Raw genomic sequence first — 57,671 nt, 5'->3', positions numbered from 1 at the left:
GATGTCCGTGGTCCGGGAGTTCGCCCAACAGTACGGCTGCTCCAACGAGGTGGCGCTGAAGTTTCTGCTCAAGATCGGGAAGTACCCTCAAGGGGCCGCTGAGGACGATGGGGCCTATGCGGCGCGGCTGGACAGGCTGCCGGATCCAGATGTGAAGGTCTATCGCGGCATTCAGGCCGCGAATGATCTCTAGGGTTTCAGGGTCAGAAGTTCGGCGCAAGCGAAAATTTGGAGCGTAGTGGGGCGACGGCTTCTAAATTGGCATTTGGTCTGTACCGGGGGGTGGGTCCGCCTGCCACGTGTCACTCCGCCCAGGGCCGGCCTATGTTCTTCCTCAATCGACTGGTGGACGCAGCAGGAAACTGCCGTAGGGGAATAGGCATGCACAACCCGACTGCCGGGCGCTTCGAGTATGATCGCGCCGAACTCTGGGCCGATGGTATTATCCATGGGCTTGGCGTCGTCTTAGGGCTTGTTGCCGTCGTGGTGCTCGTGGCTTGGCTCCTGCCGAATCCATCGCCTTCGGAATTGATCCCGGCTCTTATTTATTGCAGCGCAATGATGGCAGTGCTGGTGATCTCAGCGGCCTACAACATGTGGCCGATCTCACCTGTGAAGTGGTGGCTTCGCCGCTTCGATCATGCGGCAATTTATGTTCTGATCGCAGGCACCTACACGCCGTTCCTGATCCGCATGAGTAGCACACTCATGCCGCAGATCCTCATGATTGTTGTCTGGGCTGCCTCCCTGGCCGGGATTGTTCTTAAAATCGCACTACCCGGCCGTTTCGATCGGCTGTCGATCGGCCTTTACCTGCTGATTGGGTGGAGCGGCGTTATCCTGTGGGATCACATTCTGGCCTTCCCGAGTATGACCCTGTGGTTGCTTGGCGCTGGTGCCATACTCTACACCGCCGGAGTGATCTTCCACGTATGGGATAGCCTACGCTTTCAAAACGCAATCTGGCACGGCTTCGTTCTATTGGCGACGGCCTGCCACTACGGCGCTGTATTCTCCTCCTTCGTCATGATCGAGAGTGCATGACAGGCGACCACAGGTCTTCGTTCAATCTGAGTGTGGTTCAGCGGAACTAACCTTAGTTCGGTTCAGTAAATAGCTGTGACCGCTTAAACTGAACCAGAATTTGTAAACCAACGTAGTTACCATGATCCCGGGAATTCAGCCCTTGCTAGAGCGGTCCTACACAACCTCAGAAGGATAGCCGACCAAGACACCTAGTGAGTTGCGACTGACCTGTCAGTTCTCACAATGAGCACACGCCTCATACGACCGTTCACTTCGAACTCAGTTTCGTCTTCTTCAGTTAGACCGACCAATTCCTTCCCCAGCGGGGAATTTACCGCCAGGAAGCCATTCGTCAGATCATCACGCGTGGGGCTCAATATGAATGTCGCTGTCTTGTTATCGTCAAGATATCTGATGATAACTCGATCACCAACGCGGATCCCATTGGCGGAGCCGGCGAACCCTTCAACGCTTTTAACGTATATCTCATCCTGGGTTTGAGAATGAGGCTGGGTTCTCTGTTCGGTCTCGCTTGAATTGAACATATCACCTTTCGCATATGTTTCCGGCGCCGTGATATGAGCTGTGAAAACCCCACCGCTGGTAGCACCGTCGCTTGGCTCAATTCCATGGCGTTCTAGGGTCGCGAACAGATCGTCCATGCAGCCATCGGGATCAAGCGTGAAACTCGACGCCCAGCAGCGCCAGAAGCGCCAGCCGACCCGTTCGAGAATGCGCTGACGGCGCATATCGTCCGCCCAGCGCTCCGGACCATGGTACTGATCGCCATCACACTCGACGGCCAGGCGCCGCCCGTTTGCTCCCTCGACAACAAGGTCGATGCGGTACCCCATGGCGCCGACCTGCGGAGTGACCCGGTAGCCGCGCTCGAGAAGACGCCGCAGCACCTCCCGCTCGAAGTCCGACTCGCACATGGCCTCAAGGTCACCTGCCGGCGTGGCAGCTCCAGCCACTGGGTCGCGGAAATGGCGGATCACCCGCGCCTTCAGGTCCTCAGGCTTGAGCTCTTCTTCGCGAACGGAGCGGACGAGCACGAGACGGTCCCGGGCGCGTGAGAGCGCCACATTGAAGCGCTGCTCGAACTGGGCTGCCGTCTGAGCCTGCTTGCTGTTGGGATCAGCAATCATAGACAGAAAGACGATGTCGCGCTCGTTGCCCTGGAAGGTGGCACTGTCACCGCAGGCGATCCGATGGCGCATCATCAGATCTTCCCCGAGCTCATCGAGAAGCATGCGGTTGATGAGGGCTGCCTGCTTTGCTCCGATCAGCGACACCACGCCGATCGTGCGCCAGCGATCCTGGGCCTCGATACGAGCAAGGGCGGGATCCTCAACAATCTTGCGGATCTCACCGACGATGACCTCCGCTTCCCGCGGGTTCTGCTTATCCCCCTGGCGGCGCCCGTCCGGCACGTAGATGTCGACGAGCGGTGGATCGAGCCGTTCATGCGCCGTTGGCACGCGCAGCGGCACCAGCGGCTCAGGGTAGAACTGCATGGAGAACCGGATGATCGGCTCGACGCACCGGAAGTGCTCCTTGAGCATGACCAGCTTGTCCGGAAACATGACCTTGGCGAGGTCATAGAGTGAGGATCCCGGCAGCAGAAGCGTCTTGAAGGGCTGCCCTTTGAGGAAGCCGTGCTCAAGGCGGTCGATCTTCGCGTTCTCGATGAAGGCAGCTGTCGGGCTCACCTGTTTGTCGTCACCGACCACGAGGATCTTCTTGCCGCGAAGGAGCGCCGGGACCTCACGGATGTCGGACTGTGAGGCCTCGTCCATGATGACGAGGTCGAACGAGCCAACCTCGCCAGGCAACTGCTCCGCAACGCGCCATGTCGGCATGATCCAGCACGGAATGGCGTCATAGCACTGGGCCATGGCGCTGCGGGCATCGCGGCGGTGCCGAACAGCCCCTTTGCCGGTGCCCTTGCCGGTCTTGCGCAGGGCTGTGGCGAACATCATCAGCGCAGAGCGCACCGGCCCAGACATGGACCGACCAAGCTCATAGAAGGTTCGTTCGCGCACCACCCGCTCGAAGGTCTTCCTGATTTCCGCATCAAGGCGGACCCGTTCCTCGGCCAGGCTACGCAGCCGGTTCCGGTCGTCGATCCGCGCCAGATAAGCCGAAGCTGCGGCCCAATCCCATGCCTCACGCCAGTCGGCGGGGATCAAGGCATCCGTTTCGCCTTCAACTGGCTCTGTGGCCAGACGCCGGCTCCAGAGAGGAGCCCCCGCTTCGCGGATCCGGCCTGTCACGGTGCGGACAAGCGCCAGATGGTTCTTGTGCTGATTCAGGTCATCGATCTGACGCCTCAAGGCGCCCCAGAGCCGGGCAATGGTCTCCACCTCGATATCGGATCGGCCAATCGCCTCGCCCAGCAAGTCACGGGCCAGTTTTCCGATCTTGCCTGATGCATCCGAGAAGAGCCCTTCGAGCCGAGACACTTCAACGCGCGCGGCAGCGAGCTGTGCAGACGCCGCCGCATTTCGAAGCGCCTCCTCGGCATGTTCCATCCGAGCAGGATCGCGCCAGAGATCCCGAGGCAAGCTCGCTCCAGGTACGACTTGGCCGAAGACCTCCTCGAGCGTGCGCATGGCGCCAGCGCCCTCCACGAGGATAGCACCAAGGAGGCCAACGAGTTGTTCGATCTCCCGCGCCGACCCTGCAGACGGAGCGCCAATCTCCTCGGCCAGCGCCCGCCACCGGACGCTCAATGAGGTGACTTGCTCCCGCCAGATGAGGTATTGGCGAATGTGATCCCAGTCCTCACGAGCAGCCGGCACGCGCCCTTGCACCTTGATGGCCTGCACGACCGGCCGGAGTGCCTTCTCGCGAAACGCAAAGAAGCCAAAGACCTCCTCGCCGTTGGCGAGGCGGCCGATCAACGTGGTCGCCTCAACGGCTGCGGGCTCGAAGGTGTCAGGCAGTTCCACCGGCTGATCCAGATAGCGCTTCCGCTCCTCGACAATCGGCTTTGCGTCTTCCACAAACCGCAGGAGCAGATCGAGCGCGCCGGTTCCCCGCTCGCCGCCGATCGCATGCTGAGCCACCGGCTCAAGCCAGGGATTGGCCTTGGCGATCGCCTGAACACGCTGGAGGGTCTCAAGGGCTTCGGCTCCTCGCAGCGCCTGCCCGATGGCACCAACTGAGCCGATGCGGATCGTTAGTGAGCCATCCCGTGCGGCGGCCTCCGCGAAGCGCTCGGACCTTACGAGGTCTTCATGCAGCCGGGCAATGACCTCCCCATCGGGCAGATCCTCCACCGATGGGAGCTCCGAATCCAGGTGCTCGAGCCGGGAACCGAGGGTCACACGCGCCGCTCGAAGGGCGGAGATCTCGTCGTCTGACAGACCAGCATCTTGCGCAGACTGCTCCGGACGATCCTCGAACCACCTGTATTGCTCTGCCGAGGAGACAATCCGCTTTGCAAGCTCCGCCGGCCGCTCACCAGCCGCTGTCGGGGCGAGTTGCAACAGAGCAAACTGCTCGATTTCCTTGTCGACCTCCTCAAGCCGGGTCCGGAGGCCAACGACCGAGGCTTCCAGGTCCCGGATCAGACGCGACTGCTCGCTGGGCTTGATGCTCTCGACGACCGACTGCAGGAGGCGCACAGCCGTCTCGAGTTGCTTAAATCCTTCTCGCTCCGTCGCCGTGATGCTGATCGCGAGATCCCGGACGCCTTCGGGCAGCTGGTTTCGCAGCACCGCAAGGGCGGGCTCCCCATGCGACACGACCAGGACCCGCCGGCCCGTGGCCATGTAATGGCAGATGATGTTGGAGATCGTATGCGTCTTGCCCGTGCCGGGCGGTCCCTGGACGACAATGCCATCGGTGCCTTCCAAGCGCCGGACGATCTCGATCTGGTCATCGTTGAAGGGCTTGGGGAAGAAAAGGTCCATAGCCTCAGGTTGAGGCGCCGCCTCCGCTGTCCCGCCGGTGGTCTCGCCGACGCGATTGCCAAGCGGAGTCCAGATATCGTTCGGCTGCTCGGTGGAAGGCCCCATCACGAGGGTCTGGGCCGGACCCGGCAACGAACTCTCCTCGGCAGCCTTCTCGATCGACTTCTTCAGGTTCTCGAGGTCGGCCAAGATGAAGCTGTCGGATCGTCTCCGGGCAAACAGAACCCAACGGTCCGAAACGGTCAGGTGCTCGTCGGCCGCCGGCACCGGCTGGTCGGGTGCCAGTGCCTGGCGATCGGGCAGATAGACGCCTTCGGCGTCCAGACGGGCCTGACAGGCCCGAAGGATAGGCTCGAATCCCTCGCGCCGATAAGGTGAGACACCTTCATCGGCATCGACGGCCGCGATCGCCCGACGAGACGCGTCCAAGGCCAAGGAAGCCCCTTCAACACCGAGTTCTTCAAACGGGCGCATGTTGACGCTGGCTGTGGCGGCCCGGGGGCGAACCTTGATCTCACCACCGGCAAGATCGTCGATCTCGATTTCCACGAGACGCTCAACCAGAGGCAGGTCGACCTCGTTGCCATCCCTGAGCCACCGGGAGAGCCCCATACCCCAAACAAGTTCTAAGGATTTGTCGCCCCCTCCGAGTTCGGCGAGTTGGGTGACCTCAAACAGCCTCTGATACAACGCCAGTGATCGGCGAACTGGACGTTCCGCCGTCGACCAGGGCAACCATTGTTCGGTGATCCACGTCTCGGCGGCGCTCCTGACATCAGGGCGATCCTCCAGGCGCAGGCGCACATCCCAGCGGGGAATGGTCTCGTCCTGTTTAATGGCTTCCGCCACATCCTCCGGGCGCACGGCTCCGGAGGCCAGAAGTTCATCCCGCTCCGTCTCCGTTACCGTCCGAAGCAGGTAGTCCCGGAGTTTCGGCTCCCGCTCAGGATCGGGGGAGATCTCCAGCCAGTCTGCCGCCTGTTCGGGAGGCGCAGGCGGGTCACTGCGCCGGAGCCGCTCCAGGGCCAGCCACACCGGGCCGTCCTCGTCCACTAGGTCGTGACGGACACCGGGCATGGCATGCAGTTCATGCTGGTGCAGCACGAAGGTCTGTCCGGTTGGAAGCCGATGCTCAGACAGCCGCAGGGCCGGTCGCTCATCCAGCCGGACGACTTGCTCGACATATCCCAGAAGATTGTGAAGGCGCTCAGCGGCAGGTGCGACAGTATCAGGTGCAGACATCATGTTCTTTGGTTTGCTTCGTTCCTAGCCCCTCGAACGAAGCTTTGTTGCTAAGAGACTCATCTGAGCGCCCGATATTGGTCAAGCCTAAAGTGGTGGTCTATTAGCGTCACAGTGACCACGGCGAGACGAGCGGGCGGACAGAGCTCCTCGCCTGCACTCGCAAGTGATGACTGTCAGCCTGACGCTTGGTAGCCCCAGTCGGCTTTCCTCGACGCTGACAGTATTCAAGATGATGAATTATGATTTCGAGTCTGCGTGGGACAGCCGCAGTGACAATGATCTTAGCGCATCGAGCAGCCGCTGAGTCAAAAGCGATTCTCGCAGAGTCAAGGAAGAACAATTATCTTTCTTTCGACTCGCCGCTTTCGGCCTCAATAATCCTGCAGATTCAATTTTCCAATGCGAACTGCGTTAACAATGGCCCAATCATTTCAGATCGACTCCACACGCAACATCGAATCAGCCATCACTTGAACTGTTGCGAGAAGAGCGGGTGCGCAGGCTCCAGTTCTTTGCGCCACAAGAGCAGCGCTCCCACAGGCCTATCGTCCCGGTAGGTCGGTGGGAGCCTGACGTGTTGGCGCTCACGAACGTCGATGGCCGGACCAACGCCCTCACTGAGGCTCCGTCGGATTAGGCAGCCTGCCCCCGAAACTCTCGCAACTCTCTTCGAACAGGAGAAGCAACCCGTGAACTAAGGCCAGGCAAAGCAAAAGGCCCACGAAGCTGGAAACTTCGAGGGCCTTTGGAGACCCACCGAGGGGGTGGGCGTATGGAAACGTAAGCACCTTCCTTATGCCACCCCGACAAGCTGACTGTCAAGAACATCGGTTTCGGTGAACGCTCCCGCTTTGCCCTCACATTGGAGGGACACGATGCAGCTCGCATCGTCAGGAGGCCGGCGGCTGAGACATGCTGCTCTGGCCGCGAGAAGACTCGTGCTCGAAACCGAGCATACCGTGACGCGCAAGGAACTATCAGCTGCCGCCCGAGAGGCCGAAAAGGCGCTTAGGCTCAGCGCCACCCAGCGCATAGTGCTGGGTCAGTTGGTGGCATGCTGGGGTGAGCAGAAGGCAGGCCGGCTCCTGGTGTGGCCGTCTAACGCCCGATTGGTGGCGACCACAGGCCTGTCCGAGCGCTCTATCCGTAACGTAATCCGTGCCCTGATCGACCTCAGGCTCGTGGTTCCAAAGGACTCGCCTAATGGGAAGCGCTACGCCATCCGGGATGAAGCTGGCGTGGTCGTTGACGCGTTCGGATTTGACCTGACCCCAATCTATGCCAGGCGCGGAGAGTGGGCTGAAACGATCGCCCAGCAGAAGCGGCTCAAGGACATTCGCAAGCGAACGTTCGATGAAATCACGATCTGCCGTCGGGCAACAGAGGAGGCGCTGAGCGCTCTTGCCCAGCACTTTCCCGAAGTTGACCGATTAGATCTGGAGCAGCGCATGGAGGTTTTGAAAGCCAGAACGCCCAGGAGGTCTGGATCATCCCTCCCCGAAGGCCTAGCCGACGCGTGGCAGGAGGCTCGGTACCTTGCTGAGGACGCCTTCTACAAGGCAGGCTGTGACGGCACCGAATGCCGGCATATTGAAGCAGAGAGCGGATCTCCTAGTGAGACTTGTGACAACAGCACTGACGCGTCTCAACCGCGCACGATTGCTCGATCGAGTTCTACGCAGATCTCTCCGGCACTGGTGGTCGAGGCTTGCCCTGTGATCTCTTACTACGGGCATGTGATCCGAAACGCTGCTGATGTGGTTTCAGCTGGCCGTTACCTACGAGCCTCCTTAGGGGCTCATCCCAGCACATGGGATGAGGCTGTCCGGGCCATTGGTGATTTGTCTGCAGCAGCCGCGGTCATTTACGTTCTACAGCTCTATGACGACGATGTTGCGAGCGGACGAAACCGCATTCGAAATGCCGGAGGCTACTACCGATTCATTGTGCGCATGATCAGCAGAGGGGGCATCAATCTTCAGGCTGAGCTCTTGGCTCTGCGGAGACGAAAGCTCGTGTGAGAGAACGATCGTCCAACAGCTTCGGCCCGGTCACGACGTGCCCGAGACCGCAAGGTGAACATATGGTCTGTAAGGAAAGACGCTGTCGGAAAAGATCCGCTTAGGCGTGACGAGCATTGCATCTGATGTCCTCATGAAGGCCTTGAAAAAGGGCGCCCATGGGCGAGTAGAGGATTTGTATTGGACATTGGGTTCGATGTCTCCGGGCAACCCTAAGGAGCACGCTCGAGGGCGGCAATCCAGGGCAATTGTCTGTCAATGATGCAAGCTCGTCGGACCCTGTGCTACGACGGGTGCTGCCTGTCGAAATCGGCCTCGTTACTTCTCCGGTTACAGCAATGAACGCTTGCAGGGTGGCCTGAAAACAAGAGCATACCTATGCTAAAGGAAGCCCCGCAGATACGATCAGGCCAAGGAAGAGGCAGTGGACATAGAACTCCTCTAGGAGTCCGGGTAACCCAAGAAGCATCACAGCATGACAATCTACCGCTGCCCATATTGCGCAGTCGACGCCGGCGGCTTCCGATCGCTCTGGGCCCATATCGTCAAACGGCATAAGCTTCCATATGAGTTTGACCTGGTGATGGCCGAGGCGGGGGATCGTTTTATTATCAAGCGGCTACCGAAGCGACCGAGAGAGGCAAAGATGCCCGCCCCGCCTGTGGTGCCGACGCAGTCCAAGGAAACACCCGCACACGCCCCTTCCCCGCCGACGAAGCCGACTGGGGTAAACCGCGCGCTCTACGTGATGCATCGAGGCGATGCCCTGAGGGCTCAAAAGCACACCTGCTTCTACTGCTATTGCCCGCTCACAGTACCCATGGGCGTCGTTCTGATGTTCGGGTCCAGCGAGTTCGAGCGCATTCTCAACCTAGAGTCCTTCTTCACGCCGAGCACGCCGGTGAGGGACGGCACGCGCGGGAGCCCTCTCCTACGGGACGATGCTCTTCGTGACTCTCGGCTTCCTCCGGTTGGCGCCTACTCGAATATATAGCCAAGCTCGCCAGCGTGCCCTTGCGTTCACCTAAATAGAACTTGCCTGCACACGTCGAGTGGTGACAAACTTGCGCATGTCAGGTGGGAGGTGCCCATGCAGCACGCGAGATGGTGTGTCCTGATTAGCATGTTCATTGTGGCGTGGACTGTCACCGTGACCAATGCCCAAGAGCATGATAGGTCCTTCGAGAAAGCTTTGCAGCTCGCAACAGAGGCCGTTGGTAAGCCTGACGAATTTGAGAGAAGCTTCGAGAAGCTTCTTGCGCACTTTCCACAAACCCAAGATGGGTACTATGTGGTTGAAGGCGATATGATCCTCACAGATGCCGAATTGAGGCAACTAGTGCGAGAACGTCGCGATGCCTTAAATGGTAAAGAACCTTGGCCTCCGTCAGCAAAGCAAGGCGAGCTGATTGTGATGACGAAAGATGGCGCTCCAACCTGTTATCGGTCTCCAGAGGAACGCCAGCTTACCTACGCAATCGATCGACAGTCCTTTGCTGAGGCACCCGAAGCTGGTGCTTATGAAGCGATTGCTCTTGAAGTGGAAGCAGCAACGTCGGACTGGCAGAAGGTGTGCCCTGAGTGCGGAATAACGTTCAGGCGCTTGAACATTCCGGCTCCTAGCGAGGGCGATGCGAACTTCATAGTGAAGTATGTAGGCTACCAAGGCGCGCTCATCGCACGGGCTTTTTTTCCAAAAGACATACAAGCAAAAAGGTATTTGCAGGTGACGCAAGCGTATTATACTGGAAATTACAGTAGAGTAGGCATTCTCCGTCATGAAATTGGGCATATATTAGGATACCGGCACGAGCACATCCGTCCTGAGGCGCCATTCCTTTGCTTTTTCAAGCCGGAAAGCAAAGAGTGGGCTAGGATCGCTGGTGGACGTTACGATCCAAAATCTGTGATGCACTACCCTTGCCAAGCCGACGGGATCACAGTAGGCTCGTTCACCTTTCAACTTACACAAGCCGACCAGACGTCTCACAGAAAGTTTTATACTGAGATCTGTCAATGAGCCGGACTGCAAGGAGGAGGGAACGTCATGAACCTTGCGCTGTTCCGCCGCCTTCGGATGTTCCTACTTGTAGTTCTTAGCCTTTCGGCCATAGGGATTTGTTCTGCAGATGAGGGGCCGCCCAGGGGAACTAAAGACCCTTATAAGATCTTCAGAGACAGCCTGAAACACTCGAACGGACGATTTCTGCTCAACGGCTACTGGCTCTCCGAACTAGAACTCAAGGTGGAGTGGGAGCGGCTTTCCCGAGCGCGGTTCGAACGTGCGTTGGGCCTGCAGCCTGCCGACGAAAAAAAGGAACGCCGAGACTCATATCATCCTGACCTAAGCTTGAACGTGAATGTCGTAAACGGTGAGCTTGATTACTGGGTCCTTCCGGAGGAACGGACCCTTACCTACGCAATAGACAAGGCGTCTTTCACCCAAGAACAGTACGCTGTTGTAGCTAGAGCTATGATTGAGGCTGGCGGAGATTGGGAGCGCGCTTGTCTCCATTGTGGAATCCGGTTCGTGCATCGGCCTGAATTTGACGTCAGTCCAGATTCAAACAAAGTAAAATTTGTCGTCCGATATACTAAGGACCCAACTGAGATAGTGGCGACAAGTTTTCTTCCTAGTTCTCCGCCCGATGCGAGGATCATTTCCATTGGGGAGACATTCTTCAAAAGCACTCTCAGTCCCGCTGGGGTTCTACGACACCAGTTAGGACATGTGCTCGGATATAGACACGAACATATTTCTCCGGAGGCGGGGCCTAACTGCCCCCAAATCGAGCCGCCGACGTACGTAACGGGTTCGTATGATCCGCAATCTGTGATGCACTATCAATGCGGCGGTGGAGGTTCGCTGGAGATGAAGCTCTCCGACCGCGATATAAAATCTCACCAACTTGTTTATGGTTTTGCGACCGTGATGGTCGAGTTGGAAGGAAAGCAAGTTCTTTCCACTGCGTCTAACGTAATACGCACGATAGTGGGACCATATAAGCGGCTACCCTACCAGGAATACAATCTAGGGGATGAAGAAGGCTGCCGAACCTACATCAGAGATTTGGGCCTCTCCGAGGCGGTTACTTCCGAACAATCGCGAGGCGCTGCGGCATGCAATCCCTTCCTGAGTTTACGCCGTGATCTAGAGGGAAAAAGGCAATATCCTATTCTCACGTTTAACAGCTCTGTCGACATCGCGAGCGGTTCGATCCTGCAGCGTGATGTTGCGGCCGTTCGAGACTTCGAACAGCTGATGACACGCGTGGACGCCATAAGATTGGACGTGCGTCAGGAAGACCCACCAGCTGAGAAGCGGCGGCAGACTAGTCGGACGGACCAGCGGATCATCACGTACGAGATCGAGTGGCGACAGTATGTAGCCTCTATCCCTGTAAGCCAAATAGAGCTCAAAGCGATCACTCAAGCCCTTGAGCCGCTCGCGCAGAAAGATCCTGGGATTAGCGTAACTGTCGAGGACGGCCTAGCAAAATCGCTGACGACGCGTCGTGGAGTCAACCCGAACGCCGTTGCAGTGAGCCATGCGGTCAGTTCCCGAGACGCGATATGTGCGGCTGGTGCAATGGGCCACTACGGGATGCTCTTGGAGGAGCTCCCGTATGAAGAGAAGAAAATGCCAAATTCCGGCATAGAATTGCCAGACCTAAAATGCGACTTTGATACCACCGCGGAGGCGTCTTGTGGAGCCTGCAGCGGATCGTGTGAGACACTCGCTTGCCAGCATTGTTCTGTCTGCAATCGATCCGAGGTGACGCCCGTTCTCTTTGAGGAATCGATCGACCAAGGAGCATTAACGCTCTCGAGTTCTCCTCCACAATGTGCGTGGAAACCGTTCGATCGGCGACACCACGGCACCCTGATGGCTCAGATAATCGCTGGCTCCAACAGATTTGTGGGCTTTGTCCCTGGAGTACTGCCACAACTAATTAGCAATGCTCCGGGATTACGGGAGAAGGAAATCTACGACAATGTAAGAAACCTCTATAGCAATAAGCGGAACGGCGTCGCTATCCTAACAAGCCAGATGTGCTACGAAAAATCGCTCCTTGATGAATTTGCGATTGCGTTGCCTAATGGATCGAACCCATGCGAGATACCAGGTGATGTCAGCCCACAGGTGGGTGACATACCCAGTCAAGATGCCGCAAGAAGTGACCTTCTCAAGCGGCACATAGGAAGGCGACGAATCTCCCAATCGCATGACTGGCTATGGGTGGCCGCGATAGGCCAACCCACCAATGCGAGCCAAGTTGCGCAGCCTAGCAAAACGACGACTTTTGGAGCCCAGTCCATAGCCCTCCCAGCAGCGCTCGCTGACGAATCGAATGTAGTGCTCGTCTCGGCGTGCGAACGCTGCTCCTTGCAAAGGGCTGATGCCGCTAACCGCAAGGTTTGGCCGCGAGCTCACCGGGGGAGTGGTGCGTACCGTCCACACATTATCGCACCGGGAGGAGTAGATTATGTCGAGAACTTAGGCGGCGAATGGGTCGGCGGCTTACCCGGTTTCGGAGTAGGCAACGAGCCTATCCGAGCCTATGGCACCTCACAAGCCGCCGCGTATGTCGGAGGTCTCGCAACGAAGATGCGGTCCTGCTACTCAAGGTACTACCGCGTCACTTCCCGGTTAAAGGAAGCTCTCCAGCTCACGTCTATGCCCGTACTTCCGGCAGACAATTCAAATGATCACGTTGCCACGGGATTGGCTGACGTGAAGCTAGCACTGCTCCACCCAGGTTACATCTATTTACAGCAACAGGCGGAAGCTGAACGTACATACTCTAGAGTCAGCATCTCAGATTTTAAGTGGTGCTCTGACACTTTGCAGGTGAGAACCGCATCGGCGCAAGAGTACCAACCTATCCCAGTGGAATACGTGAGGCGGATCGTTCAGATCCCATTGGGGGGCGCAAAGAGATGGGTGATATACCACAAAGACGACAATACCAAGCCTGGTGTTGTTCTTCGTAGCCCTCTGGTGGCTGCCTCAACGTCGCCGTCTGCTTCTGATCCGGTTCTTCAGATCGGAAGCAAGGCTTTACGTCTTTCTGAAATACAGGACCTAGTCCTCTTCGATGATCCTGGGGTGTCGGGCCAATGCGGGGGCCAGTAAGTTCGTCTCAGAAAGGTTCGCTCCTACTGGTCACAACGGCCACGATGTTCGCCAGCGTTGCCTGCGCTGCTCTAGCGCAAAATGATTGCGGCGGGCCGGAGAACCGACACTACGTCACGAACATAGGATCTATCAGAGAAGATTTCGTGCAGCAGCTCACGCCCGACGGCAATCCTGCGGGAGTGAGTCTGCCCACCAATGAGCTACTCCGTCACTTCCGGGTACGTCTCAACGTTTATAAAACCGCTCCCAAGGACTGGCGCCTCGTCTTTTATGATGACCAAATCCAACAACCCTTACAAATAATCGGCCCGAAAGATTTTCCTGCCGGGAACACCGCGGTGTGGTCACGACGGTTCGAAGGAGGAAGCGGTAGGGTCATTCTCGAGGCGCGCGGTGTGAATCCATCACCCTTCTTGCGGATCAATGGCGCCATCCTCGTGGCGCAACAACCTCAGGTAACCTATTACTCCGTCCAAAATCGAGCTTCCATAAAATGGCAGTGTCTGCTGTGCCCCCGAACTCAAGATCAGCAGGACATCTGCTCATCCGAAATAACAAAGTGCACTGACACGCCAATACGTACGCGGAGGCTTGGCGAGAGTGTGGGTATGATGATTGTGTTTTCTACAAACAAAGCATGGACATGCACTGGATTCCTAATCGCTCCGGATTTGTTTTTGACGAACTGGCATTGCGGCGGTGCTCCCGAGACCTCAGCTTTTTGGGAGAACGATGTATTACGTAACTTAGTGATTGATTTTTCATGGGATGGGGACCAGCTAAGCAACGAATATGGTTGGTCCGAAACCCCAATCTTTGGCGGCGGGCCAAACGTTTTATTCGACAAAGATCGGGACTATGCGATATTCCGGGTACGGCCGATGATGCAGTCAATCGGCGCGCCTCCTATTGCCCGCATCAAGCCAGGATCATCACTACAAGAGGGTATGGCAATCCGCATAATCCATCATCCTCTGGGTCGTGTTAAATATTTAACCCAGAGAGATTGCCGAATTGTAGCCAGCACGTATCCGAGTTGGTTCGAGAAGAAATCAGACATTGATTTCCTGCATGAGTGCGACACTGAAGGTGGAAGCTCCGGCGCCCCGGTTTTCGATGAGGAAGGGTTCGTCGTAGGGGTTCATCATTCCGGCCATACCGTAAACAGCGAGGGCGTATGTGACAGAAAGAACAAAGGGGTTAGGATTGGCGCCATCATCGAACACCTTCCAGCGACATTAAAAAAGGAGGTTTTGGACTGGCAACAATAAATCGGTGAGGCACCATGAGCTTCGTCCGACGAGAGCCTTTCCGGCCGAACCGCCGCGGAAGCTAGCTTGCGGCAGGCGTTCTCCGGGCCTGCCCGGCGGTTCGTTGTTGCGGTTAAGGAGAAACTCAATGCGTTTAGAGTCCATTCTCGTGTGGAGTGCGATCGCGGCGATAATCGGTTCTTATCCTGCCTTTGGAGCTGATGGACAGCGATCATTCGTGGTAATAGGTGAAGGACAGTCGACTGTCGTGCCGGATCTTGTGCACGTCGTATTAGGAATCTCCACACAGGCCGACACAGCGTCGGAAGCGCTTCAAACAAATAGTCAGAAAGCAGAAGATATTATCAGTAAACTGCAGCAGGACAAAGTTGACTGGCGCGATATTCAAACCGTCAACCTACAGCTCGAGCCCCGTTATGCTTCCTCGCCCGGCTTGGACGCTAGAAGCGGCCGTTTGCTAGGGTACACCGCATCAAGCAGTATCCATCTAAAGGTGCGCGATATCTCCCGATTGGGCACGCTTATTGACGGAGCTGTTAACAAGGGTGCTGTCGCCGTCGGAGGAATCCGTTTTGATATTGCGGATCCAGCGACTGCGTTGAATGCTGCCCGCGAGCACGCCTTCGACGATGCGCGCCAGCGCGCGGAACTATATGCCAAACGGGCTGGACACCCCCTTGGCCCATTGATTTCACTTTCGGAAGAAGGCCCTTCGCCGACGCGCGAATACGGCGGTGGAGCTTCGGACGCTTTGGCCGCACCGCTCGCGCCGGGCGAGCTGACTCTGCGGGTTCGCATCCGAGCCAGCTACGGGATCACTCAATAACGATTTGCATTCAAGCGGACTTCTGAATGGCTGGATAGTCAGAGTCGCACAAGGAAATGATCCTTGCAGAGGAGAGTTGCTTCTGACATTGCCCCACGGACACTCCGCGCCGAACTGGAAATCGGCCTCTTGGCTAAGCCAGATCATGCAATGAGCAGTTTCAAGGAAGCGCAGATCATTGCGATCCTAAAGGAGCATGAGGCGGGAGCCACGCCTACGGATGTCTGCCGCAGCACGGCACTAGCCAGGCAGCCTATTACAAGTCGAAAGCTAAGTTCGGTGGCATTGCACTAGGCAATCCGACCCAAAACGCCTTCGTCGAGGGCTTCAATGGACGTCTACGCGACGAGCTCCTGAACGAGTTCCTGCTTCGCTTCGTTCGCTGCCGCACGCCCGCACGGTTCACAAGCCCTGGCGCAGCAACTACAACCTCAATCGACGCCACCTACGCCTCAGCTTGCTAGCTCGCGCCCGCCGTCTACGCCACCACACGCGGCTGCAATGAAAGACCATACGGACACGCCGCGATTACAGGTTCTCCCATGCACTCCAGGGATCTATTCCGATGACGCCGTTCCGCTGCTTCCGGTAAGCCGATATCGCGTCGTACACAGCCCTTCGGACATTGTTCATGGATCCCAAAGGCGCGTGCACTTCCGGCGCATTCCACGGATTAAATACCGTGCTCTCGCAGAATGCATCGCGTGCCGGGGTGTCGGTCGACTGCCGTAACAAAGTAATCCGACCCACTGGCCGAAGCGGCGCCTCCTCCTGCGGCCACTCGACGGTCAGATCGTCGATGGGCATCGAGCCTTTCCGCAATTGGACCATAAGGTCGAAGCAAGCATCGCTGCTGACCAGTCCGCGAGAGAGTTCCCGTCGTAGGAAGTCCGGACCACGCTCCTCATTGGACGGGGGCGGGTTCCCGCTGCAGGGGCGGACCGAGTATTTGATTACCTGGTTGGGACCGAAAGCGAAGGGCGCCATTGAAAAATACGAGATGGTGAGAGGTGATGAAATCGGGGCGCTTGCGATCCTGTAGGCGATACCAGCCTGCCTCACTCGCCAATCGAAAGGGTTCGCGCTAGGTAGGAAGTACCTGCGCAGCCCTTGCAGGTCACCCGTGAGAGCGCCCGCCTCTGCGAAGTCTCGGTAGTCCACCGCGTCTGGAGAGAAGAAGGTTGGGTGATTAATCATCAAGATGTCATGCGTCTGTCCTCTCGACGTCGCATCAAGGATTTTGAGAGCCATGCCGCGGCCATCAAGCCCAGTGTCATCTCCGGGCGTAAAGGAGCCGTTCGAGAATCGCGTCCAAGCACGGTACTCTTGGCCTGGAGTAGCGAATGATCCAACACGGAGCTCTGCGGGCAAGTCGGATACGACTGAGAACCTTGCCCGTGCACAACCATGTGCCTTCGCGTGTGCGTCACGGCGAACGAACGTCTGCGCTCCCTCTGGATAATGCCGCTTCATCTCCGCAAGCGCACGATCCGCGATCGCCGTAACCGCGGCCCTTTGTGCTTCGTCCGATTTATCCGGAGTCGCCGCGGAGAGCCACGCGACCATGGCTCCGCCGGAGACTAGCAATGCACCGCCGCCAAGCTTCCGGGAAAGTCGAGCCACTCAACCCTCCCCTTCAAAGTTGCTTGAGGTACTCGATCAACTCATAGCGATGGTCGTCGGTCAGCTTCTCGTTCTCATAGTCGTGACCGAGATTGCTGTTGCCGTCAATTAGGCGGCCTTGGTCGTACTGCGATCGAAACTCGAACGTATTGCCGGCCGAGGAGCGATCGGTCTTATAGCCCATCTTTTGAGGATCATATTCCCGTGTCCCAACGAAGAAGGCCTGCGATCGCTGCCTAGGCGGGAGTAGCAATTCGTACATGTTGGGAATAGAACCGTTGTGCAGGAAAGGCGCCGTCGCCCAGATCCCGTTCAGCGGTCGGCTGGTGTAGCCGAGATTCGGATCCTTTGATCTCATGCAATCGACCAGCTGGGCTTGCTTGGCGGGAGAGCGACCCGGATTCTCGCTGATTTGGGGCACGTCTATTAGCGCTCCTTCGACGTCCGGCAGAGCTCGCACGCGGAAGAGCTTACGTAGTGCCTCCGATGCTATGTCCTTCTTCTTGTCCATGATCACGGCACCCACCGTGACCTTGAGGAGCATAGCGAGTCGCTCCTCCTCGCTGGTGGAAATCATCTCGTCTTCAGTCAACACCCGACTGCGGAAGCCGCTGACGATGCCAGGTGAGGACTTGTACGCGTATGCGTTACAGGCCATCCAAGGATCGGTTCCCGGGGGCGGAAGCGGCTTCCCGGTCCTTGTGTTTCTGCCTGATCCATCCAAGAGGCTCATCTCGACGGTGAGCCGGGTCTTCACGTCGGTGCGGTTCACGGGCTCGTGGCAGGACGCGCAGCGCGAGTCAAACAAAGCCCTTCCCCGATCTGCTTTGGCTTGGTCGACCGCGCCTAAGATGGAGGCCGGCCAGCGAGGAGGACGGAGCTCCGAGAGAACGTCTTCAAGTTGCGACAGTTGGGTAACAAGGACACTCGACGCAAAGCCGTTGACTAGTCCTGGATTTGCATTCGGAACCACGTCCCCGAACACACCGATCACTTCGCCGGTGTTCCGGCCGACGGCCCCAACATCGAAGCTTCCAAGGATCGGCACCTTCGGCGCCATGCCGTTGTACTGCACGCGGTCAAATTGCGGAGCTCGCCAAATAAAAGGAATGCTCACTGGGGCATCCGACGGATTTTGCCTCGCCTTATTAGGGGCGAGCGTCAGGGCGACCTTATTGTAGATGTGCCCGAACGCGTCTATGCGGCCAGGACCGTAGCGGAGCGGGGTGGCGTTGATGTTCTCTTCCTTGAGCTGCCACGCCAATAGTGCGTCATACGCTTCTGCAAGTCTTCGAACGTTCTCGTCCGTCTTGTCGCGACCTAGGACGCGTACCTCAAACGCATCCCACTTCTGCTTATCGCTGCGCGTCTCTTCAAGGGAACGGTTCAAGGTCTCCATGAAGCTCTGGAAATCCGTCAGTCCTCCAGCGCCTTCGACAAGATATGTCTTTCCGTTGTGGCTGAAGGTTCCTGTGTGACAGGCCGAGCAAGTCAGACCAAGCCATTTTTCGTTGTTTCCCTGCCCTGCTTTCCACCGCAGTTTCGTCCGTTGAAGTCTGTCGTCCGATTGATCATCAATTGCAAACCCGATCGGCAGCCATTCGGGCGGAGCTCCTGGGCGACGGAGATACCCAAACCGGCTCATGACGGCGATAGAGGCAAAGCGATCCTGCCCGCCCGAAATCTCAAGTGCGTTGAACCAATCGAGTGGGATCAGGCGAGAGCCCTGTGTCGCTCCCCACCACGAGTTCCGCTGTTCATTCGACCAGCCCTGGTCCAATTCGGGCAGCGGCTGGGCATCTTGCGCATGAGAAAGGGAATGCGTGCCAGCGACGAAGGTAACCACGGCGGCGAGGAAGCGCAGCGCTCGGCAACTCGAGAACATGTGTCTGAGCTCCATAATTCAGGTGAGCGTCCACATGCTATGTGAAAGCCTGCCTTATTCAAGCCCGCGGCGATAGGGCGTATCAAATTTTGGCGGTTATTATACGAGGTACTGCGTTCTTGTACTTCAGCTCTCCTCGCGTGGGACGGGTAGAAGGGTGTCCACGACGCTGCGACATGGGCACCGTCGCGGAGCGGGTCGCCATTCTTGAGGATCCCGCACAGAGTTTCGCGGCGCCCCAATCGCATAAGTAAACGTAGGTAGCCTTCAAGCTCTTTCGCGAGCGCCCCGAGCGCCTTCACCTTTGTCCGACCAGTTCGCCTTGGGTCGAAACAATCACTCCGGGCGCGCCGCGCCGTGTGCCCGCATATGTACTCGTAACCCACGCCGACGCGCAAAGTCTGCCAACGATAAGCAGCCTGAATGGGTCGGCGGGGCTCCCAACCATAGTAGAGGCGCCATGTTTTGCTTCCTTGACGGGAGAGCGTTTTGCTGAGCTCCACCACCCGAGTGACGCCGCGCCCAGGTAGTGCCTGACGAAGTCTCGTTCCGAAACCGACGGGAAACTTTCATATTTTATGTGCTCGCGCCACCAACTATCAAACTCGGTCCAGTGCCGAAACGAGAGCGCGCAGTCGCAACATGCATTAATCCACGTGGAGGTGCGGGTGGCCATGTTCTCCACAACGGGCTGCTGATCTTCGTTCAGGCGTCGGGGATCACTGTTCGCCTTCTCGTTAGCGCCGGCTTTCGAGAACGTCGAGCACACGGGACAGCGCCGCGCTATCAACTGTTTGCCCCACCCGGATTACGTAGCGGCCGAGGACAATCTCCATGCCGCTGCTTGGTGCGGTCCCGGCGACCGGGCTTCCGCCCGACGCGGCCAGCGGAGCCTGCACTCCCGGGGGCAGCGGCGTTGACGGGTCGGTGACGGGTCCCGGAAGCGGCGCGTCGAAGCCCTTCTGCAGGATCATGTTCGCGAGCTGGATGCCGCGGTCGAACGTCGACCGATCGACAACATCTTGCCGGCCTGCCTCATAATGGAAGATGGTGCGGGCGATATTCCAACGGACTTCCGCGTCAGCCAGGTTCAGGTCCTCCGCCCGGTTAACGAAACGGCCGAAGTAGAGACTAGACAGACCGGGCTTCTCAGCCGTTCCCGAGTAGTTGCCGGCGTATTTGGCGACCACCGGCTCGCTTGGGCTCGACGCCCCCGAGTATTTGACCGCGATTTTCTCGAACGACACGGTTCCGGCCGCGCCGAAACCCGCGCGCTGCACTATCCAGTACCACCAGAGCCCAACGCCTGCTTCCGGACTGGCGAAAGCTGGGATGATTTTGCCGAACGCATCTCTGATCTCGACGTCTGGCAGGAGGTCGGGCCATCTGCGGATATACAGCGGCCATGATGCGGGCTCGGTTTGGGGTGTGATCGCGCCGAAGTTCTTGGTGCGTATTGACTTCGGGAGCTTGGCGTCGGCGGCCGAGTCGGAGCGCAAAGATACCTTCGCGCCAATACTCAACTCCCGAATTGGATCGACGCCGAGGCTGCCGCCGGTATCGAGTGGGTCTAGCTGCCAGGCGCGGCGATAAGCAGCGACGACCGATGCGTAGATCGGAAGGCGAACGGTGCGGCCGTTGATCGTCTTGTGGCAGTCGAAATGGAGGTGAATGGTCGTATTGGGAATGCCGCCCATGATGTTGGAGACTTTCCCGACGACGTCGCCCCGCCTGATTGCGGCACCGACCTTAAGCCCGGCCTGAGTGATGCTGTCGCGGTCGAGATGTAGGTAGCGGCAGTAGTAATTAGCGTTTGATCGGATCGTAACCGTTGTGTTGCTCGTGATCGACGTGACCACGCCGTTATCCATTGCGAGCGCCGGGAAGGCGTTGCGCTCTGGCCTCTGCGGCCGGATGTCCAAGCCTTGGTGACCGGTTTTGCCGGGACACAGGGGCATGTCCCACGATCGCTTCTCGCAGTAGGTGTCGCGCCAAGGGTAGGCGTAATTCTCTTCCGAATTACCCGGACCTCCGGACGGATGTATCTGGCTATTCGCGTAGGCATGGGCGTTGCCGAACGCGGGACCGGCGGCGAGCGGGAAGAGCAGGCCGGGTAGATAGATGGTGCGGTCGTTTTCGCGCCCCGCGCCGACTGCCAAATTTCCAGGAGAGTGATACAGGAACGCTTCCTGCGCCGCCGCCGGGCTTGGCGGCGCGACAATGAGGGAAACGGCAGCCACCAAACCACGTGAGAGACGCGTCATGGCCGCGGATCTCCTTGGAGGATGCTCAATCGCGCCAACAGGACCTGGTGAGCCGACCTGTTCCGGCAAAAACTTGCGCTTTCTTTGGTGCACTCAATGGTAACGACGTACGGTACATTGAAACGCACAATCTCATATGTGACTGAGAGAACACTATCCGGGTCGTCGTCCTCGTCGAGTGGTGATGCAACGTCACCCCGGCGTTCGCTCAACTCGTCGCGCAGTTCCGCGGGAACCTGAGAGTCTGAATTACGATCGCCTGCTACAACAACTGTGATGCAGCCGAAATTGAACGTGGCGCTGTACCATGTGCCGTTCGGGTCGGCCGCGAAGTCGGGCTTAGCGTTTGTGGCTGCGCATTTTGGCCACCACTCAACATCCGGGGCCATCGACAGTGGATCGATAAAGCCGCCCGCGGGATCTAGTCCAGGTTCCGCGGCCGCGAAGCCTTCTCTCAAGCCCAAAACTGGGAGCGAGAACTGCGGGCTTGGCTCGGCTAAGCCTTCTTCCAAAGGACTTGGGGGCAGGGCGCCACTATTACGCTTTTCCAGGTAACGCGACGCAGCGGGATCGGACCAGTCAGGAGTGACAAGCGCGCTCTGGCCATGAGCGCCGGGCAGAGTCAGTGTCAAAACTGCAGCGGAAAGAATGAAACGGGACAGCACGGCCGCTCCACTACGCGTTGGCGCAATGCTACACCCACAGGAGGTTGAAGTAAAGCGAAGGGCTGGTTGCCTCTCTCAGTTCTCAGAATGGGAGATGATCCGGGAGCGAGTTGACCACGGCGAAGCGCACTATGAAGCAAGTACGACGCGCTCGAAACAGCGATTGCGCCTGAACAATTCTTATCGGCACAACAAAGTGCGTGCGCAGCGAAGAGGCGCTCGCCGCCTATGAGGCTGTCATAACTTGCTGCCGGACATGGTTGGTGTCGTAGCCCTCGTCGCCATCCAGGACCCATGCGGCAGGCAAGTGTTCGAGGAGCGCCTTCAGCCGTGCCGTCGGCTATCAGTCCCGCGGTCAGCAGAGGGGCAATGGGGCGGCATTAGTGGTTCTTCAGCACGTGGATCTTGGTCGAGCCCCCGCGTGAACGCCCGAGCGCCTTCTTCTGCTCCCATTTCAACGCCCGATGCCGAGCGGTGCGCCTTCACGGCACTGGAGTCGATCAGCACGTGAGCGGATGGCCGGCGGCATTGGCCAGCGTGTGGAACAGGTTGGCACACACGCCCTTTGGCCGCCCAGCGGACGAAGCGGATATAGAGGGTCTTGTGCGGTCAATAGAGGCTGGGGGCATCGACCCAGCGCCCGCCAGACCTGAGGACATGGATGATTCCGCTGATCACGCGGCGGTCATCGACCCGAGGCTTCCCTCGCGTACCGGTGGGTAGATGGTTCGCGATCTACTTGAATTGCTGGTCCGTGAGCCAGAAGCGATTTCGATTCATCCCTGGCCTCCCGACGAGGTCGCGAAGCACGAAAGCGCCGCCCGCTCAAACTCCTTTATGGGTCCTGGTCCTAGTAAAAACCTAGTCAAGCCGGCTCCCGCGAGCGTCCCAGAAGGTCTGCGAATACTCACAACTGCTATGCTGGCGGCGAGCAAAAGAAAAGCCTCCCCGTCCGCTATTGCTAGTGGGTGAGGAGGCCTCGTAGTCCATGAAGAAGGCAGGATGCGTGACAGCTTTCGCGGCGAGCAACTGGTCCAGCCGGGAACGGTTTCAGCATGGCCATAGAAAAAGCCCCTCGCGACGGGAGAACACGAGGGGCTCGGAAGAGACGAAAGCCAAGGGGGCAACAGGCCTTCGTACTGGGTCAATGCGATCTGCTACGCTTCGTTCCCGACGAGACGGCCATATGGTTTCCAAAACCTAAGAGAGAGACCGGGAACTGAGCTTTTCCCAGCCTCTCCGCCTGGTCGGGACTACCAATCAGGAGCCGCCGCATCTCCAGGCGGACAAACCATAGCTGGCTCTGCATGGTCCTACATCAGGATCGTTCACCTGTCCTGATGGAAGGAAATCAGATAAGAACGACTGTCGAGCGGTTCCACGCGACCGATCAACGAATTGGTTGTCCGCTGCGGTTACGCGGAGGACTGCAAATTCCCTGCACCTTTGCGCAAGGGAGCAGATTCCGCGAATAGGACCCATGGAATGAGGCAGATACAAACTATGCTGCCCCGGAACAGCTAGAGTCAGCTCCGGGCCATTCTGCGACCAAGAGCCCCGCGATCTGAACGTCCGCTTTGCCCAGGTTATCAGATGATCGGGACCGCAGCCGCCGTCGTTAAGATTTCGTTAACGTCTTGATGGCGCTGATCTTCGATGCAGCAACGATACTGAACAGCCCCAAGAGTTCGCCTACGTCACACAGGCCCGGAACAGGGTTCTCACTTCTGATAAGTACCTATTATCAGAAGTGAGCCTAGACCGTCGGCTGGATGGATGCCCTTTCAATGGAAGACGTTCCGGCCAATTGAAGTCGTACTCTTTTAGCATGCCTACTTCACAACTCGAACTCCTCTGTGGCTCGGCAGCTACAGCAGGTCTACAGGTGGCATCCGAGCCAATTGAGCTTTGACGACCTGAGCGCGCCCTTGGTTGACCAGTTGCTCTGCTGTCTGTCCGTCAAGACTTGGAAGGGGTCGAGTTCGGTACCAAGCAACTGCACGTGCCGTAGAGCCGACCCACGGAAGAACCAGATTGATGACCTCAATCGTATCTGCGAGCCGGTCCGATCTGCTGTTGTCAGGTTGATTGCTAGCGTCGAGCATATCCGCCGACAGTGCTTGGTGATCTAGAGGTCGCTCAGGATCTCTCAGACTACCGTCTTCCCTTCGCCTTTCTCGCCTCATGGCAACCTCGTTGAGCACGACGGCGAACCACCCCAAAGCACAGACAAGAGCGGGCATTACAGCGGAATAGAGAAACCAAAACTCATTGCGGTGTCCAGCCCGATACGCCCACCAACCAGCAAGCACCATGACGGCAGGGAAGATGACACCAAAGAAAAGCGGAGACTTGCCCATGCTCCCTCCTCTCAGCTGCTTACGCGGGGCAATCGATGTCTGAAAAATTCATCTGGCAGCCTATGACCTCCGCCGAGGCAAACTGATTCACGCTTACGATAGCAGTTATCAATGGCGACACTTCCTACCCGGCGGCAGACCTTCAAGCATGGATATCGCGCTCTCTTCATATCCGTCGATCACCATCGTCACTTCAGATAACTTATCTTCCTAGGCGCGTTTGATCAGGCCTTCGATCTCGCTTAGGAGTAAGCCATAGACTGCCAGTCTTTGAACGAGCGCCGTGATGGCTGGATCGAGCGGCTGGAATTCAGACCAAGGGTCTTCAATGTCGTAAGAATGTGCCACTTGGTCCTCCAACGTTCGGTCCGACAAAGTTGCCGCGTACTCAGCCAAGGATGCCTTCTGGCGGAATCCTGCCATCTTTTCCAAACCGGAATCGCTCGATGTGGATCTCCCCTCTGGGATCAATCCGTCCGTAGACCATCCCAGGAAATGTCTGGGAGCCGAGGGTGTGGAATCCATCAGGGAAGACGGCGGTATAATGCATCAAGACACGGGCCCTGCCATCAAAGGTCCGATCTGGATGAACAGCGATTGAGATCGGATCACAATCGATGCCATGGAAGCTAAATGCGATATCCTTGTCCTGGTAATACTCGACAATGGACGACCATCCGGGAAGCTCCTCAATCGAAGCCGATCGGACTTCCGCAGCGATTTTCTGACAAAACTCCGGAGACGAGGTAAAATCGGCACTCATGGCTCCCTCGGTCAACATGCTCCGCTCGAGAGCAGCATTAGAACGCTGATGTGGACCAACCGAGTTCTCCCTTCTGACTATCTATGATCAAGGTCGGCCAGTACCCGATGGTACGGGTTTGGCCAGAAGTGAATTTATCACATGAGAAAACAAAGTATAAGCAGTCACATCAATCCACTGTCAAGTTGCTACGGACTATGCCTGTACCAATAGGCACATTTTACGAATTAATATGCAGAACAACCGCCTTTTAATTCATTTAATTATTCTAAGATATCATAATACTTTCTTTGGCTAAAGAAATGATATATGAAACAGTTTGTTTAATGCTTTATCGCGAAATAAAAAACAGGATAATGAATTTTACTTCTTTTTGGTACATTGTAATTCGCGTTTGCATCTGCTTATTAATGTGGTATCATACGCTGGTCGTCGTACCGAAGTAAGGGTCTTGGTTCGAAAGTCACGGAGCTTTACAGAAGTTATCTGCCCAAACAGTCTAATTATATTTAGCCGTCGCGTGAGAGTGTGCTGCTCCGACATCGGAGGACTGCCATGGGTGTTAGACGCATCGGCGCCTTTGTCGACATTGATGACGGCAGCGACTGCCGCTACTTCATCAGGATCACCAGTATCCAATGGTTGTGTGATGCTGACCCCTGCCACGACGCCTGCCTCATTAGGGCCGCCGGCCACACGATCTACGTTCCATATCCTCTCGAGCAGATCCGCAAACTAATGCAGCCATATCGAGAGTTCGACGATAACCCGACGGAGACGGCTGACATAAGTGTCGGTCGGAATTGCCGTAAGCCACAACCGAAAACGTGACGAGCTCATACCCAGCCATGTGAATAGAGCGCGCGCGAAATCCAGCGGGGCGACGAGATAGACTTCAGGCTCCCGGTCGGTCCCTCAACTAGGGAGGCAAGCAGATGCCTTCAGGCAATTACACTGAGCTCGCGTTCTCTGTCGATGTAATTGAGGTCCGGCGCCGCGACGGAGGGCCGATGCGTGATGCACTACGTCTCCATCCCCACCAGGAGGTTCGCATGGTCCCATCCTGGAAGTGCGGTTGGCGCATCTACACCACCATGGGGCTTGAGCGGAAGTATGCACGGATCTTTGAGGTCGACGGACGGGTGAAATGGTACCGGTCGCAACCTCTTACCCTTGAGTTCATGCTTGACGGTAAGCCTGTCCGGTACACTCCGGACTTCGAGGTAGCCATCAGTGATACCGTGATCATTGTGGAAACCAAGCCGGCTCTGATGCTCGCACGCTCACCGAAGCTGCAGCGCAAGCTCGATGAGGTTAAACGTATTTATGCAGACCGAGGGAAGCCTTGGATCAGGCTCGGTTCAGGCAAACTCCCGCCAACTCCATGGATGGATGCGGCTGCGGACATTGAGGCTAGGGGCCGCACACTGATTGATCCTCTGGACGAGCAGCGGGTCCTAAGAAGCCTGCAGGAGAACGGGCCTGCAACTCTCCAGGAGTGTGCTTCCAGAGTCCGCAGGCACAGCCAGCCAGAGAACGCCGTCCTATCGATGATACTGCGGTCGCGTCGAATCGAAGCTGAAATGAATGGCCCGGTTTGGCCAGGCACAATGATCTCACTCCGCTGACATCTGTCCTCGACTCAAGATAGGGGGAAAATGATGGGGCGCGTATCAAACCAAGCGGTCACGTCTGACTTCAGGTTTCCATCCATGAAGAGAGACAAGGCCGAGGTTATTTTGTGGAAGCGAGCTTACCTGGTCAAGAAGGTTACACGGGACGGTACCCATCTCATTCTTGAGGACGAGGAAACAGGAGAACCTGAGAAACTCTCACCTTCCCACTTCTGGGCTCTCTACGAGGCTGGCGAATTAGAATTAGATGACCATACACTCGATCATCTCCCGGCCCGGTTTCTAGATGCGCTTGACCGTTCTATCGAACCAACGCTTGCCAAAGACGGCTGGGCATCCTTTCGACGGTTCAAGTATTGTGTCGCTGTCGATGCTGCTCCCGCAGTGTCAAAAACTGATAAGGGATTGCAGCCAATCATCGACCGGGTTGCACGAGTCATCGGAGACATCGAACCTCCACACCCAAAAACTGTTGCACGATGGTTACGGGAGCGCGGCGTTCCTGGAAAACGGTTCGCCCGCTTCATGTCAGATGGAAATAGCCGAAAAGGACGGACAGATTGGTTGGATCCAGAGGTCGATCAGATAGTCGAGACGGCTATTGAGGTTTACTGGAAAAACAACCGGGAGCTTCGACCAAAGGAGATCACAGAGGCTGTCCATGGAGATATCGCCGTCCGCAATCTCACACTGCGGAAAACCTATGAAATCTCTGATGAAGCTTACAACGCATTGAACACCGTCGAGCGTCGTGAACTCGGCTTTCTGATCGAGCCTTGGGATACCACGATCCGACGCCGTCTAGAACGCTATGAGGGATACGAAACAACCCGTCGACGATCTGGAAAATGTTATGCTGATACACAATTTCAAGGTGTTGGACGGGCTCCTAAAGCAACGCGGGTCAACGAAGTATGGTATATCGATCATACGAAACTTGACGGCCATCTAGTCTACAACAGGAAGACACGCCTTCCACTCGGGCGTCCATGGCTAACCGTCGTAATCGACGCATTCAGCCGTCTCATCGTCGGGTTCTTCATTTCATTCATCCCGCCAAGCCTCCACTCCGTGTCGCTGGCGCTGAAAAACGCAATATCCCCCAAGGCGTACGTTCTCAAGAAATTTCCTCAGCTCGCAAGGCGTTGGCTCGCGATGGGTTTGCCGCGCTACATTGTCTGTGACAGAGCACTGGAGTTCCGGGGCAATTCCTTTGAACTCGCTTGCGCAGAACTCGGCATTGAGGTGGTGTGGTGTCCACGCAAAAGACCGGAATGGAAAGGAATCGTCGAGCGAACGATCCGCACGATCAATACCGACTTCGTAGAATTGTTGCCCGGAGCAACAAAAGGCGATGCCCGGAAGCTTACACAGCAGGGGCGAAGCCCTATCGCTGAGGCTGAGTTGACCTCCGACGAACTAGATCGTGAATTCCACAAGTGGGTCATCGAAGTCTATCCGTACAAGTTCAAAACACAGTCGCTTTCGCGAGGGAAATTGTACGAGAATGGAATTCGTCAGATCCCTCCAATGATGCCAAAACGCGTCAGTGATCTTGGAGTTCTTGGAATAAGCTTTCAATGCATCCTCACCCGCAAGGGAGTTCATTTCCGCTACTTGCGGTTTTGCGAGAAGAACAGAGTCTTTGACATCCTGGATCGCGCCAAAACTCCAAAGGTCAAGGTAACATTCACGGTAGATCCAGATAGCCTGAAGTCGATAATCGTTCGCGACCCAACGTCTGGGGAGCGCATCAGTCTCCCGTGCTGCGATCCGGAGCGAGTAGAGGGGCTATCCCTGTGGGAATATGGGCATCTTGTGAAATATATGCGGTACAGCCAGTACGATCTTGCTGACCGTGAGCACTGGCTGATTGCCAAGAAGGAGATCCGCGACACGCTGATGGCGAGCCTCCTGAAACGTCGAAACAAGATCGCCACAAATTCAACGATCGCACGAAGGTTGAACGTAGGAGCAGGCCCACACGCAGGCGCGACGGTGCTCAACCGACTCATCGATGAGGAGAGCAATTGGCTCGAACTGGACTTCCTCGAAACTGTGCCTGCCGATCCGAACACAATCCTTGAGTACCAGATTGATGGAGACCGCTCCCGAGATACGTCCTCTAGTTCACTTGGCAGCTATGAGGAGGATCCCGGAGCTTCAATGAAGCAGTTTGGACGCGGCATGCGGAAAATGCGGACAAAGAGAACCGCCCAAAAACCTCGTCCAAGGGAAGCTCCGCCAAGCGCGGAGGCGGTCGAGCCCGATGACGACCTTGACCTTATCCTGACCAAGTACAGCCGACCGCACTTGTCCCGTCCATAGGAGCGGCGAATGAGCCTCGACCTCGATGTCTCGGCTTTACGTGCCCACAGGGCCCAGCGGAAGGAGATCATCGCAGCGCAGGCCGACCGGCATAAGCGTATAAAAAGTTTGATAATCCTCAACGATCGTATCGAGAAGGTCTTGGACCAGCTGGAGTTTTTGATGGCCTCTAGCGGAGGAACAGCAGAGCAAACCGGCCTCCTTCTCGCCGCACCGACACGCGCCGGAAAGACAACGGCATTGAAGCTCTTTCTTGCTCTCAATCCGCCCGTAAAGCAGGGCCGGGGTGTGGTCCGGCCAGCGCTCTTTGTTCCGACCCCCGCTAAACCCTTGGTCAACGACCTCGCAGCGGCAATGCTTATGTCCTTGGGAGACCCGGACCCAACGCAGGGGACCGAAAAGGAGCGCTTGCGGCGCATTCACGAGCAAGTTGAACGCCAACAGGTCAGGATCATTATTTTCGATGAGCTACAGCACTTGATCAGCCGAGAGAATGACAAGGTCAACCACGAGTCGGCTGATTGGATTAAGCAACTGCTTAATGATCTGGGCTGTGGCTTTGTCCTTGCCGGCACAGAGCGAGTTACCCGCCTCTTCATCGTCAACGACCAATTGCCTCTTCGGCTCGACGATCCCGTGTTCGAGATGAAGCCATTTGATCGCAACTCAAGTAGCGATGTTGAGGCCCATCGCGGATACCTCGCCAACTGGGACAGAGCTATTGTCGACTGCGAAGGCCTAAAGGCACTCAGTCATCTCGCAAACAAAGACTTTTCTGAGCGTATTTTGCTTGCAGGTCAGGGCTGGCCAGGCTTTGACGCCAAGCTGATCCATGCCGCATCAAAATTGGCCATTTTAGAAGACAAGCCGATGATGAGCTTAGGGCATTTCGACCGAGTCTTCGATCGTTTCATGTTGCTCATGAAACGGGCCGGTACAAATCCGTTTCGCGGAACTCTGCCAAGAGCCACCGAGGTTTGGCTTGATGATGAGGCGTTCGAGATAGTTCTCGAGCGCTATGAAGAGCAACGAAGGCGCAATCTCAGGCAAAATCAGCGAGCGGCTCGTCTTTGACAGAAAGCTCTATCTTGTCGGAGATGAATCGATGAAAGAAGATAACTGGTTTGACATTGATGCCGATGAAAGAGAAGCTTCAGAGGCGTCGTCTGCTCGACAATGTGTGTTTCCCCTTAGTTTAGACTTAGAGTTTGACGAAAGCCTTCTAGGGTTCATCGCTCGGGTGGGTGAAGAAAATAGTCGACGTGAGATCTCAGCGGTCACGCGCATTGTCGGCCTGAAGCCAAGAGTGAGCTTGGTACCGTTTTCCTGCTTCGATGTGCAGCCTCTTGCGGCCCTGATTGGTATATCGGTTCAGCAACTCGATTGCAGGTTATACTCACCACTAGATTTCGCAGGAGAGGACATCAGCTGGGTCAAATTCTTCCATGAGGGAGCTCCACGACGGGCCGTTTCCGCACGGCGCCGCAGATTCGCACCGGCATCTTGGCAAAAGAAGCCGTATCACCGGGCTTTGTGGGATCTCAAACCAATCCCGTGTTGTCTAGAAACGGGCCAGATGCTCGTCGAACGCTGTTCCTGCGGATCACGGTTGCAGTGGAGATTGACCTCACTTATTCGATGTGGCCGCGCAAGCTGCAGAGTCGATCTTCGGGATTTGGAGTCAGCCTTCATAGAACCGCAAGTTCTATCGAAATTGCAGTTCTTTGCCGACTTCTTCTCGCCCGACGAGGCCGCTTGGACGCGGGCTCGCAGTCGCATCCCAACTGACCTTGCAGATCTTTCGGGAGCGGAGATCCTCGGACTCTCGGTGTTTTTTGGACTCGTCAGGTCAGATCCAAGCGGTGGCGCGGTGTTCGGGCGTAGGCGGCGGCAGTGCGCCACGGGAAACTTCAGCGAGTGGAGCGCAGGCGACTTAGCAGCTGGACTGGAGGTCGTGCTTGGCTGGCCCCAGTCGCTCTATGATTTGGCGGACCTGTGTAGTGCGTTTGGGGTGGAAAGGCCGACCAACTTCGGTTTCCGCAAGCACCTTGGCCCGCTTGTTACGGCGTTTCCCGAGGTGGCGTTCACGCAACGCGTGAGAAACATCTTGAACGATGAGTTCCGTCGATACTTCGAGCTTCGCCCAAACTTACGTTTAAGCAGTAACAATTCCCGAAGCATCCGGAACATGGCAGCCGGAACAATCAATCTGAATGCCGCAGCGAAAGAGTATCACATCTCCCCAGCCGTACTATCCAGGCTGCAGACCTATCCCGAACTTGTGGCGTATGAGGGAAGAACGGGGGTTAGCATACTCTTTAAGGTCGATGCATTGGTGGAGCTGATGGAACGCTACAGGGACAGTATTACCTGTAGGTCGGCTGTTCAGGAATACGGGATCCCCTACCGCACGCTCTTAAGGTTGGCCGATGAAGCACTGATCGCCCGATTAAGCGGGCCCGAAATGGTCCTTCACGCGCAATCAAAGATAGTCTTTCGCCGAAGTAGCATTGACCAGTTTATAAAGCAGATCGAGGACACAAGCAGACGCGAGGGAGTTGGACTGTGCTTGGGCCTGGCAGTCCGACAGCACAGTATCACCGATCCATGGTTCGAAATCCTGATAGCGCTTGCGTCGGGCAACCTGGGGCTTTGTGGCATAGATTACTCGAGCCAACGGGTGAGCAGCCGTTTCCGAGTCGACCACAATGACGTACGGGAGTTCTTACTAGAGAAGCTTAATCCAAACGACAAGCGTATCACGGTTCAGCACGCTGCCGCTGAAATGAAAATGGACATCGCGGCCTTGGCCGAACTTATTGATATCAGCTCCATACCGACTTCAACACGTCCCTATGCGACAATCTCCTACTGCGATTTTCGCAAGCTGACAGAGACATACATATCTGGCGCCGAGTTTGCAGCCCGATTGAATTTATCACCCAGATCTGCCTGGCGATACATAAGTAAGTGCGGGGTAAAGCCTGCAGTAAGGCTAAGTCAATCGAGAAGGGTGATATATTACAGACATGCGCTAGAGCCTTGCATAATTAGAGTCGCTAATGAAACTTGAGGACGTCAGAATTCTTCCCGTTGCGAGTACAGGCGCCAGAAGCTGTAGGATCCAGTGGAGGCTAGACCGACGGCGCAGGCCTGAAGCTGAAAAGGTTTTCTGTCTGGGCTGACCTATACAAGAACCTGTCGTCTCGGACATGAAGAGTCCGTGAGCAACGCGGATCAAAGCTGTATCGTGCTTTCCAACGGAGCTGGCTAGAATAACCTGCTTGCTGATTTTCCGATGACGGGAGATGACTTCATTCCAAAACGGATCGTGTGATTTACCGCCGGTGAAATCGCTCAAAATGAGCGAGGAGGGTACGGATCAGTCCTCCCAAGTTGACAAGGCTCTCGAGACTGGAAGCAAAACGATGGGAGAGCTAGCTCGAACTGGTTGACGGTATCAGAAATCGCAAAACCGACGTGATGACCATGCTCGATAACGACGTCCGCATCACCAGAGGGGCCTGATTCTTCGGCAGGGATGGGTAGGGTGCCGTTGAAATTCCCGAAGGCCGGACTGTGTTCTCGCAATGGGACGGTCACGGTAAGCTGGTATAGGGTCGCGAGCTGATGGATTTAGGGATCTCGGTTTCGCCTGAAACCGGAGCCGAGACAATTCCGAGCACCATTGTGAATCAAATCGGTGTCTCTGCTGCCGATCTGTCCAGGTTTCCCGCAGGAATTGAGCCAACCAAGGACACCAAGCCGAGCGGAAGCACGTAGACGCTTACGATTAGGGAGCGCAATCGGGTTGTTTGCACTCGCTCATATTTAGAAGTGACCAGTCACAGGCACACCGCCTACAATCGGAGGAGCGACCAGTCCACCTGCCGCGGAGCGGCGAACGCTGTTGCAGACCGCCCCAACTATGGCATCTACCGTGCTCAGGTATGGTATACCCTTTGCCAAAATAACACGGATTGGCTCGGCATCGGCATAGTAACCACAGCCTTTTAGCATCTTGCCTCGAGCAGAATCAACGTCGTCCCCCGGGATGCTAGACGCCGTCACACAGCCACTTAAGGCAACACAAACGAACATTAATGCAGTGCATCTAATGCCAGCTGTATGCAACGAAGTAATTTTGCAAGCATCCCTAGCGACAACTGTCTTCATTGAAACCTCCACTCGGGACGATAATGTCGTCGATGTCACTAATTTTGATGTTTGCGACACCGCCGCAGGAAAGTAAGGCTGTCTCCGGCGAGGGTTTTACGTCGAGCAATTGCTTCACTGACCCCAACCCTGTTCCTTCGAATCCACCACCCGCCCCGTCGACCTTTTTGATTGAATAAATCCGCCATTCGGACGACTCATCACCTTTATTGAAACGAATGGCTCTAAGAACCTCGTGTGGTGGCAATGTTGGACTCGCTGGGTTAGCTCCAAATCGAGTCTCAGGCGACCATCCCTTGACTTTAATGCTACGCCACCCGCCACCTCTATCCTTGATCCATGTCAGCTTGGGATCAAACAAGCAGATCTTCGGATCCACCACACCAGCTGCCAACTTAGGTAAATCGCTATTAAAGGAACCATCTGAGAGATAGCGTCGAAGCGGCCACGAGCAAATTTGAAGCCTAAATTTTAGTTCCGGTGGCTTGGTATACGTAGTTGGGTACATCGAAAGCATGCCAGCCGCCACACCAGCGACGAAGGCGGCGGCTTGCGAAGTTCCTGGAGCGGAGCCAATCTCGTTTGGACCAAGCCAACCAAAGACGGGCGCCCCGCCAGGGGCAGCCACATGAACAAACGGCACGTCCGTTGACGGAGAACTGTAATTAGAATTAGCCATTATAGTTGCTTTTCCCCGCTTGCAACTATGGCAGGCAGTCACAACGAGTACGTTGGCTTGATCACCCATATTCTGGGGAAACAGTGAGAGAAATGGAGAAAGTTCCTTTGATTCTTCGTTGTCTTTCTTTGGCTCTCCTGCTGCAACAACGAAGAAGCTATGTATTTTGTTGATGTAATTCCCAGCCGAATTGGTAAACCTGATACTACTTTTCGGATAGTTTGCTTCTTTGTACACAGGATCCCGCATCCCATTAGCAAATAGAAAGATTTCCATCTTCCTATTTTTCCTCTCTTCGAGATACTTCGCGACATCTTCAGAGATCTGGCCGGTATTTAGACTCTTCTTGAGATCATATGATTTGAGCAATGCCCATGGCCACGTTCCAAGGAACCCGCTATTCTCTTGGCTTGCTATTATGCTTGCTAAAAGGTTAGCGTGGTTGTGCTCCTCTTGAAAGTCCGTCCACTTACACGCGAATTTGGATCCTGTTTCAGTCGGGCCTTGACCTTCTATAGCTGGCAACTCCAAACCTTCGACAACTGAAGCTATATTACCTGATCCACGGATCGGATAGTCCATTATTATTATACGAGGAATATGAGGTCTGGGTGTCGTCGAAAGCATTATTTTGCTGTAAAACTCGTCCGCATCGCGATCAGTCTCAACATAATCAATATATTTGACATCTGGCTTCCACAGTGCACCGCTCTCGCACGCCTGTTCGATAATACTGGAATTCAAGAGTTCGATATGCTTCACCTGCGGCGTATCTTTAGGCTTTGCTGGAGAGCTACTATACGGTTCAAAACCATCAAGGTCATGAAGCCGAACATCAACCACCAGATTTTTCTTCTCTGCTTCCCGCATTTCTCTCCCATACAAGATTGCTTTATCAGCATCTGGTACTGGGATTATAGTCGAATAACGATCATACTCTATGAACGCAGCTGAATTCTTTTCTGGCTCCTTATCGACCCTCGGATCGAGTCGAGTCCAGTTTTTAACTATGCCGTCAAGGAATTTTTCCGCATCTCGTGTCCAATATACTGTCTTTGAACTACGTTCTCGGGAAATACTAAGATCCGGTATTTTTATGATTTGGCCAACCATTAGCTGATCTAAGGCATTGGGACTTGTCGAATTTAGTTTTGCAACAATCTCGCGCATAGGATCGCAAGGCGGTATATAGCCATTCTTCCGCAAAATGGAGCATACTGTATCGCCGCGCTCAAGCTTAAGCTCTTTTGTCGGGAGAGATATACCAGCTTCTATCGCTTTGTTTAACGCGAATGCAAGATTTTTTGTAACCTCTCCGCCGTCCATCGTTATTTTAACTGCAGAACTACTAGATGAATGCGGCACATGTTCTCTGGCGTCCTGCGCCAACGTAGAAGCCGCTGTAAAGTGCAAGCACAAGGCAGCAATTGAAAGGAGGCTTATCCGAGCAAACGCGGTGTTGTGGCTGGCCATCAGTTGACCTCCGCAAATTTGAGCGCTCTCTCACAAAACTACTCCCAATTGCGTAACTTGACAATCTCACCTCGTAGAGGGAATCTTGACTATCCCTGTTGCTTTGCATGGGGCTTGCTATGAAGAAACCTCGTTTTCTTCGCTCCACTTTTGCAGTGCTAGCCATAGCGTCTAATCGTCTGACGCGGCTATCGATCTGTTTCGTATTCACCTTAGAGTGTCTGCCGGCGCAGGCGGCTTGTCCAAGCGCCGAGGCGGCGTCCAGCTTTGGTACATGGATCGATCCTTCTCAGATCCTAAGTTCCGCGGTCCAAATCAAAACCATAGATCCCTCGGATTACGCTTTAGCAAATATTGTTGGATGGCGTTTGCAAATAACCGACACGACAGTTGTGGGTGCGGATTGGCTATTGATCATCAGGGATGGCCGCGGCAGACCAATGCTGAACCTGCGCAAGAGCGAGTTTGAAAGCAATTCAGGACGACGGACGATTTGGACCGGTAGGCTTCAATCGCCAGTCGTCCGCTTAGAACTAGTCTCATCATCACCGATATCAGGCGATATAAAGGTAAACGGCGCAGTCGCATATTCCGGACAAGCCAAGAATCTGAACTTCTTTTCTTCCAAGGGTCCTCAACCCGACTGGCGAGATCCATATACGGATGGAAGTGTTCTTGAGAGACAGGCTGCAGACTCTGTCGGAATGATGGTGACAGGCTCGGTCGACCCAACGAAACAGCAGACACGCAACTGGTCTTGTACCGGATCACTCATTGCTCAAGGGCTTTTTCTGACCGCATGGCATTGTGGGGGGGCAAGCTGGGATCTGCCGTCAAATTTTTGGCAAAGTGAGGTACGAGAAAACTGCCTCGTGGATTTTACTTGGGACAATGGAACAACACGCACTCAGTTCGCTTGCGATAAAGTGATAGCGGGAAGTCCAAGCCTTGATTACGCAATTGTCCGGCTAAAGCCAATTGTCGGTGGGTTGGGAGTAAAGAGTTTTCCGCGCTCAGTGAAGACCACCAAGTCGCGCACCCCCTCTGCCATCTTCATGATTCACCATGCTCGCTCTGAAACAAAGCTTGTGAGCAGTAACTGTCACATCAAAGCCGAAAGCATTGGTCAGGTTCGGATGGACCATGATTGCGACTCCGATCCTGGATCGTCAGGCGCACCTGTATTTAGTGCCGCAAGCGGCGCACTGGTCGCAGTCCATCTCGCAGGATTTGAATTAAACGATAAATGCGAAGTTGTGCGTCGGTTGAATCGCGCTGTATGGATTGATGAAGTCGTTTCCCACGCCTGCAAGCATAAGTTAGATTCTGAGGAAATCCCATCGATTTGCTAAGCTTGCCATCTGGATACGTGCGATGAAATCGGGTTTGAAAATTTTTTGGCTCGCTTTCGGTTTAATGCCTCTCTCGTCGATGTTGGGCATCGCTTCTGCACAAGAGAAACTTAAAGCGCAGATAGGGCAAGATGACTACATCGCGGCAGCTAACCTTGACCCCGCTCATCCACTTTATAAAGAATTCTTGGAACGATTGCCAAAAGTTGATCTCGGTGCTGAAGCTGGTGGAGTGTACTACATACTTGAGGGTGACTTGCGCCTAACAGAGAAGCAACTAAGCGGAATATTGAAGTCTTATGCTGCCGCTTATGCTTCAGGCTCCGATCATACGCCCGTGACACGGAGATCTTCCGACGAGTTGATTGTGATGACGAAAGGAGAAACCCTTGCAAAGTGGGACAAGCAAAATCGAAAACTCACATATGCAATAGATAGGAAGACGTTTTCCGCAAGTGACTATACAAGAGTAAAGGAAAATTTTCGCAAGGCGGTTCCGGCTTGGACTGACAATTGTAATTGTGGACTCTCGATTACTCATCGGCCCGAGTTCGACATGAACCCATCTCTCGATAAAGTTACCTTCATTATTAGGTATGACGCAAAGATGTTAGATTTCTTGGCACTCGCATTCTTTCCGACTGATCCGAAATTCTCGCGGTATCTTTTGGTTGGGCCATCATATTTCGAGCCGAACGGATATGATCCCGTTGGCATCTTTAGACACGAGATTGGACACATTCTTGGGTACCGGCATGCCTTCGTGGCAGGAGTTCCAGGATGTGAATACTATAATAAGGCCGAAGACAGAAACTGGAAGGCACTGAGTTCATATGATTCTGAATCTGTAATGCACTATCTATGCGGAGGCGGTGGCTCACCTGCATTTACACTCTCAAAAAAAGATAAAGCGGACCATAAGAAGTATTATTCTAATTAAATGTTCCTGCTTTGAGGAGGCGCTATATGGATCGGAGATCTTTTCTGGGGGTCTGTGGTGCAGCCCTCGTATGCCGCCCTTCAATGGCAGCAACGTCTTCGGAAGTAAATCAACAGCGCTTAACCGAGATTGCGTCCCGTGCTGTTAGTGCGGGATTACTCGATTCAAACTCGGCAAGCGCAGGACTTACGAACCCTGAGCAACAGATCCTGTTATTGGCGACAATTACATCGGCAGCAGTGGAGCGCGGCGTGGACCAGGAGGCGATGCGCGGGCTTTCTCTCGATAGCGGCGCTCTGCTTAGTGAGTTGCATAGAGCGATCCCGCGAAGGCGAATTCCAGGAAGAAGACTTAGGTTTGAACATGCAGCACCAGTTTACTATCAGCAATTTCAAGCTTGTGAGCCCATCCGCGAGCGTTCAACCGAGATTGAGCGTTGGGCTGATTTCTTTGTAAGATCACGAAACCGGGATCAGTATGTTGCGGTTGATAAGATCACAGCGGTCCCCTGGTTTGTTGTGGCAATTCTTCACTTTCGAGAGGCTAGCGCAAACTTTCAGGGCCATCTTCATAATGGAGATCCTCTTATCAGAATCACGCGCCAGGTTCCTAGCGGGAGGCCCAAGAAGCTGGTGCCGTGGCCTCCACGTCCTTGGGAGCCCGTTTCGGCCTAGATCGCTAGTGCGAGGGATGCCCTTGAGGTTGATAATCTAGCTTACCTAGATAGAAACTCTTGGACACTTGAGCGTACGCTATGGCGATTAGAAACGTTCAATGGGTTTGGGTACCGTAGGTTCGGCTTGCCATCCAGCTATCTTTGGAACTTCAGCAACATCGGCCGTCCTGGCGGTTACGATCGCGATCGGCACTGGAATCCGAACTACAGGTCGAAGCAGATTGGTGCTGCGGTTCTCCTTAAACAGCTCTGGCGTCGGGGTGCAATTTCCCTTAAAACTGAGAATGGCAATAGTGTGTGATGATCTCCGGAGTATCTTAGCAATGAAAACGCTTCTTCTATTAGCCTTGCTGATCAGCACTTGCTTGATTTCAACGCCCTCGAGCGCTTGCCCAACCGGGTTCTATCCCTGCGGAAGGAATTGCTGCGCCTACTGAACTACAGTGTAAGTGTGTAGCTGCATCTCCTTCGCTTTCAGTGAGCGAAAGTTGAGAATGTAAGAAACGCTGCACTATCTGAGCCAGCCTGAATCAGGCTCAAACGGCGGCTCGGCGCTTCACTTATGTACTGAGCGCCATGTCGGGGCGGATAATACCCGTTCACGGAAGTTCCGACGCGATGAGGTCCGGGTAAGCCGTGAGGGTTGTGAGCCGGCCCTTCTCGTCGACGAGCTTGTTCCAGGCACGGCAGACTGCATCGAGTACAGCCCCATAGTCGTCCAGCACACGGTGCGAGAGATACCGCTCGCGCAAGTACAGCCAGACACGCTCCACCGGGTTCAGTTGGGGTGAGGCGGAAGGCAGCGGCAGCAGAGTGATGCTGGTGGGCACGTGCAAGGCCCGCTCATCGTGCCAGCCTGCCTGATCCAGGATCAACACCGCGTGCATGCTTGGCGCCAGCTGCCGGGCAAGTGCTCCAGAAACACCTCCATTGTGCCTGCATCCGCTCGCGGCAGAGCCAAGGCGAAAGTCTCATCCGTGCCGGGACGGCAGGCGGCAAACACATACAGGCTCTTATAGCGCTGATCGACCACACCCGGCGGGCGCACCCCGCGTTCGTACTAGACCCGTGTGGTCCGACCCTTCTAGCCAAAGCGCGCCTCGTCCTGGCACCAGAGCTGGAAAGAGTGCTCGGGATGCTCAGCTGCGAGGGCCTGCACCCTGGATGGGAGCTGCTTTTTTGAACGCCGCCTGCGCGGCCGGGTCGCCCTTCGGGTGCGAGGGCCGGGTCTTCTGACGCGAGAGGCCGGGGCGCTTGAGCACGCCGGAGAGACTCCACTGGCTATAGCTGACGCCATAGGTTTGCTCGACATAGTCACACAGATCGACCAAGCGCCAGGCGCTCACCCCACCACGCTCCGGCTCAGGTCCGCGCAGGATATGTGCCTTGAGCGCAGCCTGCTGACCCGGAGTGAGCTGTTCCGGGCGGCCAGTGAGAGGCCGGTCGTGCATGCCGTCAGGACCCTCAACATTGAAGCGCTGGATGGCATCGTGCAGGGCCTGGCGCTCCATGCCGGCGAGCTGGGCGGCTTCGGCTCGGGTCATGCCCTCCAGCGCATTGGCAATCACCAGAAGCCGCAGAGCAGCTCGGCAGTTCTTCTCATGAGTTGCACGCGTGCGCAGGTTGGATGGCGGGTAGTCCTGGCGGATCTGGAGCCCGGCCATGCTGATCTCTATCAACAGCGCCCCCGCTCCTCAGTGAACCACGTCAGGCACACCACCGCGAATTCGAGTCAGCATTTCAGTGGACGGGTATAAAAATGAAACTCGAGCTTCGCAGAGCAACCCTTCTCAAGGCCTCTATCTCTTCACGCTTTCGAATTATGGCGGTAGGAGGACTGCCAAGCCACTCATCATTTACGCATCTCTTGGACGAATGACTCAGCTTTTAGGCAAAGAAGACGCACGTCTATGAGAGGGGTATCGTGCTAAGTGACTATTATTTAAAGAGAAAAATTCTTGTACTAACGCAGCTTTTGCGAGTTTGGACAGCAGGCTGGCAACCGCTGGACGCTACGCCAGATTAAGCCCTACCCGAGGACAAGCTGGCTCGCCCGCTCGGATGCGGGCCGTCCCCAACCAGGAGAGGCTTCATGGCGAAGACGGTGGCCGAACAATTCGTCGAGATCCTGGCGGCTGCGGGTGTCAGACGCGTGTACGGCATCGTCGGCGACAGCCTCAACGGTCTGACGGACGCGATCCGCCGCCGGGACGACATGGAGTGGATCCACGTCCGGCACGAGGAGGTCGCGGCCTTCGCGGCCGGCGCCGAGGCGCATCTGACGGGCGCGCTTGCGGTCTGCGCCGGGAGCTGCGGGCCGGGCAATCTCCATCTCATCAACGGGCTGTTCGACTGCCACCGCTCACGCGTGCCGGTGCTGGCCATCGCGGCCCATATTCCCTCGCCCGAGATCGGCAGCGGCTACTTTCAGGAGACCCACCCGGAGACCCTGTTCCGGGAATGCAGCCATTACTGCGAGCTGGTCTCGAGCGCCCACCAGATGCCTCGCATGCTCGAGATCGCCATCCGGGAGGCGACGGTGAAGCGCGGCGCGTCGGTGCTGGTGATCCCCGGCGACGTCGCCCTGCAGCCGGCCGCCGCGGCGCCTCCGGCCAAGCCCGCCGGGCTGCTGCCGCAGGCGCCTGTCGTCACCCCGGGGCCGGACGATCTCGATCGCCTCGCCGAGCTCCTCAACGGCGGCGACCGCATCACGATCCTGTGCGGGGCGGGATGTGCGGGCGCGCATGACGCATTGCTGGCTCTGGGCGAGCGCCTGCAGGCCCCCATGGTGCACGCCATGCGCGGCAAGGAGCATGTGGAGTGGGACAACCCCTACGATGTCGGCATGACTGGGCTGATCGGCTTCTCGTCCGGCTACTACGCCATGCGCGACTGCAACGTCCTGCTGATGCTCGGCACCGACTTTCCCTATCGTCAGTTCTACCCGGAGGATGCGGGGGTCCGCATCGCGCAGGTGGACCTGCGGGGCGAGAATATCGGCCGCCGCGCCGCGGTTGATGTGGGCGTGGTCGGCGATGTCCGCGCCACCCTGACGGCCCTGCTGCCCCGGCTCGATCGGAAGACCGACGGCACGCATCTCGCCCGGGCGCGCGAGCATTACGCGAAAGCGCGCCAGGCGCTCGACGAACTCGCGGCCGGAACCCCGGGCCGGCGGCCGATCCATCCGCAGCAGGTCGCCAAGGCGATCAGCGACCAGGCGGCGGACGATGCCGTGTTCAGCTGCGACGTGGGCCTTCCCGTCGTCTGGGCGGCCCGCTATCTCGCCATGAACGGACGGCGGCGCCTCGTCGGGTCGTTCTGGCACGGCTCGATGGCCAACGCGATGGCCCAGGGCATCGGCGCCCAGGCGGCTTTTCCGGGCCGGCAGGTGATCTCCCTGTCGGGCGATGGCGGCTTCTCCATGCTGATGGGGGATCTCCTCACCCTGACGCAGCAGCGCCTTCCCGTGAAGGTCGTGGTGTTCAACAACGGCACGCTGGGCTTCGTCGAACTCGAGCAGAAATCCACCGGCTTCCTCGATTTCGGCACGGAGCTCCGGAACCCGAATTTCGCCGCCATGGCTGAGGCCGTCGGCATCCGCGGCATCAGGCTCGAGGATCCGGCCGAGGTGGACGAGGGGATCGCCGCCGCCCTGGCCCATGACGGGCCGGTCCTGGTCGACGCGGTGGTGAACCGGACGGAGCTCGCCATGCCGCCCTCGGTCACCCTCGACATGGCGAAGGGCTTCACCCTCTACATGGTGAAGGCGGTGCTGAACGGCCGCGCCGACGAGGTCTATGACCTGGCCCGGACGAACCTCTGGCGCTGAGGAGGTTTCCGCCCGCCGCGACGATCGTTGGCCTAGCCGTTCCTGAAAGCCTTTGATATGAGGCACGGGACAGCGGCTGCATGGCCGCCTGAAGGGATGTGAGGACCATGGACAAGTTCACCGTGCTGGAAAGCGTCGCGGCGCCGCTGCGGATCATCAATATCGACACCGATATGATCATCCCCAAGCAGTACCTGAAGACGATCAAGCGCACGGGGCTCGGCACGGGCCTCTTCTCCGAGATGCGCTACCGTGAGGACGGCTCCGAGAACCCGGACTTCGTCCTCAACCAGCCGGCCTATCGCAATGCCCAAATTCTGGTGGCGGGCGATAACTTCGGCTGCGGCTCCTCCCGCGAGCACGCCCCCTGGGCACTGCTCGACTTCGGCATCCGCTGCGTGATCTCCACCAGCTTCGCCGACATCTTCTACAACAACTGCTTCCAGAACGGCATCCTGCCGATCAAGGTCTCGCCGGAGGACCTGGAAAAGCTCTTCGACGACGCGGAGCGCGGCGCCAACGCTACCCTGACCGTCGATTTGGAGAAACAGGAGATCCGCGGGCCGGACGGCGGTTCGGTCACTTTCGACATCGACCCGTTCAAGAAGCACTGCCTGCTCAACGGCCTCGACGGCATCGGCCTGACCATGGAAAAGGGCGCGGCCATCGACAGCTTCGAAAAGAAGCTCGCCGAGCGCGCCTGGGCTTAAGTCGGGTTCAGCAGCGCGCCCTCACGCAGATGAAGGCCGGGGCGCGCGACAACTGCTCGTAGAGGCGCTCCGACACCTCCTTCATCTCCGGCAGGGGCTTGGGTTCGACGAGCCGGTCGAAAACCCAGCCCGCCTCCACCAGCCCGTTCATGATGTCGGCCAAGGGACGCCGATACGCTTCGACATAGGGGCGGGGCTCGCCGAAGCCCGTCCAATGCATCCCGAACCGGGACCGTTCGTAATAGATGCTCTCCTGGCGGATCTCGGGATGCATCCAGTCGGCCATCGGGTGAGCCATGGAGAAGGCCAGGGTGCCTCCCGGGCGGCAGGCCCGTCTGAGTTCCCGCAGAACCGGCGTCAGGTCCTCCACATAATCGAGGGCCAGGGCGCAGAGGATCTTGTCGAAGGATGATCCCCCGAGCCAGCCGAGCGGCTCCGTCAGGTCGGCGACCCTGAACTCCGCCGGCAGTCCATCGCAGCGCTGCCGGGCCAGATCGATCATCTCCGGCGTGATGTCGAAGCCGTGGATCGTTGCTCCCCGCCGAGCCAGGATCTCGCTGTTGATCCCAGGCCCGCAGGCTGCATCGAGCACGCGCAGCCCCTCCACGTCTCCCAGCAGGTTCAACGTCGCAGGGCGCTCGTAGAGGCCGTTATGCGGCTTCATCGGCGCGAGGGCGGAGTAGCGGTCCGCGAACGTGGAATAGGACCGTCGTGCCATGAGCCGGGTGTCGTCCTGCTGGTCGCCCATCGCTCCCCTCACGCTTTCGTGTGGCCTCGGTTTAAGGCCCCGTTTCCATAAGATTAACCAAATTGCCTGCAAGTTCGCGAGCATGAAGAACCTTATCGCCCCCGCTCTCTTCGCTCTCGCCGGCTTTGCCGCTGCGACACCGGCCGTCGCCCAGGCGGATTTCGGCTCCTGCCTCGCATCGCTCCGCGGCCAGGCGGCCGCCAAGGGCATTTCGGGCCAGGCGTTCGACGCCGCGACCCGCGGTGTCGCGCCGGATCTGACGATCCTCGACCTCATGAGCAACCAGCCCGAGTTCAAGACGCCGATCTGGGACTATCTCTCGGCGCTCGTCGACGAGGAGCGGGTGCAGGACGGCCGCACCGCCATGCGCCAATGGGGGCAGGCGCTGGCTGCGGCCGAGGCGCGTTTCGGAGTGGATCGCCATGCCATCGCGGGCGTCTGGGGCGTGGAATCCAATTTCGGCAAGGATATCGGCGGAAGGCCGCTGATCCAGTCGCTGACGACCCTGGTCTGCTACGCGCCGCGCCGGAACGAGTATTTCAAGGGCGAACTGATGGCGACCCTGAAGATCGTCCAGGACGGGGACATCAACCCGGCGAACCTGCGCGGCTCTTGGGCCGGGGCCTTCGGCCACACCCAGTTCATGCCGTCGACCTTTCAGCGCCTCGCCGTCGACGGCGACGGGGACGGGCACCGGGACATCATGACCTCCGTGCCGGACGCGGTGCATTCGACGGCCAACTTCCTCAAGAAGGCCGGCTGGGTGAACGGCCTGCCCTGGGGCTACGAGGTGCGCCTGCCGGAAGGCTTCAACGCGAACCTCGCCGGGCGCAAGAACAAGAAGCCGCTCGCCACCTGGGCGGCCATGGGGGTGCGGCGCGTCGACGGACGTCCGCTCTCGGGCAGTTACGCGGCCGGCATCATCATCCCGGCGGGCATCAACGGCCCGGCCTTCCTGGTCACCAAGAATTTCGATGCGGTCTATTCCTACAACGCGGCGGAATCCTACGGGCTCGCCATCGCGCTGCTCGGCGACCGCCTCAAGGGCCAGCCCGGCATCCAGACCGCCTGGCCGACCGACGATCCGCCGCTCTCGCGCGCCCAGCGCCGCGAGCTGCAGCAGCTCCTGACCGCCCGCGGCTACGACGTGGGCGAGCCGGACGGCAAGATCGGCGCCAAGACCCGCGAGGCCATCAAGGACGTGGAGCGCCGCATCGGCCTCGAGCCGCGCGGCCGGCCCGGCGGCAAGGTGCTGCAAGCGCTCCGGGGGTAGGCTTGCTCACCCCAATGGCCATCATCAGCTAGTTGCAGTGGCGCTGGGTTTGGAGTTGTACTGACTCCATGCTCATCGCCCTTCTCACGGATATCCACGGCAACCGCGAGGCCCTGTCGGCCTGTCTCGCCCATGCACGCCTGCTCCGTGTCGACCGCCTGATCTTTCTCGGCGATTACGTGGGCTACGGGGCCGATCCGGCCTGGGTGGTCGATACGGTCCGCGGCCTCGTGGACCAGGGCGCCGTGGCGCTCCTGGGCAATCACGACGCGGCCATCGACGGCTCCGACGAAGACATGAACAGCGTTGCCCAGGAGGCGATCCGCTGGACCCGCAACCAGCTCGGCATGGAGCAGCGGCGCTTCCTGGCGGACCTTCCCCTCACCCACGAGGAGGGCAGCGTCCTCTATGTCCACGCCAACGGCTACGCGCCTCGCACCTGGGACTACATGGCCGGGCCCATGGAGGCGATCCGGCATTTCAGCCGGGTCGATGCCCACATCACCTTCTGCGGGCATGTGCATGTGCCGATGCTCTATCACATGAGCACGACCGCCAAGGTCGGCACCTTCACCCCCGTGGCCAACAACGACATTCCGCTCCTGCCGACCCGCACCTGGCTGGCGGTCATCGGCGCCGTCGGGCAGCCGCGGGACGGGGTGGCGGCGGCGAATTACGCGGTCTTCGATACCGCGCGGCAGACCCTGCGCTACCTGCGCGTGCCCTACGACACGGCCACAGCCGCCCGGAAGGTGCGCGAGGCCGGCCTGCCGGAGAAGCTGGCGCTGCGTCTCGAACAGGGTCGCTGACGGATGCGCTGGCGCCTGCATCGCGGCCAGGTGATCGACGGTTTCACCCTCCAGGAAAATCTGGGCACCGGCGGCATGGCGCAGCTCTGGGCCGTCACCCGGGAAGACGATTCGACGCCGCTGATCATGAAGGTTCCGATGCTGATCGACAGCGACGACCCGCTGCCCATCGTGTGCTTCGAGACCGAGCAGATGATCATGCCGCGCCTCGCCGGCCCGCATGTGCCGCGCTTTGTCGCCACGGGTCCGCTCGATCCCATGCCCTACATCGTCATGGAGCGGATTCCCGGACAGTCGCTGAAGGCGCGGCTCGACCAGGTTCCGCTGCCCTGGCCCGAGGTCGTCGCGATCGGCGCGACGGTGGCGCGCGCCCTGCACGACCTGCATCTCCAGCACGTGATCCATCTCGACATCAAGCCGAGCAACGTGATGATCCGCGAGACCGGCGAGGCCGTTCTCATTGATTACGGTTTCGCCCGGCACGAACGCCTGCCCGACCTTCTGGCCGAGGAATTTCGCGAGCCGTTCGGCACCACGCCCTACATGGCGCCGGAACAGGTGCTGCAGGATCGGGCCGATCCCCGCAGCGATCTCTTCGCGCTCGGCGTGATGCTGTATTTCTTCGCCACCGGGGAACGTCCTTTCGGCAATCCGCGCGGCGGCCAGATCCGCCGCCGCCTCTGGCGCGATCCGGTGCCGCCGCGGGCGCTCAACCCGGAATGTCCACCGTGGCTGCAGGAGATCATCCTGCGCTGCCTGGAGGTCGACCCGGACGAGCGCTACGCCACGGCCGCTCAGCTCGCCCTCGATCTCGAGAACCCGGACCAGGTGCGGCTCACCGAACGGGCCGGACGGCTCGAACGCGACAGCGGCGTGAAGACGTTCCGGCGCTGGCTCAAGGCCCGCCGGGCGCAGCCGCTCGAGGCACCGAACATCGCCGGGCAGCTGTCCCGGGCCCCCATCGTGCTGGTGGCCATCGATCTGTCACCGGGCAGCGAGGATCTCGCCGAAGCCCAGCGCATGATGATCGGCGGCATCCTGTCCATCGAGGGCGAGGCGCGCATTGCCTGCGTCAACGTCCTGAAGACCTCGCGCATCGCCGTCGACATCCTGGAGGACGAGGAGGGGAGGAGCCTCCACGTCCAGCGCCTGGTGCAGCTCCGGCACTGGGGCGGCTCGCTCCAGATCCCGTCGGATCGGATCACCTACAGCGTGCTGGAAGCGCCCGATCCGGCCGCCGCCCTCGTGGATTACGCGCGGCACAACAACGTCGACCATATCGTGATCGGCGCCCGGGCCTCATCCGCCCTGCGCCGCTACCTGGGGAGCGTCTCGTCCCGCGTCGTCGCGGAGGCCCCCTGTTCGGTCACCGTCGTCAGGACCCCGAAAGACCGACGGGCCGAGGACGGGGGAGCCGCCTCCGCCTAACGGCCAACACGACGAGAGCTTGCCAAGCCGCGCATTCGGCTCTTTAAGGGCCCTGCATTTGATCACGACAGAACAGGGGTCTTCCCATGGCAACGCACAAGCTCCTCCTTCTCCCTGGCGACGGCATCGGGCCGGAGGTCATGCGCGAGGTCGAGAAGATTGTGGGCTGGTTCCGCAAGCGGGGGCTGGGCTTCGAGACCGAGACCGATCTCGTCGGCGGCTCGGCCTACGATGCCCATGGGGCGGCGATCTCGGATGCCGCCATGAACCGTGCGCAGGAGGCCGACGCGGTGCTCTTCGGCGCGGTGGGCGGCCCGAAATGGGACAGCGTGCCCTACGCGGTGCGCCCCGAGGCGGGCCTGCTGCGCCTGCGCAAGGACCTCGGCCTCTTCGCCAACCTTCGCCCGGCGATCTGCTATCCGGCGCTGGCCGATGCCTCCTCGCTCAAGCGCGAGGTGGTGGAAGGCCTCGACATCATGATCGTGCGCGAGCTCACCGGCGGCGTCTATTTCGGCGAGCCGAAGGAGATCGTGACCCTCGAGGACGGCTCCCAGCGCGCCGTCGACACGCAGCTCTATCATACCCACGAGGTGGAGCGCATCGCGCGCGTCGCGTTCGATCTCGCCAGGAAGCGCCGCAACAAGGTCTCCTCGGCCGAGAAGATGAACGTGATGAAGACCGGCGTGTTCTGGCGCCAGGTCGTCACCCGCATCCACAAGGCCGAGTTCTCCGACGTCGAGTTGGAGCATGTGCTCGCCGACAACTGCGCCATGCAGCTCGTGCGCTGGCCCAAGCAGTTCGACGTGATCGTCACCGACAACCTGTTCGGCGACATCCTGTCGGACATCGCCGCGATGCTCACCGGTTCGCTCGGCATGCTGCCCTCCGCCTCCCTGGGGGCCGAGGATCCGGTGACCGGCCAGCGCAAGGCGCTCTACGAGCCCGTGCACGGCTCCGCCCCGGACATCGCCGGCAAGGGACTGGCCAATCCGATCGCCATGATCGGCTCCTTCGGCATGGCCTTGCGCTATTCCTTCGGCCTCCTCGACGAGGCGGATCGCCTGGACCGGGCCATCGCCAACGTGCTCGCCTCCGGCACCCGCACGAAGGACATCGCGGCTCCCGGCGCCAACGCGGTGGGCACGCAGGATGTGGGCGATGCCATCGTCAGGGAGCTCGAAGCCCAGTCGTAACGGCAAAAGCCCCGGGCCACGCCCGGGGCCTTCGTCTCGGCGGAGAATTCAGCGGATCGAGCCCGTCGCCTCGACGTCCGGACCGCCGAACATGGGGAACGGATTGCGGGAGCCGACGAAGGGCCCGTTGGTGATCGGATCCGGCAGAGTGGCAACGCCGAATCCCGCGCCGGCGGGAGCATAGGGCGGGCTCAGCAGATAGGACTGCGCCTGCCCATAGCCGGTATAGCCCGGATTGATCGAGCCGACCGGCACGACCGGTCCCGGATCAAGGAAGCTGCGCGGTTGAACCCGGAGAACGAGAGGACGGTTTCTGGTCTGCGCTTCCGCCACCACTGAGACGGACGTAAGCGCAGCCAATGATATCAAACCCAACAATGCGAAGCGGCGCATGGGTAATCCTCCAAGAACGGCGCTCAGTGCCTTGTGCTGTGCGCGATCATCGTGTGCGATGATATCGAAACAAGGCCGCCCCCCTGAGATTGGTTCCGACGAAGCGTGACATTTCACACAAGGTGACAAGGACAGCAGCCGATGCAGGATAGGAAGGCGGGTTTCGATCTCTCAGGCAAGGAGGGCTTGAGCCTGCTGAGCGACACCCCGGTGGTGGCCGAAACGCCCGAAGAGCTTCTCGACGACGAGACGACGCCGGTCGCGCGCTTCTTCATCCGCAACAACGGATTGCTGCCCGATCCGACGGCCGACCCCGAGGCCTGGAGCGTCGTCGTCGACGGGGAGGTCGGGCGCCCGCTCCGCCTGACGGTCGCGGACCTGAAGAGCCGCTTCCCGCACAAGACGTTCCGCATGGTGCTCGAATGCGGCGGCAACGGCCGGTCCTTCTTCGAGCCCGCCGCGGAGGGAAATTCCTGGACCCATGGCGGCATCGGCTGCGCGGAATGGACCGGTGTCTCGCTCGGCGACGTCCTGCACGCGGCAGGGCTCACGGACACGGCATGCTTCACGGGTCATTTCGGCGCCGATCCGGACAGGCACGGCAGCCGTGAGCGGCAGGCCATGTCCCGTGGCGTGCCGATCGCCAAGGCCCTGGAGGAGCACACCCTGCTCGTCTGGGCCATGAACGGCGAGCCGCTCCCTTTCATCCATGGTGGTCCCTTGCGCCTCGTCGTGCCGGGCTGGCCCGGCTCGCTGAGCCAGAAATGGCTCACGCGGATGTGGATCCGCGACCGGGAACACGACGGTCCGGGCATGACCGGCCTGTCCTACCGCCTGCCGGTCCGGCCTCTGGCGCCCGGTTCGGACGGCACGGGGGTGCAGACCCGAATCCTCGAATCGATGCCCGTGCGCAGCATCGTCACGGCGCCCGCCGACGGCCGCCGCTATCCCGAGGGCACGCGCTCCATCGCGGTCCGGGGCGCCGCCTGGGCGGGCGACGACGAGGTGGCGCGGGTCGAAGTCACCCTCGACGGCGGTGCGACCTGGATCGAGACCGCCATGACGCCCCCGCGCAACCGCTACGACTGGGTGCGCTGGCAAGCCACGCTGACGCTGCCGGGCGACGGCTATTACGAGATCTTCGCGCGGGCGACGGACTCGAGGGGTCGTAGCCAGCCCTTCCGGGCTGCTGGATGGAATCCCAACGGCTACGGCTGCAACGTCATGCACCGGGTAGCAATCATGGTCGGGCCGGAGGCCTGACGGCTCCCGGGGCGGTGCGAGCCCCAGGCCCGCACGGGTCGGCTCGGCCGCGCTCGGCCTGGGCGAAGACGGCCTTCAGGGACGGATTGCTGCTGCCGGTCAGGGCGATGCCGTCGATGAAGCAGGCGAGCGGCCCATCGTCGGGAGCCGTGGAGCCGCACAGCCAGCCCTGGAAGCCGAACATGGCCGCCGGATCGGAAAACCGGAAGGCCAGGCAGCTCTGCTCGCCCTTGTTCGCCAGGGTCATGGGAGCGGCTTCCATCGAGCCGAATTTGGTTGCGATCATGCGGCTCTGACCCAGATGCGCGACCGCAAGGCCCGAGCGGGCCGCCCGCCGGACCGTGTCGATGTAGAAACTTCCCGGAGATTCGGCCGGTCCCTGGACGAGAGCCAACTGCGCATACCGGAAATCGCCGAAGCGCCCGACGGTCAGGGTATCTTCCCGGGCTCCATCCGCATGCTCGCGCGCTTCGGACACGACGGGACCGGAGATTCCTGCCAGGGCATAAACGGACGGGGAGGAGGGCAGGGCCTTCCAGGCCGGTGCCGGGGCGACCAGCACCGAGGACGGAACCGCCCTCCGCCGCTCGGCCGGCGTGACATTCTGCTCCTGTTCCAGCGCGACATAGACGAGGCCCGCGATGGTGCAGGTCGAGATCAGGACCATGCGCAGCCAGGGCAGGGACTTCCGGCGGAGTCGACGGGAGGGGCGTTCGTCGACCCAGTCGGTGACGTCATCCTCGTCCCATTCGGCATAGACCGCCCGCGGCATCGTTTGAACCCATCAACCCTGCTGATCCCGTCATCCCCATGTTCTACCGTGACACTGGCCAGGGTTCGAAAGGTTTTGCTAAGCAGGGTCAATCAAAGCTTAACACCCCGAGCCGCCCCATGCCCCAGACCGTCGTCCGCCTCGCCACCCTGGAGGATGCCGCCAAGGTCGCGGCCCTGGTCCGGGCGCTCGACCTGCATTACGGCGGCCCGGAAGCGGCCCGGCCCCTCGAGCCGACCCTGGCGATGGTCGAGCGCTCCATGCGGGAGGCGGAGGGCACGCGCTATGCCCTCGCGGTCCGGGATGGGCAGGCCGTGGGCCTTGCCTGCTTCGCCATCCTGCGGCCCGGCTTCAGGCTCACCGGCCTTCTCTTCGTCAAGGAGCTCTTCGTCGCCGAACCTGCGCGTGGCCAAGCGGTCGGCGCCCTGCTGATGCGCTGGCTGGCGGATCATGCCCGAGCGCAGGGTCTCACCCGAATCGACCTCACCACGGATGGCACCAACACGGGCGCGCAGGCGTTCTACGAGCGCCTCGGAGCCGAGCGGATGGACAAGGTCTTCTACCGGTTCAACCTCTCGACCGATGTGCTGACGGGCGACTGAACGCACTGAGCCCAAGGAAACGCTTGACGGAAGCGCGACTTTGGTGTGTTTCTGGCGGCACCAAAGCCGCCTTCAGGCTTTCGGATGGACGATGGCAATGGCGCTGCTCACTCAGACGACGAGCAAAACGAAAACCGCCACGACGGCTGTGAAAACAGCCGAATAAGCCTCGTCGTCCCCGGTCCTCTCTCCCACGGGGCGAGAGGCAGCACCCGAGCAGGGTTTTCAAGTTTTCCGGGGAGAGCCGCAACAGGAGAAGTCATATGGGTTTCAAGATCGCCGTCGTCGGTGCGACCGGCAATGTGGGCCGCGAGATGCTGAGCATCCTCGCCGAACGGGCCTTTCCGGCCGATGAGGTGGTGGCGCTGGCCTCCCGCCGCAGCCAGGGGTCGGAAGTCTCCTACGGCGACAAGACGCTCAAGACGAAGGCTCTCGACACCTATGATTTCTCCGATGTCGATATCTGCCTCATGTCGGCGGGCGGCGAGGTCTCCAAGGAGTGGTCGCCGAAGATCGCAGCCCAAGGCGCGGTCGTGATCGACAATTCATCCGCCTGGCGCTACGACGCCGACGTGCCGCTCGTGGTGCCCGAGGTGAATGCCGAGGCGTTGCGCGACATGAAGAAGGGCATCATCGCCAACCCGAACTGCTCCACGGCCCAGCTCGTCGTGGCCCTCAAGCCGCTCCATGACGCCGCCACCATCACGCGCGTGGTGGTGGCCACCTATCAGTCGGTCTCCGGTGCCGGCAAGGACGGCATGGACGAGCTCGACCGTCAGACCAAGGCGCTCTACTCGCTCCAGGACGTGCAGGAGAAGAAGTTTCCCAAGCGCATCGCCTTCAACCTGATCCCGCACATCGACGTGTTCATGGAGGACGGGTACACGAAGGAAGAGTGGAAGATGACGGCCGAGACCAAGAAGATTCTCGACCCGAAGATCAAGCTCACGGCCACCTGCGTGCGCGTGCCGGTCTTCATCAGCCACTCGGAGGCGGTGAACGTCGAATTCGAGAAGCCGATCACGGCCGACGAGGCGCGCGACATCCTGCGGGCCGCCCCCGGCATCATGGTGGTCGATAAGCGCGAGCCCGGCGGCTACATCACGCCCCACGAGGCGGCCGGCGAGGACGCCACCTACATCTCGCGGATCCGCGAGGACATCACCGTCGAGAACGGCCTGTCCTTCTGGTGCGTGTCCGACAACCTGCGCAAGGGCGCGGCCCTGAACGCCGTGCAGATCGCCGAGGCCATGGCCAATCGCGGCCTGCTGAAGCCCAAGAAGCAGGCGGCCTGAGCCCCTGGAGGCCGGACGCGCCGCGTCGCGGCCTCATGCATGAACGCAAAGAGCCGCTGTCGGATGCGACAGCGGCTCTTGTCACGCCGGCAGCCCTCCCGACGGCGGCCTCCCGTCCCATCCGGCAGGCCTGGCGGAGGCTCTTCCATCGTGAAGAGCCCGCGATCAGATGATGAAGAAGTCGGTGTGGTCGAGCGCTCCGCCCATCTTCTTCGCATTGGGCTCGTAATTGATCGTCGCGATCTCGACGGCGGCCTTGCGGCCGCTGCCATCCGGGTCGAAGAGGATCTGCGCCTTCTTGGCTCCGATCTTCTTGATGATGATGTAGTCGTTTGCGTCCTTCGCACTGCCGAGGGCCACATAGGCCTTGCCGATCTTCTGGGCCTTCACGTCGCCGCCCTTCTTGTCCAGACTCATGAACGCCTTCGGCCTGAAGACGTCGCCGTCGAGCCAGATGGCATCCTTCTTGTGCTCGAAGCCGTAGACGATGTCCTTGTGCCTGTTCGCTTCGGCTCTGTTGTTCTTCAGGTCGGTGTCGAAGAGGAAGACGTCGGCATCCTTGAGGCCCTTGGTCGCGCTGGTGCTGCCGTAGAGCTTGTCCTTGCCGGCGCCTCCCGAGAGGATGTCATTGCCGCCATCGCCCTTGAGGATGTCGGCACCCGCTCCGCCGACCAGCCGGTCGTTGCCGAGGCTGCCCGAGAGTGAGTCCGCGAGCGCACCGCCGTAGAACACGTCATCGGCGGCGGAGCCGGGCGTGGTTTCGGGATTCCAGTCGATGACGCCGATGGTGAGGTCCTTGACAGAGGACGCCCCGGCCTTGTCCGTCACGCGCACCTTGATCGTGTGGGCGGGCGCCTGCTCGAAATCGAGCCGGAAGCCGTTGTCCACCACGAGATCGTGGCCGTTGACGATCTTGAAACGGCCGCCGGCGGTATCCACGAGCTCGTAGGTGAACGTGTCGCCCGCATCCGGGTCGGCCGCGCCGAGGCTGCCGACGAAATCGCCCGCGGACGACAACTCCCGGATCGTCTTGTTCGTCAGGGTGACGTCGGTCGGGGCGTGGTTGACCGATCCGATCGTCAGGTCGACCTGCTGGATCACGGACAGGGACGCATCCTTCTGATCGGTGATCTTGACATAAACCGGGACGACGGTCGAACCGGCCACGTCGCGCAGCCCGCCCGTGCCGACCTTCACGTTGCCGTCGGCGTCGATCGAGAACTCGCTGCCCGCATAGGCGCTGCCGTCGGCATTCACGAGCGCATAGGAGTAGGTGCGGAAATCCGACCGCGTGTCCGGATCGATCACGCCCTGCAGGGTCGCCAGGGTGGTGCCGGGCTGCGTGGTCTTCGTCGCCACGTTGACCGCATAGGTCGCGCCGGTCGGCCGCTCGTTCACGTCGTCGAGGTAGATCTTCACGGTCGTGTTGCCGGAAACCTTGCCATCCTGGCCGCTCTCACGGGCCCGCACCACTACGTTGAAGTATTTCTTCTCGCCAGGCGCGCCGGCATTCTCGGTCTGAAACCCGCTGCTCGCGGCCTCGTAATTGGCGCCGCCCGCGAAGGAAATCACCCCGGTGTCGGGGTCGATGGAGAACAGGCTGCCGGGATTGCCGACGAGGTCGTAGAGGATTGTCGTCCCGCCGAAACCGTCATCGGTCGATTGCACCGTCGCGACGGTCGCGACCGGCCCGCCATTCTCGCTGAGCAGCGCGACTGTGCCCTGCAAGGTCGGGTTCGTCGGGGCGGTGTTCCCGTCGCCCGCCGCATTCACCGTGATGTGGAAATCCTTGTAGGCCGAGACCGATCCGGGACCGCCGTTCCTGTCCGTGACCTTCAAGGTGATCGTGTAGGTCTCGGTCTTGGTCACGTCGGTGAGCGCCGCCACCTTCAGCTGGCCGTTCTCGATCTTGAACCGCCCGCCCGCATTGCCGGCGCCGCTCGTCCCGTTGGCACCCGTGGTGTCGAAAGCGTAGACGAGGCCCGTATCGCCTTCCGGATCGAGGGCCTGCAGAGCTCCGATGAGCGTCCCGTCGGGCGCGTCCTCGCCGGTCGCGGCCTTGGTCGTCCCGTCCGTGAAGGACAGGCCCGTCGCGGCCTCGTTCACGTCGGTCACGTAGACCTTCACCGGGGTCGATCCTGAGGACCAGCCGGTGAGCGTCTCGGTGGCCTTGACGGCGAGAAGGTAGAACTTGCGCACCAGCGAGCCGACCATCTCGGTCTGCAGGTCGACATCCTCCGCCGATTCGTAGTCGACCGCGCCCACGAGGCTGATCAGGCCGCTCGTCGGGTCGATCATGAACTTGCCGCCGGGATTGGCGGTCAGCGAATAGACCGCACCCCCGTCTGCGAGACCGGGGCTCCTCACGTTCGCAACGGGCGTGAACGGCGCCGCGTTCTCGCTGATCGGGGTCACGGATCCCTGCACAGCCGGCGCGACGGGCGCCCGGGTCGGCAGCGCCACCGTGCCGTCCTGGAATTGCAGGAATTCGATGTTCTTCAGGGTGTCGGTCCCGTCGCGGGCATCGCCCATCGTGTCGATGACCGTCAGGGTGCCGTCGGGATTGCGGGTGATCGTGTACTCCGCCAGGAGGCCCGTAAACACCGCGATGTCTTGGCCGGCGCCCCCGTCGAGCCAGTCGTCGCCGCCGCCGCCTTCGATGCGGTTGGCGCCGCCGTTGCCCGTGATGGCATTGCCGAGGTAGTTGCCCGTGCCGCCGTTGTCGCCGGCACCGGTGAGGACGAGGTTCTCGACATCGTTGGCCAGGGTGTAGGACACCGATGCGCGCACCGTATCGAGGCCCTGGTCCGATGTCTCGTCGACGAGGTCGTTCGCATCGTCCACGACATAGGTGTCGTTCCCATCCCCGCCGGCCATCCGGTCCGCGCCCGCGCCGCCGTCGAGGATGTTATGGCCGGTATTGCCGGTGATCCTGTTGGCGAGATCGTTGCCGGTACCCCTGATGTCGCCGAATCCGGTGAGGACGAGGTCCTCCACATGCGCGCCGAGGGCGTAGGACACGGAGGCCCGCACCGTGTCGGCGCCTTCGCCGGCCCGCTCCGCCACCAGGTCGCCCTCGTGATCGACCATGTAGGTGTCGTCGCCATCGCCGCCGGCGAGTTGATCCGCGCCTGCACCGCCGTCGAGCCGGTTTTTGCCGGCGTTTCCGGTGAGCGAATCCCCCAGTTCATTGCCCGCGCCGTCGATGTCGTCGGCTCCGGTGAGGACGAGGTTCTCCACGTTCCTGCCGAGCGTGTGAGACACGGAAGCCCGCACGGTGTCGATACCCTCGCCAGCTGCCTCGGTCACCTGGTCGTTCTGATGGTCCACGACGTAGACGTCATTGCCCTGGCCGCCGGCGAGTTCATCCGCGCCTGCGCCGCCGTCGAGCACGTTGCTGCCGGCATTGCCGGTAATCCTGTTGGCCAGTGCGTTGCCCTTGCCGGTGAGATCGTCGTCGCCCGTCAGCCAGAGGTTTTCGAGGTTCGCGCCGAGCGCGTAAGAGATCGACGCGCGGACGAGATCGATCCCTTCAAAGCCACCGGATGCTTCCATCGCAACGTCGTTGGAATCGTCAATCACGAAGGTGTCATCGCCCTCGCCGCCGACCATCAGATCGGCGCCTTCGCCGCCGTCGAGATAATCGATCCCGAAGCCGCCAACGAGGCTGTCGTCGCCGCCATTGCCGAACAGCGAGTCCTTGCCGTCGCCGCCGACGAGAGTTTCGATCCCGCTGCCGCCATAGGCGATGTCATTGCCTCTGCCCAGGTTCACGACGTCGGTCACCATTCCGGTCCGTCCGTCATAGAGATCGTCACCCTCGTTGAGGAGGATGTCGCCCTGGATGGTCCCTTGATTGAGCAGAGTGTCCCGGTCGAAGGAGCCGAAAACTGCAGTCTGCGCTACGATGGTGCCGGTGTTGCTCAGGAAGGAATCGCCGCTCGCAAAGGTGACCCCGGAGCTGCCGGCCTGGATCAGGCCGCTATTGGTGACGTTGCCGGAGGACTCGACATAGATCCCCATGACGCCGGCTACGATCGTGCCGCTGTTGAACACGCCATAGGGAGAATCGGGAGATGCGGCTAAAGGAACGAGACTCGCCGCTCCCAGGAGGAAAATCCCGGTATCGGCTGCCTCGATCCTGCTGGTATTGGCGATATGGTCGAGGCTACCGTTGACCGCGTCGACAGTGCCGCTGATGCCATAATAGCCCGACAGAAGTCCGTTGTTTAAAATATGATTGTCGGAACCGTCGAGGAGGATGGCGGCAGCGTTGGCAATTCCCAACGAACCGGAAATCTGTCCGTTGTTGACGACTACGTTGGAATCGTCCCCTAGGAATATGCCGTTTGTGCCACCGCGGACGGTCCCGGTGCTGCCGACGGTGATGGCACAACCAAATCCCCAAAAATCAATCGCATTGGTCGCTGAGCGGATCGAACCGTCGACAACGACCTCCGATCCCGGCTCTCCGGTAACCGCTGCATTGCCGGTGTTGACCGTGATTGATCCGCTTTGCGTGACATTAAGCGTTTCAAATGTCGAACCAATATGGACCGCGGTAGTCTGCGCGGTGGAAATGAATGAAGTCGGCATGACGCCCCCTAAAGATTATGGACATGTTATTACATATCCATAGGGCGTCAATCGGCAATGCTGAACGGTCGCTGAGGAAAGCGGATCCCTGTCGACCGGATGGCAGACGCGCCTAGGGCGCGTCGACCTGGCGGGCGGTGAACATGGAGATTTTCTCGGGCATGTCCTTGACCGCCGGTTTGAAATCCCCCGTCTCCGGATCGCGCACCAGCAATACGCCCGTCGCGACCCCGAAATAGGCGCCATGCAACTGCAGCTTGCCGCGCTCGACCAGAATGCGGACGCACGGGAAAGTCATCAGGTTCTTGAGGCTGTTCTCGATGGCCGCGAGTTCCAGGCGCGGCAGGTACTCGTCCAGGTCGCCGGCGGGAGGCCCCAAGCGCTCGCCCGCGGGTTTGATCAGGTTCATCCAGCGGCCGATGAAGTCGCCCGGCGACAGGGGGGCGGTCTCGTCCGCGAAGGCCCGGATGCCGCCGCAGCGGGCATGGCCCAG

General features: G+C 59.0%; 40 protein-coding genes and 4 pseudogenes (1 of these 44 running past the window's edge). 26 read left to right on the top strand and 18 right to left on the bottom strand.

The window, feature by feature from the left end; all coding sequences use genetic code 11:
• On the top strand, positions 1-193 hold the 3' portion of the coding sequence (locus tag KBI52_RS21110) for a hypothetical protein (RefSeq protein ID WP_210811429.1). The gene continues 35 nt to the left of window position 1, outside the view; only the last 193 of its 228 coding nucleotides appear in the window; its start codon lies off the left edge, out of view; its stop codon occupies positions 191-193.
• A 182-nt stretch (positions 194-375) separates the two neighbouring features.
• Positions 376-1,044, top strand: a complete 669-nt coding sequence (locus KBI52_RS21105; RefSeq protein WP_371823198.1) for a hemolysin III family protein — start codon at positions 376-378, stop codon at positions 1,042-1,044.
• Between the two features lie 191 nt (positions 1,045-1,235).
• Here KBI52_RS21105 and KBI52_RS21100 read toward each other — a convergent pair whose 3' ends face one another.
• Positions 1,236-6,188, bottom strand: coding sequence for an AAA domain-containing protein (locus KBI52_RS21100; protein ID WP_247654543.1), 4,953 nt, complete (start codon positions 6,186-6,188; stop codon positions 1,236-1,238).
• Positions 6,189-7,066: 878 nt separating this feature from the next.
• Here KBI52_RS21100 and repC point away from each other — a divergent pair.
• The 8 genes and pseudogenes from repC to KBI52_RS21065 all read left to right on the top strand — a co-directional run.
• Positions 7,067-8,212, top strand: coding sequence for a plasmid replication protein RepC (gene repC, locus KBI52_RS21095; RefSeq protein WP_210811423.1), 1,146 nt, complete (start codon positions 7,067-7,069; stop codon positions 8,210-8,212).
• Positions 8,213-8,858: 646 nt separating this feature from the next.
• On the top strand, positions 8,859-9,206 hold the full coding sequence (locus KBI52_RS21090) for a hypothetical protein (RefSeq protein WP_210811422.1): 348 nt from the start codon (positions 8,859-8,861) through the stop codon (positions 9,204-9,206).
• Between the two features lie 96 nt (positions 9,207-9,302).
• On the top strand, positions 9,303-10,232 hold the full coding sequence (locus KBI52_RS21085) for a hypothetical protein (RefSeq protein ID WP_210811421.1): 930 nt from the start codon (positions 9,303-9,305) through the stop codon (positions 10,230-10,232).
• Positions 10,233-10,259: 27 nt separating this feature from the next.
• Positions 10,260-13,349, top strand: coding sequence for a S8 family serine peptidase (locus KBI52_RS21080; RefSeq protein WP_210811418.1), 3,090 nt, complete (start codon positions 10,260-10,262; stop codon positions 13,347-13,349).
• A gap of 146 nt (positions 13,350-13,495) precedes the next feature.
• Positions 13,496-14,623, top strand: coding sequence for a serine protease (locus KBI52_RS34255; RefSeq protein WP_210811414.1), 1,128 nt, complete (start codon positions 13,496-13,498; stop codon positions 14,621-14,623).
• A 127-nt stretch (positions 14,624-14,750) separates the two neighbouring features.
• The gene (locus KBI52_RS21070; protein ID WP_210811412.1) at positions 14,751-15,449 is read left to right on the top strand and encodes an SIMPL domain-containing protein; all 699 of its coding nucleotides are present in this window, start codon (positions 14,751-14,753) and stop codon (positions 15,447-15,449) included.
• Positions 15,450-15,599: 150 nt separating this feature from the next.
• Positions 15,600-15,737: pseudogene (locus KBI52_RS33120) on the top strand (transposase); the annotation flags it as partial.
• Positions 15,734-15,823, top strand: a pseudogene (locus KBI52_RS21065) (integrase core domain-containing protein); the annotation flags it as partial. The pseudogenes KBI52_RS33120 and KBI52_RS21065, both read left to right, overlap by 4 nt.
• A gap of 154 nt (positions 15,824-15,977) precedes the next feature.
• Here the strand turns inward: KBI52_RS21065 and KBI52_RS33115 are convergent.
• The 9 genes and pseudogenes from KBI52_RS33115 to KBI52_RS21030 all read right to left on the bottom strand — a co-directional run bounded on the left by KBI52_RS33115 (position 15,978) and on the right by KBI52_RS21030 (position 25,009).
• The gene (locus KBI52_RS33115; protein ID WP_247654542.1) at positions 15,978-16,256 is read right to left on the bottom strand and encodes a hypothetical protein; all 279 of its coding nucleotides are present in this window, start codon (positions 16,254-16,256) and stop codon (positions 15,978-15,980) included.
• Positions 16,257-16,595: 339 nt separating this feature from the next.
• Positions 16,596-17,015, bottom strand: a pseudogene (locus KBI52_RS34250) (catalase); the annotation flags it as partial.
• Positions 17,016-17,085: 70 nt separating this feature from the next.
• A complete protein-coding gene (locus KBI52_RS21055) occupies positions 17,086-18,957 on the bottom strand; it encodes a di-heme-cytochrome C peroxidase (RefSeq protein ID WP_210811405.1) in 1,872 nt (623 codons plus the stop codon).
• A gap of 737 nt (positions 18,958-19,694) precedes the next feature.
• The gene (locus KBI52_RS21050) at positions 19,695-21,221 is read right to left on the bottom strand and encodes a M23 family metallopeptidase (RefSeq protein ID WP_210811402.1); all 1,527 of its coding nucleotides are present in this window, start codon (positions 21,219-21,221) and stop codon (positions 19,695-19,697) included.
• On the bottom strand, positions 21,218-21,886 hold the full coding sequence (locus KBI52_RS21045; RefSeq protein ID WP_210811398.1) for a hypothetical protein: 669 nt from the start codon (positions 21,884-21,886) through the stop codon (positions 21,218-21,220). Before KBI52_RS21045 ends, KBI52_RS21050 begins: the two co-directional genes overlap by 4 nt.
• 241 nt (positions 21,887-22,127) lie before the next feature.
• Positions 22,128-22,621: pseudogene (locus tag KBI52_RS33110) on the bottom strand (IS5 family transposase); the annotation flags it as partial.
• Between the two features lie 1,133 nt (positions 22,622-23,754).
• Entirely contained in the window at positions 23,755-24,246 is a 492-nt protein-coding gene (locus KBI52_RS21040; protein ID WP_210811396.1) for an antitoxin Xre/MbcA/ParS toxin-binding domain-containing protein, read from the bottom strand.
• Between the two features lie 210 nt (positions 24,247-24,456).
• Complete coding sequence (locus KBI52_RS21035) at positions 24,457-24,594, bottom strand: hypothetical protein (protein WP_210811393.1); 138 nt, start codon at positions 24,592-24,594, stop codon at positions 24,457-24,459.
• Between the two features lie 40 nt (positions 24,595-24,634).
• Complete coding sequence (locus KBI52_RS21030) at positions 24,635-25,009, bottom strand: hypothetical protein (protein WP_210811389.1); 375 nt, start codon at positions 25,007-25,009, stop codon at positions 24,635-24,637.
• 1,052 nt (positions 25,010-26,061) lie between these two features.
• Here KBI52_RS21030 and KBI52_RS21025 point away from each other — a divergent pair.
• From KBI52_RS21025 to KBI52_RS21010, 4 genes are all read left to right on the top strand, one after another.
• Positions 26,062-26,637: a TnsA endonuclease N-terminal domain-containing protein gene (locus tag KBI52_RS21025; RefSeq protein ID WP_210811388.1), complete on the top strand. Its 576-nt coding sequence runs from the start codon at positions 26,062-26,064 to the stop codon at positions 26,635-26,637.
• An 84-nt stretch (positions 26,638-26,721) separates the two neighbouring features.
• Positions 26,722-28,971 (top strand): DDE-type integrase/transposase/recombinase, encoded by a 2,250-nt coding sequence (locus tag KBI52_RS21020; RefSeq protein ID WP_210811385.1) that lies wholly within the window; start codon positions 26,722-26,724, stop codon positions 28,969-28,971.
• Positions 28,972-28,980: 9 nt separating this feature from the next.
• Positions 28,981-30,045 carry a TniB family NTP-binding protein gene (locus tag KBI52_RS21015; protein WP_210811382.1) on the top strand — a complete coding sequence of 355 codons (1,065 nt, stop codon included), beginning with the start codon at positions 28,981-28,983 and terminating at the stop codon, positions 30,043-30,045.
• Positions 29,990-32,044 carry a TniQ family protein gene (locus KBI52_RS21010; RefSeq protein ID WP_210811378.1) on the top strand — a complete coding sequence of 685 codons (2,055 nt, stop codon included), beginning with the start codon at positions 29,990-29,992 and terminating at the stop codon, positions 32,042-32,044. The genes KBI52_RS21015 and KBI52_RS21010 overlap by 56 nt, the downstream gene beginning before the upstream one ends.
• Before the next feature lie 1,083 nt (positions 32,045-33,127).
• On the opposite strand, the gene KBI52_RS21005 is transcribed toward KBI52_RS21010, so the two are convergent.
• Complete coding sequence (locus KBI52_RS21005) at positions 33,128-35,299, bottom strand: S8 family serine peptidase (protein ID WP_210811375.1); 2,172 nt, start codon at positions 35,297-35,299, stop codon at positions 33,128-33,130.
• Positions 35,300-35,418: 119 nt separating this feature from the next.
• Between KBI52_RS21005 and KBI52_RS21000 the strand changes: the two genes are divergently transcribed.
• Together KBI52_RS21000 and KBI52_RS20995 are read left to right on the top strand one after the other, a co-directional pair.
• Positions 35,419-36,651, top strand: coding sequence for a serine protease (locus tag KBI52_RS21000; protein ID WP_210811372.1), 1,233 nt, complete (start codon positions 35,419-35,421; stop codon positions 36,649-36,651).
• Positions 36,652-36,673: 22 nt separating this feature from the next.
• Positions 36,674-37,591 carry a matrixin family metalloprotease gene (locus tag KBI52_RS20995; protein WP_210811369.1) on the top strand — a complete coding sequence of 306 codons (918 nt, stop codon included), beginning with the start codon at positions 36,674-36,676 and terminating at the stop codon, positions 37,589-37,591.
• A 1,275-nt stretch (positions 37,592-38,866) separates the two neighbouring features.
• On the opposite strand, the gene KBI52_RS20990 is transcribed toward KBI52_RS20995, so the two are convergent.
• Both KBI52_RS20990 and KBI52_RS20985 read right to left on the bottom strand, forming a co-directional pair.
• A complete protein-coding gene (locus KBI52_RS20990) occupies positions 38,867-39,166 on the bottom strand; it encodes a transposase (protein WP_371823197.1) in 300 nt (99 codons plus the stop codon).
• 240 nt (positions 39,167-39,406) lie between these two features.
• On the bottom strand, positions 39,407-39,931 hold the full coding sequence (locus KBI52_RS20985) for a winged helix-turn-helix domain-containing protein (protein WP_210811363.1): 525 nt from the start codon (positions 39,929-39,931) through the stop codon (positions 39,407-39,409).
• 428 nt (positions 39,932-40,359) lie between these two features.
• Here KBI52_RS20985 and poxB point away from each other — a divergent pair, with 428 nt between their 5' ends.
• Positions 40,360-42,096, top strand: coding sequence for a ubiquinone-dependent pyruvate dehydrogenase (gene poxB, locus KBI52_RS20980; RefSeq protein WP_210811361.1), 1,737 nt, complete (start codon positions 40,360-40,362; stop codon positions 42,094-42,096).
• A 107-nt stretch (positions 42,097-42,203) separates the two neighbouring features.
• Positions 42,204-42,806, top strand: coding sequence for a 3-isopropylmalate dehydratase small subunit (gene leuD, locus KBI52_RS20975; RefSeq protein ID WP_210811358.1), 603 nt, complete (start codon positions 42,204-42,206; stop codon positions 42,804-42,806).
• Positions 42,807-42,813: 7 nt separating this feature from the next.
• Here the strand turns inward: leuD and KBI52_RS20970 are convergent, their stop codons facing one another.
• Positions 42,814-43,554 carry a class I SAM-dependent methyltransferase gene (locus KBI52_RS20970; protein ID WP_173947738.1) on the bottom strand — a complete coding sequence of 247 codons (741 nt, stop codon included), beginning with the start codon at positions 43,552-43,554 and terminating at the stop codon, positions 42,814-42,816.
• Between the two features lie 82 nt (positions 43,555-43,636).
• Between KBI52_RS20970 and KBI52_RS20965 the strand changes: the two genes are divergently transcribed.
• The 4 genes from KBI52_RS20965 to leuB all read left to right on the top strand — a co-directional run bounded on the left by KBI52_RS20965 (position 43,637) and on the right by leuB (position 48,257).
• Positions 43,637-44,827, top strand: a complete 1,191-nt coding sequence (locus KBI52_RS20965; RefSeq protein ID WP_173947737.1) for a lytic murein transglycosylase — start codon at positions 43,637-43,639, stop codon at positions 44,825-44,827.
• 68 nt (positions 44,828-44,895) lie between these two features.
• The gene (locus KBI52_RS20960; RefSeq protein ID WP_210811353.1) at positions 44,896-45,636 is read left to right on the top strand and encodes a metallophosphoesterase; all 741 of its coding nucleotides are present in this window, start codon (positions 44,896-44,898) and stop codon (positions 45,634-45,636) included.
• Positions 45,637-45,639: 3 nt separating this feature from the next.
• Positions 45,640-47,064 carry a bifunctional serine/threonine-protein kinase/universal stress protein gene (locus KBI52_RS20955; RefSeq protein WP_210811350.1) on the top strand — a complete coding sequence of 475 codons (1,425 nt, stop codon included), beginning with the start codon at positions 45,640-45,642 and terminating at the stop codon, positions 47,062-47,064.
• Between the two features lie 86 nt (positions 47,065-47,150).
• Positions 47,151-48,257, top strand: a complete 1,107-nt coding sequence (leuB, locus tag KBI52_RS20950; protein ID WP_210811338.1) for a 3-isopropylmalate dehydrogenase — start codon at positions 47,151-47,153, stop codon at positions 48,255-48,257.
• Positions 48,258-48,305: 48 nt separating this feature from the next.
• On the opposite strand, the gene KBI52_RS20945 is transcribed toward leuB, so the two are convergent.
• Complete coding sequence (locus tag KBI52_RS20945; protein ID WP_210811334.1) at positions 48,306-48,650, bottom strand: hypothetical protein; 345 nt, start codon at positions 48,648-48,650, stop codon at positions 48,306-48,308.
• A 141-nt stretch (positions 48,651-48,791) separates the two neighbouring features.
• Here KBI52_RS20945 and KBI52_RS20940 point away from each other — a divergent pair, with 141 nt between their 5' ends.
• Positions 48,792-49,913, top strand: coding sequence for a sulfite oxidase (locus KBI52_RS20940; RefSeq protein ID WP_210811329.1), 1,122 nt, complete (start codon positions 48,792-48,794; stop codon positions 49,911-49,913).
• Here KBI52_RS20940 and KBI52_RS20935 read toward each other — a convergent pair.
• Positions 49,891-50,685 carry a hypothetical protein gene (locus tag KBI52_RS20935; protein WP_210811324.1) on the bottom strand — a complete coding sequence of 265 codons (795 nt, stop codon included), beginning with the start codon at positions 50,683-50,685 and terminating at the stop codon, positions 49,891-49,893. The genes KBI52_RS20940 and KBI52_RS20935 overlap by 23 nt on opposite strands.
• A gap of 119 nt (positions 50,686-50,804) precedes the next feature.
• On the opposite strand from KBI52_RS20935, the gene KBI52_RS20930 reads away from it, so the two are divergent.
• On the top strand, positions 50,805-51,287 hold the full coding sequence (locus tag KBI52_RS20930) for a GNAT family N-acetyltransferase (protein ID WP_210811323.1): 483 nt from the start codon (positions 50,805-50,807) through the stop codon (positions 51,285-51,287).
• A 263-nt stretch (positions 51,288-51,550) separates the two neighbouring features.
• On the top strand, positions 51,551-52,582 hold the full coding sequence (locus KBI52_RS20925; protein ID WP_173947729.1) for an aspartate-semialdehyde dehydrogenase: 1,032 nt from the start codon (positions 51,551-51,553) through the stop codon (positions 52,580-52,582).
• A 165-nt stretch (positions 52,583-52,747) separates the two neighbouring features.
• On the opposite strand, the gene KBI52_RS20920 is transcribed toward KBI52_RS20925, so the two are convergent.
• Positions 52,748-56,869 (bottom strand): hypothetical protein, encoded by a 4,122-nt coding sequence (locus KBI52_RS20920; protein WP_210811320.1) that lies wholly within the window; start codon positions 56,867-56,869, stop codon positions 52,748-52,750.
• Between the two features lie 85 nt (positions 56,870-56,954).
• Between KBI52_RS20920 and KBI52_RS20915 the strand changes: the two genes are divergently transcribed.
• The gene (locus KBI52_RS20915) at positions 56,955-57,221 is read left to right on the top strand and encodes a hypothetical protein (protein ID WP_173947727.1); all 267 of its coding nucleotides are present in this window, start codon (positions 56,955-56,957) and stop codon (positions 57,219-57,221) included.
• 69 nt (positions 57,222-57,290) lie between these two features.
• On the opposite strand, the gene KBI52_RS20910 is transcribed toward KBI52_RS20915, so the two are convergent.
• The coding region (locus tag KBI52_RS20910; RefSeq protein ID WP_305797901.1) for a carbonic anhydrase at positions 57,291-57,671 on the bottom strand (381 nt) is incomplete at its 5' end.

Origin of the sequence: Microvirga sp. HBU67558, assembly GCF_018069605.1 — a bacterium.
GTDB lineage: Bacteria > Pseudomonadota > Alphaproteobacteria > Rhizobiales > Beijerinckiaceae > Microvirga > Microvirga terrae.
The sequence above is the reverse complement of the archived record's forward strand: the minus strand, read 5'-3'. Positions and strand labels throughout refer to the sequence as shown.

Coding starts and splice junctions, on each gene's coding strand:
- KBI52_RS21000 (WP_210811372.1), top strand. CDS start 35,419: ATGAAGAAACCTCGTTTTCTTCGCTCCACTTTTGCAGTGCTAGCCATA.
- KBI52_RS20945 (WP_210811334.1), bottom strand. CDS start 48,650: ATGCGCCGCTTCGCATTGTTGGGTTTGATATCATTGGCTGCGCTTACG.
- KBI52_RS20925 (WP_173947729.1), top strand. CDS start 51,551: ATGGGTTTCAAGATCGCCGTCGTCGGTGCGACCGGCAATGTGGGCCGC.
- KBI52_RS21005 (WP_210811375.1), bottom strand. CDS start 35,299: ATGGCCAGCCACAACACCGCGTTTGCTCGGATAAGCCTCCTTTCAATT.
- repC (WP_210811423.1), top strand. CDS start 7,067: ATGCAGCTCGCATCGTCAGGAGGCCGGCGGCTGAGACATGCTGCTCTG.
- KBI52_RS21085 (WP_210811421.1), top strand. CDS start 9,303: ATGCAGCACGCGAGATGGTGTGTCCTGATTAGCATGTTCATTGTGGCG.
- KBI52_RS20960 (WP_210811353.1), top strand. CDS start 44,896: ATGCTCATCGCCCTTCTCACGGATATCCACGGCAACCGCGAGGCCCTG.
- KBI52_RS33115 (WP_247654542.1), bottom strand. CDS start 16,256: ATGCCCATCGACGATCTGACCGTCGAGTGGCCGCAGGAGGAGGCGCCG.
- KBI52_RS21015 (WP_210811382.1), top strand. CDS start 28,981: ATGAGCCTCGACCTCGATGTCTCGGCTTTACGTGCCCACAGGGCCCAG.
- leuD (WP_210811358.1), top strand. CDS start 42,204: ATGGACAAGTTCACCGTGCTGGAAAGCGTCGCGGCGCCGCTGCGGATC.
- KBI52_RS20930 (WP_210811323.1), top strand. CDS start 50,805: ATGCCCCAGACCGTCGTCCGCCTCGCCACCCTGGAGGATGCCGCCAAG.
- KBI52_RS20995 (WP_210811369.1), top strand. CDS start 36,674: ATGAAATCGGGTTTGAAAATTTTTTGGCTCGCTTTCGGTTTAATGCCT.
- KBI52_RS21040 (WP_210811396.1), bottom strand. CDS start 24,246: ATGGGCAAGTCTCCGCTTTTCTTTGGTGTCATCTTCCCTGCCGTCATG.
- KBI52_RS21025 (WP_210811388.1), top strand. CDS start 26,062: ATGGTCCCATCCTGGAAGTGCGGTTGGCGCATCTACACCACCATGGGG.
- KBI52_RS21055 (WP_210811405.1), bottom strand. CDS start 18,957: ATGTTCTCGAGTTGCCGAGCGCTGCGCTTCCTCGCCGCCGTGGTTACC.
- KBI52_RS21050 (WP_210811402.1), bottom strand. CDS start 21,221: ATGACGCGTCTCTCACGTGGTTTGGTGGCTGCCGTTTCCCTCATTGTC.
- KBI52_RS21100 (WP_247654543.1), bottom strand. CDS start 6,188: ATGTCTGCACCTGATACTGTCGCACCTGCCGCTGAGCGCCTTCACAAT.
- KBI52_RS21030 (WP_210811389.1), bottom strand. CDS start 25,009: ATGAGTGCCGATTTTACCTCGTCTCCGGAGTTTTGTCAGAAAATCGCT.
- KBI52_RS21010 (WP_210811378.1), top strand. CDS start 29,990: ATGAAGAGCAACGAAGGCGCAATCTCAGGCAAAATCAGCGAGCGGCTC.
- KBI52_RS20965 (WP_173947737.1), top strand. CDS start 43,637: ATGAAGAACCTTATCGCCCCCGCTCTCTTCGCTCTCGCCGGCTTTGCC.
- KBI52_RS20935 (WP_210811324.1), bottom strand. CDS start 50,685: ATGCCGCGGGCGGTCTATGCCGAATGGGACGAGGATGACGTCACCGAC.
- KBI52_RS20940 (WP_210811329.1), top strand. CDS start 48,792: ATGCAGGATAGGAAGGCGGGTTTCGATCTCTCAGGCAAGGAGGGCTTG.
- KBI52_RS21070 (WP_210811412.1), top strand. CDS start 14,751: ATGCGTTTAGAGTCCATTCTCGTGTGGAGTGCGATCGCGGCGATAATC.
- poxB (WP_210811361.1), top strand. CDS start 40,360: ATGGCGAAGACGGTGGCCGAACAATTCGTCGAGATCCTGGCGGCTGCG.
- leuB (WP_210811338.1), top strand. CDS start 47,151: ATGGCAACGCACAAGCTCCTCCTTCTCCCTGGCGACGGCATCGGGCCG.
- KBI52_RS20955 (WP_210811350.1), top strand. CDS start 45,640: ATGCGCTGGCGCCTGCATCGCGGCCAGGTGATCGACGGTTTCACCCTC.
- KBI52_RS21020 (WP_210811385.1), top strand. CDS start 26,722: ATGAAGAGAGACAAGGCCGAGGTTATTTTGTGGAAGCGAGCTTACCTG.
- KBI52_RS20985 (WP_210811363.1), bottom strand. CDS start 39,931: ATGGCCGGGCTCCAGATCCGCCAGGACTACCCGCCATCCAACCTGCGC.
- KBI52_RS21080 (WP_210811418.1), top strand. CDS start 10,260: ATGAACCTTGCGCTGTTCCGCCGCCTTCGGATGTTCCTACTTGTAGTT.
- KBI52_RS21090 (WP_210811422.1), top strand. CDS start 8,859: ATGCCCGCCCCGCCTGTGGTGCCGACGCAGTCCAAGGAAACACCCGCA.
- KBI52_RS20970 (WP_173947738.1), bottom strand. CDS start 43,554: ATGGGCGACCAGCAGGACGACACCCGGCTCATGGCACGACGGTCCTAT.